This is a genomic window from Trichodesmium erythraeum IMS101 (genome assembly GCF_000014265.1).
Taxonomy (GTDB): Bacteria; Cyanobacteriota; Cyanobacteriia; order Cyanobacteriales; family Microcoleaceae; genus Trichodesmium; species Trichodesmium erythraeum.
On sequence record NC_008312.1, the window covers coordinates 3,748,648 to 3,806,318 of the forward strand.

Sequence of the window (57,671 nt, forward strand, 5' to 3'; positions counted from 1 at the left end):
CACCAGGTACAGAAAAATCTCTTTCATCTATCAGTCCATTTGTTTCTATAATTAACAATGCACCTATCCGGTTTTGGGACAGTTGTTTGATAGATTCTACTATCTCATCAATAATATTATTTGATTCAGGGAGAACTCGGCGATTATGTCCAAACATTTGGATAATTTCTCCCTGTCCCAACTGTTCGAGAAACCTACGAAATTCTGATTGTAATATGACTGCCATTGACACAGCAGAGCCAATAACTAAATTTTGAAGAGCAAAACTTAATAGTTTTAGATCAGCCAAATGACTTAGAGCCGAAGCTAACATTAAGACAATAAAACCTCTTACCATCCATAATGCACGACGTTCCCCTATGATGACCAACACCATATATATCAGAGCGAGAACCAGTCCAATATCGATACTATGTAGCAATAAGGACTTCATATCGATACTATTTCGGAATAAGGACTTCATCAAGCCTAGGTCATTACCGTTTAATTTATTTTTTTTTACATTGGTAGGATACTAGCAAAAAGGAAGATATTTCAACCGAACATTTTGCGTAAGCATGAAATGTTCTAATGGTATGATATCCTTTCTAATAAACTAATTCCTAATTAACGATCATTGATTAAGAATAATTAGCAGACTTATGGGTCAATAAATAGAACTGTTTATATTGGTTATATATACCTTAATAGGAAGGTAGATGGTTGCCCACCACAGACATCAGAAATTTATTTACCTTTGCTTTATTAGTGCAATTATATCATTTTTGTGGGAATACGATTAATTCCAAAGCTATAGAAAGCATCACAGGGTTTGATTAGTAAAAAAAAAATAACATCCTCATGCCTATTAGGCACGGGGAGAGTTCTTGTCAGACAAAACTCCGATGTCCCTTGATGTTTTACTGGCACAAATATACTCCATCGGTCATACTTTTGTTAACGACCTAAACTTATACTATTGGCAGGAAATAAGTAAGACGAATTACCATTGCCTTTTTTGGTGCCTTAGACTATTCAACCCAAGAATTTATTGGCCTTGAAAAGAAGCGGCAAGACTGAAAATATAATGAAATTTACTAAGTATTTGGAGCTTGCTGATTAACTCTCAAAGCATTGACAAAAATTATGCCTAAGGCAAATTTTGAATTTATCAAAGTACAACAAGTAAGGTTACTCAAGCTCATGGATAGATCGGATGAGTGGGCATACCTAGACCGAAAAATCAGGGGACAATTCTTAGTACAGTGGACCTAGTCACCTTGCTATTTATCTGTGTTTCCCTGCCTCTGTACTTTTATTTTTCCGTAGAACAACTCTCATCCCATTAGACAATAGATATGCTAACCCTATTTACATTAGCAAAAGCAGGAAAAAAGATGAGCAATATTTGGATATAGAGCTACTGATTATAATTTGATAGAATTTTGAGAAGATTTAATGACAATTAATACTAAAAAAACTACAGCAGAATAGTGAATAAATTGTACAAAATGTGCTCCGGGGTATTCGGAGCAAAACCTTGTTAAAGATATTTAGTAAAAAGGTACAAATTTCATTATTGATGTACTAAAATAGGTTTAATATATACTTAAATATTTTTTTGATTGTACTGCAAATTACCGTAATTCATGACATTAAATTATCTAGAATTAAGGCTACAAAAAAGTTGTATAAATACCTAGAAAATTGGAAAATATGTGACTACTCTCTCTCTTATTTTTACACTCCGATCAATAGGATTTATAACTAAATTAACCTCATATTTATAAACAAATACGCTTATTATGTATATCTATTAAATCTAACAATTTTCGAGACTCATAGGTTTTTTATTAATATATTTTCTCTCATATTCCAAAGCCAAAATACTTTTTTTCTACTTATATTGAGTTTTTTTAAAGTTCGCTACATTATTGGTACACTAACTTTTATTGCTGCCTGACTTCTTAAATGCTGGGATAGTTTTTTAGATAAAGACTTACTTAACTTTCGTTCTTTATAGATTCTCTAAAAAAGGCTACTTCTTAATTCGTTTCTTTAATGGTAATGGTGCTTTAATTTTTTGACTATGTACGAACACTCTTATGCAATGTCACTACCGTAGCAAAAATTTAAATTCCGAAACCTATACTTAGCTAATGCTAAAACTATTTTTAGTTTTCCAATTTTAGGGTAGTTAGTGACTTTATGTTTAACTACTTTAAATCCAGTAGATGGTAAGTAAATCAGCACAGTTTGTCCGTGAAGGTATTAACATAAGTTGGGTAAGTTACCCTAACCCAACTCGTTTTTATTGGACGTGAGACTTTCTACCTCATCCTGACTCCTTTCCTAGACATTCCTGATCATGGGTACATCCTAATTTGGTGAGTTAACATACCATCAACCCATATATAATTTTCCCGTAGGTTCCATGGCTTACATTTCAGATATGCCTTATTACCTGATACAGTTTTACAGTCGTGGCAATTTTGCTAGAACAGCTATTTATTCTTGTATGTGTTGTCACCACCCTCAAACCTTTGTTTTCTGTGGTCTACTTTCATGAGGTCTGTTGGTTTGAAGTTTCGTCCACAAGATGCCCATTTATTCTTTTGCGGTTACTGTCATTCCAAACCCTGGACGTGTAATTTCCAGCATTCCCCCAGAAAGCCTTGCAAAAACAGACTTAACCAAATAAATTATGGCGTTGATTTTTATCCCGTTGTGGGATAGATACAATACTTCAATCTAGGGAGTCATAATTTGACTTTTTAACTAACATTTAAAAGAACTTATCTATGAAAAACAATCAACTAAAAAGTTAGCCAAGAAAGATAAAAATTTTAACCCAGTTTTTCAGCTATCTAGCTTTTTTATTAAGAAAAACTATCCTAAAGGCTAAAATTAAGACAAATTTTATTTTAGTTAATACTATTCTTTAAAAGAAGAGGTAATTTTTAATTGTCATGTTGTTAACTTTGGAAGTGTTGCTATTCGTTCTGGTAAAGTATCTTTACTAAGTAAATCTTGATAAGTTTCCCTCTGTAAAATTATATTAACCTCCTTTTCAGCAACCAAAACTGCTGCTGGGCGTGGCAAACGATTATAGTTAGAAGCCATACTATAATTGTAAGCACCTGTAGCCATAACTACAAAACAATCTCCTGGTTGAGTTACTGGTAAGGTAGCATTCTTGATCAAAATATCACCAGACTCACAATGTTTACCAGCAATAGTAACTACTTCTGTGCTTGGCTTAGATAATCTATTAGCTACAATTGCTCGATAAACTGATTGATAAGTAATTGGTCGAGGATTATCTGACATTCCCCCATCTACAGATATATAAGTTCTAATTTCAGGAATTTCTTTTTGAGACCCTATAGTATAAGCTGTTATACAGGCAGGCCCAATTATTGAGCGTCCCGGTTCACATAATAGTTTAGGAAGTGGTAACTGTCTAGCTTTACAAACATCTACCATTGCTGTGCTTACCTTATGAACCCAAGTTTCAATACTAGGGGGGTCATCTGTTTCAGTATAACGGATTCCTAAACCACCACCAATATTAATTTCTTTGATTGGCAAGTTATGTGACATGGCAGTTGTCATTGTATCTACCATAACAGTCACTAAATCTTGATGAGGTTGAACTTCAAAAATCTGAGAACCTATATGAGCATGAACACCAATAAGTAGTAGTAATTCTTCTTTACTTATGAAGGCAAAAACATCATTTAGTTGACCTGGATCAAATCCAAACTTGCTATCTAGATGACCTGTACGAATATATTCGTGGGTATGGCATTCAATACCAGGTGTAAATCTTACCATTATTTTTGTCGGATTTTGTACCTGATCTTTTTGTTGCTTCTTTAAACCTGCTAATGTTTCTAATTCTAGCCAGTTATCTACAACAATTATACAATCTGTTTCAATGGCAAAAGTTAATTCTGCCAGAGATTTATTATTGCCATGAAAATATATTTTGTCAGGATTAACACCTGCTTCTATAGCTGTATATAGTTCTCCTCCAGATACAACATCTATACCTAAGCCTTCAGAGGCACATAAGGCACATACTGCTAGACTACTCCAAGCTTTGGAAGCATAAAGTACTAAAGATTCTCCAGGATAGTACTTTTGAAGTCCATCTCTATATTGGCGACAAGCTGTTCGGAGAGTATATTCGTCTATAATATATAGAGGTGAGCCAAATTTTTCTACTAATGCTGGGATATCCCAACCTCCAATTTCTAAATGGTCTAAGTTGTTGACTTTAGCAGTAAGTGGTAAAAGTTCTTGATTGGGCGAACTTTGTCCAACAGAGTCTGTTGATTTTGGCAAATACTGAAGTCCAGAGTTTACTTCTACAGATTGGATTGATACCATAAGTGCTATAAAAATTTATACTTTAGTGGCCTATATAATAAATACAATTTATTATACTTTGTCAATTCTTGATTAATTTTTTATCTAAAATTAAGACTATCGTAAGTATGGCAATTATTACTGTTGAAAAAATGAGTCCAAAGCATATTTCTAGTGTGATTGAATTAGATAGACTTTGCTTTGGCGGACTCTGGAGTGCTCAAGCTTATCAGCGAGAACTAGAAAGTCCCAATAGCGATCTGCTGATTTTAGTGATTAATCATCATACTAAAGATAGAAATGAGGAAGTTATGTTTAAATCCTCTAACTTTCAATTACAGATTAACTATAGTCATCAATCTATAATTGGTGTATGTTGTTTGTGGGCTATCTTAGAGGAAGCACACATTACTATTTTAGGAATTCATCCCCAATACCAATCTTTGGGTTTTGGTCAACTCCTACTATACACTTTAATGAGGTCTGCATGGGAAAGAGGGTTAGAGAGAGCTACATTAGAAGTCGCTGCTTCAAATGTTTCAGCATTGTCTTTATATTATAAATTTGGTTTTCAATATGTAGGCCGTCGTCGAGGATATTATCAACATACTGGAGAAGATGCTCTAATTCTCTGGCTTAGTCATTTGCATGAACCAGAGTTTGAGCAAACTTTGTCTGAATGGTATAGAAAAGTTGTTGATCGTATTAATGGTTATGAATTGATTAGGCATTAACGATAGCACTTATCGGTGCCCGTTAGGTATACTTTTAACGGGTAAGATAATTTTAATATAAGGGTTTTACTATTCATACCTTGTGTATATAATTTAATGTCTAATTTAATGTCCAATACGATACTGTAAAACTAATAAAAATTAAAAATTAAAAATTAAGAGTCAAACTACTGAGCTCTCTAGATTAATAGACAGGATAAGACTATCTAACTATTACTGAAATGATTGACACTAAGCTCTAATAGTTATTGACAATAAATCTACTAGCTATGTGGATGTAATAGTCCATAAAGTTATTGATCTTAAGCGTTAAAGCCTTTAGATTTAATGAGGTAGATTTGTTTTCAGGTAAAAATGTGATTAATTTAGCTTGAAGTTTATTATCCAGAGCTTTCCGTTGTTATCAGGTACGGTTACGGAGCGAAGGTGCTGACACTAAATAATTTTTTACTATTTACTACATACATCATTTGCCCGAAATATGCTGTATGTTTAGTTACAATAAAATAGATATCTACTACAAAAAAATAAACGGTCTCAAGTTGAGGTCAAAAAGAGCAACAGTTACGAGGATTATTTAATCCTATATCAATGGCTGTAAATTTACTATCTAACTTAATTTGTTTAGGTTCTTTTTTAAAACTTTTTTAACGACATAATATTTACCATAACTCGATTGGATTATTCTGACTTCATTTATTTTAGTTAAATTAGTAGAAATTTTCAGATTTAATCTAAAAGTATTGATCAAATCAATATCAGCAAAGTAAGAAAATCCGAGAAAAAGCTTGATAATTATAATTGACTAAATTTTTACCTTTTTTCTTATGTTTGTATTCTGATAACTGAGGCTGGCCTCAAAACTTTTCCGGATTTTTTGGTATTTTTTTTATACTGAAAAATCAGATTTTAAGACTTTTAATACCTCCTTAATTACCAGTGGCGCTACTTAAGTAGGTAAACTTTTATAATCATCACTATTGTTCAGGAGATTCAGAAAGGTTTTGAAATGGTGATAGTTTTTGAATATCAAAAAAATGATGGCCGACAAATATAAACTCTGCAATTGCATAAGTTTTGAGAAGCAAAACAAGTGCAATAAATTTATTGATAATTTTTATTCTTTGGTTGAATCTAGTGTTTTTGTTCTTGTGGCATTTGATTTTTTATTTAAACAGTATTTAAAGAGTTAATAACTAACCTGAGGCACTCATTCAGATGTTAATTTTTAGTAGTTTTGCCTGAAACCTATTTTCCGTCACATAAGTTAAATAATTAAAACCTGCTCTAGTTAATCTATTTTTATTTTCTACAACTATATTTACTCTCTTTGTGCAACCAAGGCGTACAAAACTATTAAAATCATCTCATATTTATGCAACCCAGTAGGCGATAGACGATTAATTTATAAATTTATAGTAGATTAAAATTTTTAACATAGTTTGTTACTAGTATCCCAAGTTAGTTATATGTTAATCTGCTTTAGATTTGTCAAAAATTAAAGTTATAGATCAAAATTTTGAAACTATTATTTATGTTGCATATCTTCTATATAATCAGGCTGAGGACTTCTATTTTGTTACAAATAATGTTTGATTGATTGCTTGAAATAAATGATGTTGAATGAGAAAATTTTATAATTTCTTAAAATAAATAGATGGTTTGATCATCAGCTATTGTAAAAACTTGAGCTATAATTGAGAAACCAAAACTACATAGTTAGCTTACAAAAAAGTAACTTTTAATACTATTAATGGTAGATAGAAGAAAGCAAAGGAGTAAGAGGGTCAGATAGGAGATTCCCCTACCTGAATTTTTTGTTTCTTGAGTTAAACTGTCTAGATAACAGCTCCAAATAAACTCATAAGACTATTTTGTTTTTGAGTAGCTTGGTAGAAAATGTTATTCACTTAGAACTTTGTTATATTACTGGCAAGATTACTATCGCAAAATAAATTTACATTTTGATAAGTATTTCTAGTCTAAATAACGAGAAGTGAAAAACAGCCTTGGTATACAATGTCACGCTAGAATAAGCTTAAGAGCAATTTAAGAGATAGGAACTAATTATGTTTGAACGCTTCACGGAAAAAGCAATCAAAGTGATAATGCTGGCCCAAGAAGAGGCTCGTCGCTTGGGACATAACTTTGTAGGGACAGAACAAATCCTCCTGGGTCTCATTGGAGAGGGAACAGGGGTAGCAGCTAAAGTTCTCAAATCTATGGGTGTTAATCTCAAAGATGCTCGAATTGAAGTAGAAAAGATAATTGGCCGTGGTTCGGGATTTGTGGCAGTAGAAATCCCATTTACTCCCAGAGCTAAAAGGGTTTTAGAGCTATCTTTGGAAGAAGCACGGCAATTAGGGCATAACTATATTGGCACAGAGCATCTACTATTGGGTTTAATTCGAGAAGGAGAAGGAGTAGCTGCAAGAGTTCTAGAAAATTTAGGAGTAGACCTCACTAAAGTCCGGACTCAGGTGATTAGAATGTTAGGTGAAACAGCAGAAGTTACTGCTGGTGGTGGGGGTGGACGCACAAAAACTCCTACTCTTGATGAGTTTGGTTCAAATCTGACTCAAATGGCATCTGAAGGTAAATTAGACCCAGTGGTGGGAAGGCAAACAGAAATAGAACGAGTAATTCAAATTTTAGGTCGTAGAACTAAGAATAATCCAGTTTTGATTGGGGAACCTGGTGTGGGAAAAACGGCGATCGCTGAGGGTTTGGCACAACGCATTGCTAATAATGATATACCGGATATTCTGGAAGAAAAGCGGGTGGTTACTCTAGATATTGGTCTATTGGTTGCTGGTACTAAATACCGGGGTGAGTTTGAGGAACGTCTGAAGAAAATTATGGATGAAATTCGCTCTGCGGGTAATGTCATCCTAGTTATTGATGAGGTCCATACTCTGATTGGAGCTGGTGCTGCGGAAGGGGCCATTGATGCTGCGAATATTTTGAAGCCTGCTTTGGCTCGTGGGGAGTTACAGTGCATAGGGGCAACGACCCTCGATGAGTATCGGAAACATATTGAAAGGGATGCAGCTCTGGAACGTCGTTTTCAACCAGTAATGGTGGGCGAACCTTCTGTTGATGAAACTATTGAGATCTTATATGGTTTAAGAGAACGTTACGAACAGCATCATAAATTAAAAATTTTGGATACTGCTTTGGAAGCTGCTGCTAAGTTATCAGACCGTTATATTAGCGATCGCTATTTGCCGGATAAAGCTATTGACCTGATAGATGAAGCTGGTTCTCGTGTCCGTTTGATTAATTCTCAACTACCTCCTGCAGCGAAGGAACTGGATAAGGAGTTGCGTAGCATTCTGAAAGAAAAGGATGAGGCGGTTCGTTCTCAGGATTTTGATAAGGCGGGAGAGTTGCGTGACCGGGAAATGGAAATCAAATCTGAAATTCGTTCTCTTGCTCAAAATAAAAAGCTCGACTCTACTAATGAAGATGATTCTCCAATGGTGACTGAGGAGGATATTGCTCATATTGTGGCAAGTTGGACTGGTGTTCCGGTGAATAAGTTAACTGAGTCTGAATCTGAGAAACTTCTGCACATGGAGGATACTCTACACCAACGTTTGATTGGTCAGGAGGAAGCTGTCAAGGCAGTGTCTCGTGCTATTCGTCGGGCAAGAGTGGGATTGAAAAACCCTAACCGACCTATTGCTAGTTTTGTTTTCTCTGGACCGACTGGGGTTGGTAAGACAGAACTGACTAAGGCGTTAGCTGCATATTTCTTTGGTTCTGAGGAAGCGATGATCCGTTTGGATATGTCGGAATATATGGAACGTCATACTGTTTCTAAGTTGATTGGTTCTCCTCCTGGTTATGTGGGTTATAATGAGGGTGGTCAGTTAACTGAGGCAGTTCGTCGTCGCCCTTATACTGTGGTGCTATTTGATGAAATTGAAAAGGCACACCCTGATGTATTCAATATGCTGTTGCAAATTTTGGAAGATGGTCGCCTGACTGATGCGAAGGGTAGGACTGTTGATTTTAAGAATACCTTGATTATTATGACTTCTAATATCGGTTCTAAGGTCATTGAGAAAGGTGGCGGTGGTCTTGGTTTTGAGTTCTCAGAAAATGAGGCTGATGCTCAGTATAACCGAATTCGCAATTTAGTGAATGAGGAGTTGAAACAGTATTTCCGTCCAGAGTTTCTTAACCGTTTGGATGAGATTATTGTGTTCCGTCAGTTGACTAAGGATGAAGTTAAGGAAATTTCTGTTATTCTGCTCAAAGAAGTGTTTAGTAGGTTGACAGAGAAAGGTATTAAGTTAGAAATTACTGATCGTTTCCAGGAGCGGTTGGTTGAGGAAGGTTATAATCCTAGTTATGGGGCAAGACCTTTGCGTCGGGCAATTATGCGTTTGCTTGAGGATAGTTTGGCTGAGGAAATTCTGGCTGGCAAGATCAATGAGGGCGATACTGCTGTGGTTGATGTTGGGGAAAGTGGTCAGATTATAGTTTCTAAGGGTGAAGAAAAAGAAAAACGAGAGTTGGTACCTCAAGGTGCTGAATAGGAGTTAGTTTCTTTCGCTAAATTAGTCAATATCTAATGTTGAAACGGCAGTAAGTTTAAATTTACTGCCGTTTCGAGGTATTATATTATTTCGGAAGTATTATAGTATAGCAGTTGAGTTAAACTAAGCCAGGTAAGTTACCCTACCCGACTCGTCTTCAGAACCGGACGTGAGGCTTTCACCTCATCCGGCTCCTCTCTTAAACGTCCTTTTTTTCATAGGTACATCCCTGTTTTTAGAATCAACATATCATTTACCCATAGGTATTCATCAGGTAAGTCCTGTAACTTAGGTTTTGTGTATGTTTTATTATCTAAAGCAGTTTTAGTATCGTGGCAGTGTCGGTGTAGCAGTTGTTTATTTTTAACTGTGTTGTCACCACCTTCAGACCTTGGTTTTATATGGTCAATTTCCATAAGGTCGTTTGATCTGAAGGTTAATCCACAAAATGCGCATTTATTCTTTTGCCGTTTTAACAGCGTTGTTACTTCTTTCCTTATGCCTGGGTGTTTACCGATTCTACTGCTCCAATAAGTCCAATCGCCGTCATAAGGGGATTTATTGCCCTTTACCTTGACGTGTCTTTTTATAGCTACGTCTGCGTGTAGGTTAAGTACGTATTCGCCGTCATTAAGTAACCAGTTTCTGGTCTCTTTGCAGCGAGGGAAATACTTTTGTTTTACCCATTTGGCTGACTTGTTTGGATGCCGTCTACTTCCCCATCTCCATATCCTTTTCCACAGGAGGCAGTCTAATTTGCTGTATACCTCTTTACTGACTACAGTGGAGAAGTAGTTGGCCCATCCCCTGATTATCGGATTTAGTTTAGCTATTAAAGCTTTCGTAGGGGCGGTTTTGTGGCAATCACATATATCCGCCAACTTCCGATAATGAGTTTTAATACTCTTAGATGATGGCTTAATCAGTGTCTTAAATCCTTGTTTGGTTGTCTTGACTTTCCATTGCCTTATTGTAAATCCTAAAAAATTAAATCCGGGTTTGTTTCCTTCATATTCTTCCAGGGTGTGGGCAATTTTAGTCTTTTCTGGTTTTAGCTCTAATCCTACCTGGTTTAACCATTCCTGTATTAAGGTTTTTGCTTGTATTAATACTTTGATGTCTTTGTGTAGGATTACAAAATCATCTGCGTATCTTATTAAGGATAATGCCTGTATGTTGTCATGCTTTCTCCCTGGAAGGGTTTTGGCAAATTCTTCTAAACATTTTTCCATACCGTGTAGGGCGATGTTTGCTCTTTCAGGGTGAGATAACCCCTCCCTGTGGCGTACCTTCCACAGTGTTTGAGAATTGTTTGTTGTCACACACTCCAGATTTTAACCATTGTTTGATTAATCGTCTGTATGGAGATTTTCCTATTTTTCTCAACAGTGCACCATGGTTAATTTGGTCAAAACATTTGGATATGTCAGCATCTAAAACATATTTTGATTTTTTGTTGATGCTTTTATAGATGGCTTCAATGGCATCATGTGCTGACCGACCTGGTCTAAAACCATAGCTATTAGGCTCAAAAAGTGCCTCCCATTCTGGTTCCATACCTAACTTTACCAGTGCTTGAAGGGCCCTATCATACATGGTAGGTATGCCTAGTGGACGTTTTTCTTCTCTACCTGGTTTTGGTATCCAGACTCTACGGGTTGGGCTTGCTTTAAGATATCGTGACCTTAACATTTCTACCAAGTTAAATCTTTGCATTGGGGGAAGACTTTTTATACCGTCTATACCCGCTGTTTTCTTTCCCTGGTTGTCTTGCGTCACACGCCTAACAGCTAGCAACCTAGCATAATAACTTTTGGTCAGAAGTTTTTGATACTTACGCATTTTGCGGATTTCGCCACGGCTGGATGCTCTGTAAATTAACTTTTGCAACTTAAATACATATTTTTCTACCTTTTTCCAGTTAATGTCTTTCCATTTAAGGTTAGGATTGACACTACATAGGTCTGGTATATCGTTTGTATCCCATGCTACGCTTAAAAATGGCTCAGGATTTTCTAAGTTTCTTTTTAGGGTTTTAGCTTTGTTCATAGCTAGTCATTACTTTACATTACGTCTAACAGTGAGTACGTCTGCATCTGCAATGCTTCTTACTCAATCCTACTCTCCTTAAAACCTACAACTTCTGTGTAGATTGACCTTGAATGGCTTCCTAAGTTTTCGACCTATTTACTTAGGTGTTTTTAAAGAGGTTTCCTCGTTCCCTTATTCCTTTATTGCGATTGATTTAGTGGGGTAAATTCTCCCGGGGGTTATGACATGGTTGTTGACATAAACTATACTATATTTATGTCCATTGGCCCCTGACCTTCGTCCAACATCCCATAGCTACCTTCGGAATGGTCCTTAATAACGAGAGTTTGATTACCTTCCTATTTGTCCACTTGTCAACCTTTGCTCGCGGTATCGTTCCTCGGTAACTGGTATTTTCCCGCTTTTAAACCAGCTTCAGGGATTGATGTTCAATCGCTACCCTGTGGTCTACGCTGTCAACCTAACAACAAGGTGGATGGAATTACACCATCAAGGTAATAAGAGTTATTCACAAGTCGAGGTTTTCCTCATGTGGTGACTTGGAATGGTCATTTATACACAGTTTCCTGGTTTTAGTGACCAACGAGTCGCACAGTATAGGTTAAGACATTAATTTCGGTTATATTCCAAATCCGGAATAGAGAGAGTGTCCTAAGCTTTTGTTCGATTGCTATAACTCTTTTTTTACCTGGGTTGTGAGTTAAATGGATTTAGATTTAGTTAGATAGCTGAGAATTTCAATACATATTTACTTAACTTACTAAGATTTGACATCAGTTTTAAAGCGATCAGCATTAGCACTTTCCGCAGTCGCGACATCCCCCTTACCAAAAAATGCAGGAAATGGTTTAGGGATTTCAAGTGCCCGTTGAGTTCTAGGTCTGTTGTCAATACATTCAAACCAAGCTTGAAGATTTTCTAGTCCATCTACTGATACTTTAGCCCAGTAGTAGGAGCGTGCCCAAGGATAAGTAGCTATATCTGCAATGCTAAACTCATCTCCAAGCAAGTAGGTTTTACCTTCAAGTTGCTTATCTAAAACTTCGAGTAGTCTACGTGACTCTTGGACATATCGCTTGATTGAAAATTCTTCATGATGTCCTTGAGGTTCAGCAATCCTTTGGAAGTACATAGCCTGACCCATCATTGGGCCAACACCACCCATCTGAAACATTAACCACTGAAGTGCTTGGGAGCGGGATTTTTCTTCTTTGGGAAGGAATTTTCCGTACTTTTCCGCTAGATACCAAAGAATTGCACCAGACTCGAAGACGACAAAATTATCATTGCTAAGATCTACGATAGTTGGGATGCGTCCATTGGGGTTAAGCTTCATATACCACTCAGATTTCTGATCCTTTTTGCTAAAGTCGATGGGTGTTAGGTTGTATTCGACTTCTGCTTCTTCAAGAAAAATTAAAGGCTTCCAACCATTCATGGTGGATGCTGTGTAAAGATGAATATCAGGTTGTGTTGACATTATATCTCCTTTAAGCTTATTGATTATATTAACAAAAATAGAAACCTAGTATCCCTTTCTAAAAATTTATACAATCCTAGAAAGATTTTCTATCGGTGAGAGAAAGCTATTTTTGACTTAACCTTTCATCGCGCTACTGGCAAAAAAGAAGGTAAATTTTTCGTTCAATTGTCTTGGGTGAGAATTTCCTCTGGATTTTTCATAAATAGTGAAAAGTTTATGCTAGATTTCTCTGGTTAAAGCATTCTTCTCAAGTTTTAATTTGAAATCTTCCACGGCTGTTAGGAGCGAATATCATTACCGTTCCCTAGACCTAATGTGGGTTTACTTTTTATAGGTTGCTGTACCCACCTCTTTTTCTCCCTTCCCACCGAGGGTATCGGGGTGGGTTACGCTTGCCTGGTATATCAGTTTTTTGTTTTGGGCTGCCCGACCCGCTACTAAACTAATTAATAGTTAGAATAACACATAAATTCAAAATAAACTAAACAGTCACCTTAGAAGGACGAAGCTTTAGACCCAATTTTTTTTTAAAAGCCCAATCTAACAACCTAGACATTTTGTAGATACTTTTTAAGATTACTTGAAATTTTAGACTTTTAATGCTTTCCTTAAGGTTCTATATCAATTTTTTAGCTAGTATTTTCTGACAACAAGAATCTCAAAAAGCGATATCAGTATTTCAGTATTAGACCTCTCCAACATAAAAATTAAGGTAAAATTGTAATGGCTAATTATATATACCCTGTTTCCAAATGAATAATGTATTAGAATATATTTATAACTATCCAAAAGAAACAAAAAGAATTATTGGTATTACAGATGAACAGCTAATGAAATTAATAGAAAACCCTCAAAAAGTTGAAAAAAAAAGACAGGTTAGTGCCAGCCAATAAAAAAGGTTAATCAAGGCAGGAGGAGGAAGAAAAAAGTCTTTAAGCAAGACAGAAGAGATAATGTTGACTTTATATTATTTGCATCATGTACCAACATTTGAGTGACTAGGAGCAATATTTGGAGTTAGCTCATCAACAGCAAATAATATTTTTCAGGCTTTGGATAGATATTTTGAGAGAATTATTACTATCTAGTTTACTAGAGGAATTCTCGGGAAAAGAAAACGAATATTTATAGATAAAAGAGGCTTTGACAGAAATATAATTTATAGTTGATAGTACAGAACAGGATAGGAAAATGCTAAAACATGATGATAAAGAGAAAAAGTATTATTTAGGAAAGCCAAAAAGTTATAGGTTTAAAAATAAAATATTAATCACAGAAAAGGCAGAAAAAATAGTAGATTTAATAGGAGGATAAAGAGGTCAAGAAAGTGATACAAAGTTATTCAAAAAAAACACAAAAAAGTTGGATATAGAAAAAATATTTAAAGGATATAAGGGGTATAAAAGTGGTCAAAGATTAACATATCAAATAAAAAAAAAGAAGCCATAAAATATCAGAATAAGTAAAGAAATAGAATAAAAAAAAACTTAGAAAAGAATAAATATTTGTAGAACAGATAATAAGACTGATAAAAATATTTAAAATGGCACGAGAAAGATTGAGATTGAAAGAGAGTAATTATGAAAAAGTAATTTTAATAATATGTGCTTTATTAACATTAAAAAGAGGGAAATTAATATTATTTTAATTCATAAATTTTGCCATAAAAAAAGTAATAAAAAACTAGATAAAAATGGTAAATAACTAACAGTAACTATCTGTAATACTATAAAGCCCGTAAAAAATGACTATCTGGTGGAGCTGGCGATCGCTCCCCAAAAGATAGTTACAGTAAGGGAAGTGATAATTTTTGGAGATGTCTATTATTTATCTGTCAAAAACTCAAGTTTTGATTTTTCTCTGCTACTACTATAGCAGTTATATAATTAGATTGAGAAATAAACTGGTGTAAATACTAACGATAAGCTTTTTTAATATCTTGATTAACACTCAAAAACTCTACAATGCACTCAGGACTTTGTACTGTCAAGTAGTTTAAGTTCATGTTTTTTAAGTATAACTATGAGTTTTAGCTAAGTACAGGACAAAAAATTTAAACAATTAATAAATTCATTTTGTTTGAAATTGATGTCAAGAACGATCGCTTGTAAATGATCCAGCCTATAGGGAAAAATACTTTTTGCCCTAGGATCGTGTTTTTTGATTTCTAAGGGTATTTGTTCATATAACCATTCTCCAATTAAACTTCCCCAACTATAAATCCAAACTCATTAATAGCAGTAGTTTACTCAGTCTTTCGAGTTGATTAAAATGAGTTGGTTCCAAATTGAATTCTCTGGTGTTACATCCTGAACAGTGTTTCATTCCTCTATTAATGAGGATAAAATGTGAGCGCTATGAAAGCTGAATCATTGCTAGTCACAATTAGTAATTCTCCATCATCTAACTGTAAAGCTGAAACATACACTTGTCTGCCCCAAACCTATTGTTTTTCTGAAAGAGTTTGAGATTCTCTTTTACCCATCACAAATATTATGATCTGCTTTTGACTTTAGTCAAAAAGGAGTTTCAGGTTCAATCATTAATTAAGTTAACTACTCTTTATTGATAAACTCTCTATCACTAGAAAGATAGAATACTTGAGCATTGGGAAAAATGTCCGAGAATTTATCTGAAAAATCTATTTTTTTACAAGTGTTGGAGTTCCCTTTATTTTTAAGATCGTCTAAGTTACAGGGAAAGCAACACCGTTATGGATAATTCCTAAAACGAAAATATTAAAACAATTACAGCCAAAAGACTATTGTGTTCTATCAATACTAAAAGTCTAAGGTTGAGGTATGTTTATTAATGAGACAATAGTTTTGGCTCCCACTGTAAAATCTAAGTCAAATTTAAAGTCAAATTTAGGAAAAAAATGTTGTGGTCTTTTGTGGCTATATTCTGGTTTAACGGATGTGGGAAAAGCCAGAGATTAATCAAGTTTACTGTACGAAGACGGATGAGTGCAATTAAAAATAAAGCTAAAAAATTAAGTCGAGCACTATGGCAAGGTAAATGTTTTTCTCAAGTGTGAGGAAGTAAGTTAATCTGATCCAGAGGAGGGTTGTTCTGAATATTGTGGTTAATTTCTATTCCGCTGCGCGATCGCAAATTACTTGTTTCAGCTGTTCTAAAGAATCAAAAACTTTATTCATAATTGATTCGTCTAGTAAGATCCATAGCCTCTCTGCAGGCTATAGTTTAGGAGAATAAGTAGGTAATAACTTTAAAAACAAACCCGGCGGAATTTCTAACTTATCTGTGATCCGCTATCAAGCTCTATTGAGTACCAGTAACCCTTGATTATTCTGATTAATTCCCTGGGCTTGGGCAAAAGCTTCAAGAATCAGAATTATTATCGGGAATTTAGTGAAACAACATAAAAAAAAGGGTATTATATATATATGACAACTATTTTACGTTAATTACTGCCCGGGAAAAGTTCGATGAAAGAAACAAATCCAGTGACCATACTATCTTGTTTCCATCGATGGTGCGATCGCTCAACTGGGTTAAGAGACTATATAGGAGGATTACTCTTGAGAAAGTCAAAGAAAAAACTTGTCTCAAATGTCGAATAATACTATAGATATATCATACCACAAGTTACGGCATTTCTTAGTTGGAGCCAACTGGTCAATTGGTGCTGTCAATGAGCGTCGTCTTCAAGTTATGTGGCAATGTCGTCAAACTAAACCCTCTTGTTCATTTGTTGTGATTATAGATGACTCGGGACATAGAAAAAGTGGTAATTTAACTGCAGGAGTGGGGCAACAATACATAGGAGAAACTGGAAAAACAGATAATGATATAGTTGTCGTTATAACTCATCTTGATGATGGAGTAAAAAGTCTACCTTTAGATATAGCTTTATATCAAAAAGCAAATTCTTTACCTATAGGAAAAAAAGACCGAGAATAAGTTTAAGAAACCAGATGAGCGCAATATCTCTAGTTGACAAATGTTTGTCAGCCCGGATATCAACCAGAAATTGTGTTAATTGATAGGGGATATGGTAATAATACATTATTCTTAAATCAACTAGAGAAAAGAAATTTAACTTATATAGGAGGATTAGCTAAAAATCGAAAAGTCCAAATCCCAAAACAGGATGATATTAAAGAGGAAATTAAATTAGAAAAACTAGCTGAGAGTATATCCCCAAAGGCTTTTAACTTAGTTAAACTAAGTACAAAAAAAATGCGGGGTGTGGGTAGCCATATTAAAAGTAGAACTATCTAGGATGTCAGATCGAAAAACTATAGCTATCGTTATGAATACTAAAAATGTTTCTGAGGCCACTGATATTAACTATTATATTACTAATATTGATAGTAAATATGTAACTCCCCAGTGGATATTGTCTACTTATACTAAGAGAAATTAGGTGTAGGTTTTCTATAGAGAAGCCAAGGAATGGCTAGGGCTGAGAGAATATAAAATCAGTTTAAAAGGGATTTTATTTGAGTATGCAAGTGCTTAGACATTTATTATCTAACATCCGTTAACAGAGGGTATAATAAGATGTTATGATCACAAAACTTTAGAAGTATTTCGTATAGCAATATCTTACCATTTTATCAAGTGTTTAGATTAAAAAAAAGACGTATTTACCGCTTATAAAGAGAGTTTGGGATTTGCTTTGTCTTGAAATTTGATAAGGTCTTGCTAAAGCCTTAATGATGAACTGCCATCCTGTTAATGAAGCTACAAAATTCTGGTTGATATTTAATATAATTTCTTTAAATATTGTCTCAAAATTTCTGATAAATCTCCAAATATTATCTACTTCAACTTTTGTTTTATTGGTAACCATAACCTCTATATCTGGTTAATTTATGTACAATAAATTAGTTGAAGTATGAAAATAATATTCTCAATAATTATTAGGCTTAATGATTGATTATATCCATAATTATCTACTTAAATTATGTGTAAATTATTAGGGTAATTCTGGGAAAATATATCCTAAAATTTTTCCCCAAAAAAAAATTATCTAAATTACTAAAATCATAGAAAAAAAATCTCCTGAATAGAGTTTATGATAACCAATATAACCATAAATATTTATACTCCTATTGTTTAGTTTTTTTATCCTTGATTCCTTAGATTTCAGAATATCTAGTTTAACAAGACACACCATATTATTCAATGTTTTTATGTCGATTGTAAGTATAGTATTAGTTTTGAGAAATACTATTAGCTGGTCAAATTTAAGAATCATTAACTAGTATGCACCATTCCCTAACTTTTAACGGAGAGTGTTTTTTTTCTACCGAGAACTTTGTACCGTCCAGAATATTAATTGTTTAATTTTTTTGTCTTGTACTTAGGGCAGAAATATTTTCTTTTTGGCCAAAATTAATAGATCATGCAAAGCCTTGAAATTTTCTTAGGACTTCTGCCAAGAGACTAATGGTAGTGTAAACATCTAAAATAATTAGCAAAATACACCATATATAGAAGCATGACCTAAGTCTTATTTCTCTAAAAAAAGCCTAAAAAAAGTAGCCAAGTTTTCAGAAAAGAATTATAATATTTTTAATAAAATTGTTGGGAATTAAGGGAAAAAAATGGCTAAAGCCAAAAATAAGTCCAGGTTACCAGGCGTGCTTTTGAGGTCTGAAATTATGAAAATTTTTAAGAGTAAGCTTTTGAGCATTTTTAGTTTTTCCCAAACCAAACAACTCTAATAATTACGTAATTGAGCAATCTCCTTTTCTATCCCCTCTTTATTTAGGGGCCTTGATTAATCTGATCATCATTTTAGTTATACAGGACTTACGCATAACCACCATACCTAGTGAGGTATTTCATGTTCGGAGCACCTGCGCCTGGAAACTAACTATAGATGGTGTGTGATTTGATATGCTTGGGTAACTTCTATTATAAATATTCCCTAAAATCAACTTTAGAAAAGACTTGTTCAAAAAATGTTGTACAGGAATTTATTCTATACAAAAATATACTTTTACAGATGCCAAGATTAAATTCTCCAAGTATTTTTCCTCACTTTGACATTATAGTGGTAGGTTCAGGTGCTGCCGGACTTTATGCGGCTCTTTGTTTACCTGTTCATCTCCGAGTCGCCTTGGTTACTAAAAATACTATAAACATGGGTTCAAGTAACTATGCTCAGGGAGGTATTGCTGCTGCCATTGATCCTGCGGATAACCCCATCTTGCATCTAGAAGATACTCTCAAAGCAGGTGTAGGTTTATGTGACCAGGAAGCAGTAAGGTTTATGGTGGACAATGCGGCCAGAGCGATCGCTCATTTAGTAGAAATGGGAGTTGCCTTCGACCGCAAAGGAAAAAAACTGGCAATGACTCTCGAAGCTGCTCACTCTCATCCCCGGGTGCTTCATTCAGCAGATACCACAGGTAGAGCTATTATTGATACACTCGTTATTGAAGCTCAAGAACGTCCAAATATTCAGATAATTTCCCAGGCAGTAGCATTAAATTTGTGGTTAGCCACACAAAAGGCTCGGGTTCAAGGTATTAGTCTTCTTCACGAAGGTAAAATCCAGTGGTTAAAATCCTCTGTAGTGGTTTTAGCAACAGGTGGAGGCGGTCAAATATTTGCCCAAACTACTAATCCTGAGGTGAGTACGGGGGATGGAATTGCTATAGCGTGGCGTGCCGGGGCAGTTTTGCGAGATTTGGAATTTTTCCAATTTCATCCTACTGCCTTAATTAAACCAGGAGCACCTCGTTTTCTCATTAGTGAAGCTGTTCGTGGAGAAGGAGCGCACCTAATAGACAATAAGGGAAACCGCTTTGCCTTTGAGTATCATCCGGCTGGAGAGTTAGCTCCTAGAGATGTTGTCAGTAGAGCTATTTTCCATCATTTGCACAAAACTGCTACCAAGCCTACCAATGCTCATGTTTATTTGGACTTGCGAGCCATTGACTCAGACCGCGTTCGCGACAGATTTCCCAATATTATCAATGTCTGTCAAAAATGGGGTATTGATGTTTTTCAAGAACCTATTCCGGTTGCTCCTGCTGCTCATTATTGGATGGGTGGAGTGGCTTGCGATCTAATGAGTCAGACTTCAATTCCCGGACTATATGCAATTGGGGAAACAGCAAGTACAGGAGTTCACGGAGCAAATCGTTTAGCTAGCAATTCTTTGTTAGAATGTTTAGTATTTGCTTCTCAACTATCTCAGATTGAAATTGAGCCAAATTTGGTGGCACCTGATGCTGATATTTTTCAGGTAAGTTCTAATTGGAATATGGAAATGGAACAGATAGAGGCTATCCGACAAATGTTACCAAGTTTAATGTGGGAAAGTGCAGGAATTTCTCGTAAAGGAGAGTCATTAAGTCAGGCACTATATCAGGTGGCGCGCTGGCGAGATAGTTTAGCAAGTTTTGAGATAGTTAAGTTTTTAGCTAATCTCTTGCCTAACCAGACGATAAAATTAAATTCGACTAATGCTGAAGAGCAGTTGCGGATAACAGCAGAAACACTCAATATTTTAGACTTGGGTTATTTAATTCTTAAAAGTGCTGCATGGCGAACTGAAAGCAGAGGTGGGCATTATCGCAGTGATTATCCAAAAACTTCTAATGATTGGAAACTACATACTTTGGTTCAGGGCGATCGCTTATTAACTGGTTTTCCAAATGCCTCGCCCCCTGGCCAAGAGAGAGGGTCTTCAGTCAACATTGAAAAATTTTGAATACAGGACTTACGCTGGTGCACTACACCAGCGTAAGTCCTGTAATAGTTACAGAGTTGAGATCTAGTTGACTTCATAAGAGGGAATTGGATGTGTTGGCGGAGCCTAACGGTAGCTATATCACAGCCTTGATGCAACCAAGCTACTTTTTGTCTAAAATAATCGACTAAATCACAAATAAAAGTTATTAGGGCATTGGGAAAAATTTGCTAGAATTCTCTTGAGACAGAGAAGAGCATTTTTATTATGTGAATGAAAGTTCCAACATCTTTTGAATAGGTTTTAATGCTGCTACTCGTGTTTCTTCAGGAATCATAATTTCTGGCGTCTTATTTTTCATTGCTAAATAAAGCTTTTCTAAATTATTCAGCCTCATGTGGGGGCATTCGTTACAAGCACAATTATTCATTGCGGGTGCGGGAATAAAGTTTTTCTTGGGTTCTCTCTTTTGCATTTGGTGAATAATTCCCGGTTCAGTTGCCACAATAAATTCTTGCTCTTGGCTTTCTTGGCAATATTTTAATAAAGCAGTGGTCGAACCAATATAATTGGCATGACGCAATAAATTTGGTTCACATTCTGGATGAGCAATAATCTCAGCTTCAGGATGTTCTATTTTTAATTGCACAATCTTTTTCTCAGAGAATGTCTCGTGAACAATACAACTGCCTGACCACAAAATCAAATCTCGTCCAGTTTGTTCCATGACATAGCGACCGAGGTTCTTATCTGGGGCAAAAATTATCGGTTGGTCTGTTGGTATTTGTTTAACTATTTTGACAGAGTTGGAACTGGTGCAAATAATATCACTCATTGCCTTAATAGCAGCAGTACAATTAATATAAGAAACTACTATGGCATCAGGATGAGCCGCCTTAAATTTGCCAAATTCTTCTGGTGGACAACTATCGGCGAGGGAGCAACCTGCATCTAGATCTGGTAGCAGTACCAGTTTATTTGGGTTAAGAATTTTCGCAGTTTCTGCCATAAAATGAACTCCCGCAAAAACTATTACATCTGCATCAGTTTCAGCAGCTTTTTGAGAAAGGCCAAGAGAGTCACCAATATAGTCGGCAATATCTTGAATATCTGGTTCTTGGTAATAGTGAGCTAGAATAACAGCATTTAATTCTTTCTTTAGGTCGGCGATCGCTTCAAACAAATCATCTGGTATGCTATTAAAATTTTGGTTGATTCGAGTTTGAGTTGCAAACATTATTAAATTAAGTTTCTCTGTAATTTATTTGTAACTAAGTGGCCAATTATAGTTACTTTAGATAGTTTGATGAATTATACTATAATTAGGGTTTGATACAATTAGAATTAAAAAAAAAAGTCTTTTAACGAGCAGGGAACCCACCCCGATACTCTCCAAACGGGAGAGTAACTAGGAATGTTCCATAAAGGCGTCCCTACAGAATAACAGGAAATGTACCCACCCTTAAACCCTCCCGGTCGGGGAAAGGTTGGTAGTCGGATATGTTTGTCCCTTTATTTTTCTGCCATGGGAATGCCCAAAATACTAACTTTTTCATCCTTGTTGGAGCAAAAACCAGGCGCTTTTTTCAAAAAAAAAAGGTTAAGACCAATATGAGTCAATACTTTTGGATTTAATACGCAAACTCTAATTAGTCAAAAACTTAAATTTGAGTAGATATTTTTCAAGTACTTAAACAATACTAAAAACTTTGCCATGTATAATTAAGATTTAGGGGTAGTACTACATAGTAATGGTCATTTCAGTTATTAGTACCTCGTGTTCGGGAGGAGGCTGGAAATACAGAATCTTCTTACAGAAATTAGGCAGTATGGGTATACTAGGTTGTATTTTTGGCTCCAGTTAAGATATTTACACTACAATAAGTGCCTTTGCCTAAGTCCTAATTTAAAAAAAATTATCTTTCCAACTTGTGATATGGTTACTAGGAAAATAACTTAAAAACTTTTTACTATCCACTTTAAATAGAAGATAAATGACAGAAGCAGTAACAATTGCTCAAAAATATTATGATAGTACAGAAACCGACAAATTGTATGCTGCCATCTGGGGTGGGGAACATATTCATTATGGAATATACACTAGACCAGATGAACCTATCCACGATGCTTCCCTGAGTACAGTAAAAACTATCGCCCAAACTCTGAAAAAAATAGACCAAAATTCCCGAGTCATTGACCTCGGAGCAGGATATGGAGGGGCAGCTAGGTATTTAGCTAAAACCTACGGCTGTTCTGTATGTTGTCTCAACTTAAGCCAATTGCAAAATCAACGCAATGGCCAACTCAACCAAGAACAAAACTTAGATCCTTTGGTGGAAATAACTCAAGGAAGCTTTGAGGATATTCCCTACCCAAATAACTCTTTTGATATTGTTTGGTCTCAAGATGCTATTTTGCATAGTGGCGATCGCTGTCTAGTTTTTCAAGAAATCAAGAGAATTTTAAAACCAGGGGGCGAATTTATTTTTACTGACCCCATGGAGAGTGAAACTTTTCCCCCAGGAGCATTGCAAACTGCTTTTGACCGTTTGGGGATAAGTGACATGGGATCTTACCGCTTTTACAGTCAAACATTAAAAGATTTAGGTTTTGAGGAATTAAATTTTATTGACCTTTCGCAAAATGTAGCGATCCATTATCGGCGTTTTAGGGAAGAAGTACAGAAAAGGTACAATGAAGTAGTAAAACTGACATCAACGGAATTTGTAGATAAAACTTTAGATAGCATTCAACCTTGGATCGAACGTTACGAACAGGGATATATGCAATGGGCGATTTTACACTTCCGTTTGCTGGAGAAAAATTAAGGACAAAAAAATAAACTTCAGTACTTCAAACTTTTGGCTGAAGCTCAAGTTTATATTAACGAAGTTCCTCCGAAGGAGGCTAACTGATAACTGATAACCAAAATGACTATTTACTTTTTTGATGAAACAGAACAGCCTTATGGTTGTTTCTCCAACTTTTCCCCCCACGGTTTTGAACTAGATGGACTTTGGTGGCCAACTTCAGAGCATTATTTCCAAGCCCAAAAATTTTTGGGGGTTCAGCATCTTGAAGAAATTAGATGGGCTAAAACTCCTGCAGGTGCTGCTAAAATGGGACGAGAGCGTAGTCGTCCCCTCCGCAAAGACTGGGAGGAAATAAAAGAGGATGTGATGGAGCGAGGTTTACTTTGTAAATTTCAAAGCCATAAAGATATTGGCGAAATTCTTCTGAGTACCAAGGATGAGTTAATAGTAGAAAACGCTCCTGAAGATTATTATTGGGGATGTGGTAAAGATGGGAGTGGTAAAAATCGTTTGGGAGAGATTTTAATGAAAGTGCGCAATAGGTTACAGAATAATTAATAATTATAGGAACCCATGAGGATGGTAAGGTACAGTTGAAAATTAATCTTTATCTTTGTAAGAAAAGTATCCCACTTGTTGCCGGCTCGAAAGCTGTGTTGCCAAAATTACTAAATGAATTTTTGTACCTTACGCCCCTCCGAAATTGCTGTAATAATTCAGGTTAAAAGCCTCCCTTTTTAAGGGGAAAAAATATTTTTTTTTCCTTTTTAGTAAATCTTTTCCCTAAAAGTGAGAGGTAATTATTAATCGTTAATTACTGAAGGAATTTGTAGAATAAGCAAAAACAATGACTCATTTAATGAATGCGGTTATTCTTACTGGATTTGGTGGACCAGAAAAACTGGTCTATACTCAAGTTCCTAAACCAACTCCAAAACCAGGAGAAGTCTTGATTAAAGTGGGAGCTTGTTCGGTAAATAATACAGATATTAATACTCGCACTGGCTGGTATGCTGCAGAGGATAATTTTCAAGCTATCCTCCAAGATAACACAGAAAATGACCCCAATCATTCTGCTTGCTGGACACAACATGGTACCCAGTTTCCTCGAATACAAGGTGCTGATATCGTTGGGAAAGTAATAGAAATTGGGGAAAATGTAGATTCTAAATTTATCCAACAAAGGGTTATAGTTGATAGTTGGATTCGTAGTGAAAGTCCTAATAATTATCAATATATTGGCAGTGAATTAGATGGAGGTTTTGCTGAATATACAGTAGTTCCTATTACTAATGTTTATCCAATTAATTCTTCACTTTCTGATATTGAATTAGCTACATTTCCCTGTTCTTATTCGACAGCAGAAAATATGCTTACTAAAGGAAAAATTACAGCGGAAGATACTGTGGTAATTATAGGGGCTTCTGGTGGTGTTGGTAGTGCTTTAATTCAATTAAGTAAAATTAGGGGAGCAAAAGTTATTGCTATTGTTGGAGCTAATAAAGAAGCTTTTGCTAAAGATTTAGATGCAGATTATGTTTATCGACGAGATAATTTATTAGAGTCTAATTTAGCTCAACATAAAATTACTGTTGCTTTAGATGTCGTCGGAGGAGATTATTTTAATTTGATGATTAAATCTCTTGAGCCAAGAGGAAGATACGTTTCCTGTGGAGCGATTCGAAATCCAATGGTTTCTCTAGATTTACGAGATTTGATTTACAAAGATTTAGAGATGATTGGAGCAACACGCCTAGAATCAGATGTGTTTCAAAGGTTAGTTAGATACCTAGAAGCAGATTTATTAAAACCTCTGGTTGCTCAAGTTTTTCAGTTATCTAAAATAAAAGAGGCTCAACAATTTTTTCAAAGTAAAGGTTTCTTTGGAAAAGTTGTACTTAATATTGAAGAACAAAATATTACAAAAAATTGAGAATATTAAGAATGAATATTGTCTTAAAACTTGTTGATTGTACTCGGTCAAAACATAATTTGACCTTGCTTTACCAATACAACGAAATAACTTTTACAACTACTCTTTGGTATTCAACAGTTGACTTTCATCAGCTAGAATCAGAATATACTCAAGAATACATGGAGAAAATTTATTTCCATATTTTGTTATTTCATGGATTAAAGATATTAAGTTTAAAACCGACTCACCTTGACTTAGGAAAATATAGTAAATATTGGACAAGTAATCTACAAAATATTTGGGATTTAAGCGTCGAAGAATGTTTAGGACAGTGGCGTTATGAAACAAATAATTTAGATTATCAAGGAACTAAAATTATTCATCAGGATATTACTCTTATAAAAAATTCAGCAGTAACTATTATTCCTGGAAAAATCCCCTTACTTGTTGGCAATGGTGGTGGCAAAGATAGCCTGTTAATGGCTATAATTTTAGACGATAATCATATTCCTTTTGATAGTTTTAGCATCAATTTACATACTCATGCTAATCAAAACAAGTTGTTTGAAATGCATGAACAGCATCTTTATCAACTTAAAAATCCACCGGAAAAAGTTCACCGTCAGTACATTATTGAGTCATTCCTAAATTCTCCAGCAGCTCAACTTCATCGCGTAGAAAATTTAGAAATTTCTGATATTAGAAATTATGAAGATTTACCCTTAGCTTATGGAATGTTTGGAATTTTGCCTATTATTCTGCAAGAGAAATATACGCAATTATGTTATGGCAATGAAAAAAGTGCTGATAGGGAACAGGTGACAGTAGGGAATCAAAATATTAATCATGCTTGGTGTAAAAGTACCGAGTGTAAAGAAGTTTATGAAAAGTATATTCAAGAAGAATTTATTAGTAATTTAGTAGTCTTTAGTTTACTAAAACCATGTTCTGATATATTAGTATATCGAATTTTGGCTCACAAAGTTAAAAAAGGCGATTTAAAATTAGTTTACTCTTGTAATACTAAGCCGCCTTGGTGTAAATCCTGTCCTAAATGTGCTTATGTTTATTTATCCTATATGGCTTATCTAACTCCAGAACAGGCAAATGAAATTGAACAAGTTTTAAACAAAGAAAATCTTTTTGATAAACCTGAACTACAGCTTTATTATCGACAACTAATGGGGCTAAAAGCTCATAATGCTTTTGAATGTGTGGGTGAAATTGAAGAGACAAAAGTTGCTTTAGAAAAATGTCTGGAAAAAGGATTTACTGGGAAAGCAATTAATTGCTACACTCAAGAAGCGCGTTTAGATAAAGATGAATATCACAAGCTTTGGAAAGAATATCAACAATTAGATTTATCTTATCAGCGTATGCCACCAAAATTAATGGAAATTATGATAGATGAATGTCAAAATTTAAATTAATAGGATTTACAAAAACTAACCAAAAAAAACAGGTTTATTCCTCTGATATTGCTATTAAAACCAGGAGATTTACTTCATCAACCCAGTTTCTGCATAAGTTCTGATTAATTTGTATTTTTTGATTTTGAACAACTAAAAAAATAGGAGTTTTCCATGAAGAGTACAGCAACTTTAAATAAGACTTTTCTTACAGTCAAAGGCAAACGTTTTCACTATGTTTGGTTGCGGGATAATTGCTTATCTCCAAAATCTCGTCATCCAACTTCTTTTCAGAAACTATATGAAATGAAGCATACTTTATGCCCTGAACCATTATCTGTAGAAGAGAAAGATGGGGAACTGACTATCATTTGGAACGAAGATCCTCCTCACAAAAGTACATTCTCAATATCTTGGTTGTTGAGTCACGCTTACGATGACGGAGAGCAGGATAATGAAAATGAAGACTCTGAATCTAATTCTCAGAACCAGGAATTTTTATGGGATAAAGCTTGGATAGAAGCAAATATATCAAAGTTGCAGGAAGCTCTTTCATCCAATCCCGAATTGTGGCTCGAGCAGCTTTTTACTTTCGGATTCACCGTACTCCATAATATACCAGCCAAGGATTTGCAGGCTACAATAGAATCCATTGGGCCAATTTACAACGGTGACTACGGATTGTTCGCACCATCAAAGACTACAAATGAAGGAAAGGATTTAGCAGAGACTGGTAATGCGATGAGCTTCCATACTGACTATACTTATTGGCACACTCCACCTTTGCTCACCAGCTTGTATTGTGTAGAAAATAGTGCTTCTGGTGGGGAGTCGCTGATCGTAGACGGTTTTCGAGTTGTGGATGATTTTCGTCAGCAACATCCGGATTATTTTCAGATTTTGACTCAAACTCCCATCCAGTTCAAACAGGTGTACACAAAATGGCAATACTTTTATTCCAGAACTCAGCCTATATTAGAATTAGATGAATATGGAAAAGTGACTAGAATCAATTTTGCCAACTCTCACAGCTACACTTGGAAATTACCATTCGATCAAATGGAGGAATTTTATGCAGCTTACATAACCTTCTTTCAATATGTAAAAAATCCAGTTTATGAATACTGCTTTAGTCTAGAACCGGGAGACCTTCTGTTGATGAATGACTCCAGGATTATGCATGGACGGAAAGCTTTTACAGGTAATCGACATCTGGAAATAGCCTGTGTTTCTTGGGATTTTTTGCAGGCACGGCAGCGCTTTCATCAAAATAAACATCTTTTTATGTAGACTTTCAAAGTTATATAGCAACCCTAATCTCTCCTCCTAGAATGGGTTAGGGTTCTATACCAAGTTTATGGCTAAGGACGCTATGATTTAATAGTTATAGTCATTGCAAAAAGAGATGGAAAACTTTTTCTGCTGAAACGCGAGTTATAGCAAGAAATACTTGTCTTAATCTAAATTAAAATAACTATAAGTACTAACAAAAAATTAGTCCTTCCCGATTCAAAACTGATGAGATTTGAACAGAAAATCTCTTGAAAAAATAAGGATTAAAATAAATATGACTACAACTCTAGCTACTCCTGATACTAGTTTAGCAACCATTCAAGCTGCTTTACCTATTGATCCACAGCCCTATATTATAGCCGATCGCCCTACCGGACTCATAGTCGTAGATGTACTTAATGGTTTTTGCACTGTTGGTTTTGGACCATTAGCCCCCCAAGAGCCAAACGAACAAATCGCTACAATGGTCTCGGAAAGCGATCGCCTAGCTCGTACTTTTGTAGAAAAAGGTTGGCCTGTATTAGCCTTTTTAGATACCCATGAACCAGGAAAACCCGAGCCTCCTTATCCACCACATTGTGAAAAGGGTACGGGAGAAGAAGAACTCGTTCCCGAACTTCAATGGTTACACGATAACCCCCTGGCAACATTGGTTTTTAAGGATTGTATTAATGGATTTATAGGTTCTATTGACATAGATACCCAAGGTAATGTATTGTTGGATTGGATAAATAAGAATAAGCTTGAGGCCCTTGTTGTAGTTGGAATTTGTACTGATATCTGTGTCATGGACTTTGTTGTTACTATTCTGTCAGTACGCAATCATGGTTTAGCGCCTACCTTAAAAGATGTGGCTGTATACGATCAAGGTTGTGCTACTTTTGATATGACAGCACAAATGGCAGCCGAGAAAGGCTTACCCAAAACTGCTATTCATCCACAGAAAATATCTCATCATGTAGGGTTATATACAATGGCCGAACGTGGTGCATTTATTGCTTCTACTATTAAGCTTTAGAAGCTGATTCACTTAACTAGCTATTAGCTTTTAGCAGTCCTAGTTGAAATCACTAGTTTCTATAAACCGAAAGGTTTAAGAGAGTTTTAAATACCCTTCTAAATGTTTATCGCCGAGGGCTTATTGTTAGAAATGAAGGTAGAATTTGGCGTTTGAAATAAAATTTTAAAATTTTAGACCTAGATGTTGAATCCTACTTTTATTAAATGAAAATAATATAATTCTTTTTGAAGATACCAACATAAAAAATAGAGGCAAAAAATTTGATGAATACTCAATTAGCAATTGTCACCGGTGCAGGAGGCGCTGTTGGATCTTGCTACCTCAAACACTTTTTAAAACAAGAAAATACAAAATGTGTGGCTCTTTCCCGAAGCCATTTAGAAACAACCGATGTTATACAATTTAAAGTCGATCTGTTAGATGAAAAAAGAACTAGGGAAGCGATCAAACAATTAGACCTTAGTGAGGTTAATGATTTAATATTGGTGCATGGTGTAGGTAAATTTAAATACGAAGACCTCAAGTCTCTACCACACCTAAACCAGGAGCGGCACAAAATAGATGATGAAGTATTCTCATCGAACTATCATACTTTTGTTAACGTAGTCAACCCTTTAGTAGAAAAACTTAATGAAGAACATCAGCGAGGGAGAAAAACAACCCTCGCTCTTTGTGGTTTTGGTTCCATTAGTGATAAATACAAAATCCCATTTTGGCATTCTTATACTTATGCTAAGGATACTTTACGCCAATATATCAAAGACTTAGCTAAGTCAGAAGAGTGGCAAGGATTAATTAGGGGACGTTTTATTAATGTTAGTACCACAGATACAGGTAATGAAAATAAGTTGCGTCCTAATGTCACCCATGAAGAAAAACAATATTGGTTAAAACCAGAAAAAATTGTTTTTCAATCTATGGCAGTCATTGAAAGTTTACAACCTCTATGGCAAGAAATAGATGTTTTTGAAATATTGCCAGGATTTAATCCAGAAGAATATTACAATGATTATCAGACCATCAAAGAAAAATGGCAGCGTCAGATGGCGCTAACTAAAGTTGATGAGTGCTTGATCTAAACTTTGACTTATTCTGATATAGCGCATATTCTTAGTGAAGTTGGCTTGATTCTATTTCCTGGTTTTTCTAGATAGTGTCTTTGCGTAAGTCCTGTTATTGAAAGTCAATGACTAATAATATGGAGAATGCTGCCAAGGCGATCGCTCATCTAGTAGAAATGGGAGTTGCCTTCGACCGCAAAGGAAAAAAACTGGCAATGACTCTCGAAGCTGCTCACTCTCATCCCCGGGTACTTCATTCAGCAGATACCACAGGTAGAGCTATTATTGATACACTCGTTATTGAAGCTCAAGAACGTCCAAATATTTAGATAATTTCCCAGGCAGTAGCATTAAATTTGTGGTTAGCCACACAAAAGGCTCGGGTTCAAGGTATTAGTCTTCTTCACGAAAGTAAAATCCAATGTTTAAAATCCTCTGTAGTAGTTTTGGCAACAGGTGGAGGCGGTCAAATATTTGCCCAAACTACTAATCCTGAGGTGAGTACGGGGAATGGAATTGCTATAGCGTGGCGTGCCGGGGCAGTTTTGCGAGATTTGGAATTTTTCCAATTTCATCCTACTGCCTTAATTAAACCAGGAGCACCTCGTTTTCTCATTAGTGAAGCTGTTCGTGGAGAAGGAGCGCACCTAATAGACAATAAGGGAAACCGCTTTGCCTTTGAGTATCATCCGGCTGGAGAGTTAGCTCCTAGAGATGTTGTCAGTAGAGCTATTTTCCATCATTTGCACAAAACTGCTACCAAGCCTACCAATGCTCATGTTTATTTGGACTTGCGAGCCATTGACTCAGACCGCGTTCGCGACAGATTTCCCAATATTATCAATGTCTGTCAAAAATGGGGTATTGATGTTTTTCAAGAACCTATTCCGGTTGCTCCTGCTGCTCATTATTGGATGGGTGGAGTGGCTTGCGATCTAATGAGTCAGACTTCAATTCCCGGACTAATAGAATTTATCCCTTGATTCAGCAACCCCTGAATTTGAGGCCATAGTCAGCCCAAAATACTAGCTTTTTGCACCGAAAAACTGGCACTTTCCTTTTTGGCATCTACCTACTAAACTTTTTTTTCTACCCTCTTCTTCATTAGTTAGAGTTTTGATATCTTTACCTATGGAGTTGCTTAGAAAAGCCCAATTTCTATGAATAATTTTCCGTTGGTACATTTTTTTGAACTGAGTAGTAAGACTTACACATTTTTTGGGGCAGAAAAATGCTTGAAAGTCACTGTAGACAAGGAAATTGCATCAAAAATCTAAAAGAGACTAGAACCCTTGGTGATAAAGGAATCATACCTTTTTCAAGTAAAAGCCTCTGGTTATATATATTTGAGCCTATTTTTGACTGCTTTTTTGTGTAAGTCCTGGTGGTTAATTTTACTACTTGACAAGGCTAAAACCAAACCGTAATTTCCAAAGTCTTTGATTATGGTTTTGAATCTCACTTCAACTATCTTAGCCAACTACCAAACTCCGTAATAAACCTATCTTTCAAAATAGCATCCCGAATACGTTGGGTAAAACTAATCAATTCTGTAACATTATGCAAAGACAAAAGAGTATAACCCAAAGCTTCCTTTGCTCTAACCAAATGACTCAGATAAGCTCGACTAAAATTTTGACAACAATAACAAGGACAAAACTCATCAAGTGGTCTAAAATCTTCCTTAAACCTAGCATTCTTCAAATTCCACCTCTCACCCCTCACTAATGCTGCCCCATGTCGCCCCAAACGAGTAGGAATCACACAATCAAATAAATCTATACCCTCAGCGATCGCCCGTACCATTTCCCTATAAGTGCCAACTCCCATCAAATAACGAGGCTTATCCTCTGGCAAGAAAGGAGTTGTCACCTTCACAATATGATCTATTAACTCGCCTGGTTCTCCTACACTTACCCCACCAATAGCATAACCAGGCAGATCCAAATCTACCAACTGCCTTGCTGCTATAGAACGAAGTTCAGGATAAACACCACCTTGAACAATACCAAACAAAGCTTGATCCTGACGTTGATGAGCCTCTATGCAACGCTGCAACCATCGATAAGTGCGATTTGTTGCCAACTCCACCTCTTCCCAACTCGCTGGATAAGGTGGACACTCATCAAAAGCCATAATTACATCCCCTCCCAATTCATTCTGAATTTGGATCGAGCGTTCTGGAGTTAAATCAATCATGCTACCATCATGAGGAGAGCGAAACTTAACTCCTGCTTCGCTAATAGTTCGGATATCTCCTAAGCTAAATACCTGAAATCCTCCAGAGTCAGTTAATATTGGCCTATTCCAAGCCATAAATTTATGTAACCCACCAGCACCAGCAACAATACTTTCTCCTGGTTGTAAGTGAAGATGATAAGTATTTGCCAAGATCATCTGCGCACCTGCCGCCTCTAACTGAGCAGGTGTGAGAGTTTTTACATTTGCCAAGGTTCCCACAGGCATAAATCTAGGTGTATTTATACTCCCATGAGGAGTTATAAAAATACCTGCACGAGCTTTTGTATAGCTACAACGAGCCTGAGAATTAAAGGAAAAGTTTTGGGACATAAGATCGATCTTAGATTTTAGTAAGCGAGAAAATTTCACCTATTTTCTCTAGAATGAGAAATTTAGTCAGAGCCAAAATTTGATTTTAACTTCGCGCCTTCACGCCTTCAACCCTTTGTACCTTTGCTCCTTCTGATTTTAATCTTACTTCACCAGGGCGCTTCAGATATTCTTACCTCTCTTAAATTTACAATAGCAAGAATTTAACTTCGCGCTTTCGCCCCTTCTTAGTTCAATAAACATCTCCTATCCCTTATATTTTTCCTTTCTCCTTAAAATGGGCAATCATCATCTAACTCTAGATCCCAGTTAGATGACAAGACTTGATCCATTACTGCATCAAAAGCTGCAGCATTAATGTTTCTGCTATTTTCTTCTTGCAAGGGGTTTGATAGCGGAATTAGCCTTAACTGACGTCCTTCATTAAAAAAATTAAAATAAGTTTCTTGACATGGGGACCTCCTCAGTTCTAGGTAGTCAAAACTAAATACATTCAAATATATTGAGTGATTTGCAATTAAAGTTGACCGTTGATGATCGGCAAATACTTCTAGTATATATCCTTCTCCTTGGCTTTGAATTTGGCCATCTTGAGTATGGATGTACTTAACTCTGCCTAAATCTATTAATAGTCTTTGCATATCACGTTTGTTGACAATAATGCCATTGTCAATTATGCAAGGTGCAGATACCTTGTGGTCAAAATTGTTGGAACTCATATAGCAAAAGCCTCTAATTTAGTAGACAGTTATCAGAACAATTTTTTTATTCTCAGTTGTAAGATATTGCTATTCCTGTTCCAATTTTGGCACAGTTTCTCTGAATATGAATCAATAACAAGCACTACGAATTGAGTTTAAAACATTGCTAAATCCCGAAACCTAGTCAGAGATTACTTTTAACTTTTAACTTTTGAGTTTGGCTATATATCCTTTAGTATCATTCTTCAAATTTTTGCACAGATTATAAATTTAATGTTAACAATTAGCCAAATATTCTTTACTATAGAAAATTTATTTTGTCAACTTAAGATCATGTTTGGATAATTAGTTATAGATCAAATATCTGGCCACAAATTAATGGATTAGTGAGCAAGGTGTTATCAATTTAATTTTTAAATCTGACACCTGACACTTGACACCTGAACCATTAATCAACAACTAATTCTATTTTTACCTAACATTAGCTATTAAATATAATTATAACATATGTTAAAAAAAAATACAATTAAAAAGTCCTACGGCTATAGGCGAGGCTTTAAACCAAATTTTTGAGTAAAATAGTATAAAACTTGTCAAAACTGATTTGGTTGATCGGTTTTCCCGCTATGAGGCTCCCTTATAGAAGAGGGCGAGTCTTCAACCAACTTCAGGATCATAAATCATAAATTTGCGACGGTAAATATTGATGCAACTAATTAGAGAAACTCTTGCCAAGTTCATGGCTGGAATTGCTTTTTACACCTGTTTACCAATTCCCCATGATTGGAATTTAGATTTTCACGGTATTGCTCGTTTAGCTCCATTGATCGGATTGATACTTGGAGGTATTCAAGGTTTAGTAGATATAGGATTACATTCTTTAGGAATGCCTGTACTCACTAGATCAACTGTAGTGATTATATCTGGAATTGCTTTAACTGGCGGTTTACATTTGGATGGGGTAATGGATGCTGCTGATGGGTTAGCGGTACCAGAAAAAAAACGAAGACTCGAAGTAATGACAGATAGCGCTACAGGAGCTTTTGGTGCAATGGCAGCGATCGCTCTACTACTCATCAAAATTACAGCTTTAACAGATTTAGACAGCGATCGCCTTTTAATACTAATGGGAATAGCAGGTTGGGGGAGATGGGGTCAGTTAGTAGCGATCGCTTGTTACCCCTATCTTAAACCTACTGGAAAAGGAGCATTTCACAAAAAAGCAAAATATTCTATTTTGGATTTTTTACTAGGAATACTCTTATTACTGCTTATGAGTGGAATTCTTACTTTATTAGATCCTCAAAATTGGTTGGTAGCTTGTGGAATGGCAATAGGAGGAATAGCGATCGCTCTACTAACAGGTGCTTGGTTTAACCGTTATTTGGGCGGTCATACTGGCGACACTTACGGCGCTGTAGTTGAATGGACAGAAGCATTATTACTATGCGTTGTAGTTACTTTAGAATAAAGGATTGGGTTTTTGTGAAAAAATTTGAACAGAAAACTTACCCTAAACAAAACTATCACAATTTGAAAAAAACTGCTCAGGTCGGAACCTCCTGTATTTTCAACCCATAAATTTAAAAATGTTTCTTCAACTCCTATAACTGTCCACAATGTTTTTCCAGCAATATTTGCTCATACACTCAATAAAAATACTTCACTCCTTAGATTCAAATACTTCACAGTTTAATCAGTGTGAATGCTATTTTCAATCATCTTCTTTTAAAGCTTATTCTATATTTAGTATTTTTCTTCTCAATTTATTCTTGAATTATTTTATCCTCTATATCCAACAACTCTATTAATATAAAATGATCATTTCCTTCAAGCTTACAAACAAAATAGGCAGAATATTTAGAGGAATAGTTATCCTGTTTCTGCCATCTTAAAAAAGTCTAAATACTGAGCCCTAAGTGTTAACTCTTAAATTCTATCCAAACTTTAATTCCCTCTACCCTTAGAGATTTATTGCGAGTACCACAATATTGACCATTTGAATAAACTGGCAAATCTCCCATATTTTGCACATGAGCTGTGTAAAATACATCATAACTGCTAGCTTTATCACCTGTAAGCCGCATAGCAAATCCTTCTAGTCGACGAGCTTTTCCACGTTCTCCAGCTAATTTTCCAGCTTCTAACCAAGGAGTATCGCCAACTCCACCGATATTAGCCATATATTCCAAATTTAATCCAGCAATAGGAGGCTCTATATTAACTTGAAAAGCTTCCACACGGAAACTTTGACCGCGAGTACCTGCATATTCTCTAGCAGCAAATGAGCGATCGCCCAGATTTTGTATATGAACTATAACTTTTAATCCTACAGACACTCCTATTGGTCTTTGAGTTTTAGAAGAATTTTGAGGCATTTCTACACCAGGAACAATAATAAGTTCCTCTAGAGATTTTGCTGATGTAGAATCTTCTAAAATCATTATATCTGGATCATCAATAAGTGTTTGATTAGATTCACCACCACCAGATGGTACAACTATTAAAGGCGATAAATTTTTAGTAGTTGGCTTTTGTAAAGCAGTTGGTTGACTACCAAGATTTTCATCTCGCTCTAATTCTTCCAGTGTAGGTAATATGATTCTAGATTTTTTGCCTAAGGGGGCATTAGAAATTGTCAGTTTTCCTCTTGATATTGCTAAGGTTAGTTTTTTGTCAAAAGCTGCGTTAACTTTTTCCTCCCATTCTAACCACTCTTCGTCATCTAAATTTTTCCCCTGTTTCACAAGTTTTAATACTCCTGAAAGTGGGTGTCTATTTTCTATTAAAGCTTGAGCATCATCAGATAATTTTTCAGATTTTGTCTGAGAAATTGTTTGATATAATTCCTGAGCTTGTGCTTTAACTAATTCTAAAGGAGGAAATTCTGGTTGTTCTTCGTGAGCGATCGCCAAAATTTGATGAAGAATATCTAAAGCTGGTTGATTTATTGATAATTCTGCAGTTTCTATAACTGTTTTAATTAAGTGTTCTAACTCTGTCAAAGAAGATATTACCCCAGTAGAAACTTGAGATTTTTGTGCCAATTTTAGTCCCTGGTCTTTCAGGTCCGTAAAATTTTTACTGTAGTCCATCAGTTCTTCCAGTAAACTTTCTAAAGGAGGAGTACCTCTATTTTGTAGTTCTTTAGCTGCTAGGGAGAGGCGAATACCTAAATTAGAAAAATTTTTTGATAAGGACTCTAGTTTAGGTAATAAGTTATGGTCAGTTATTTCCATGGGTTTTTTAAAGTCAAATTATACAGTGACAATTTTACCGAAAAATGGGGCTTAAAGTCTTGTAAATAAGCAGACCACTTTATATTATTGTCTAGATCATAAAAGCAAAAAAACCTTTAACCCATCTAAAAAACTACCTATCTAGACCATAAACACACCTTAAAAACAGAGTTATAGTCTAATAGTTTTAGTTTGTGCATAGAAAAACTTTAAGCAACAAATGCCAGAAAACCATTTTTTTTGTTTGAAGTGTATTGTAGAGCTCATAGAAATAATCCTACAAGAAAAATAATTTAAGTATTGCCAATTTGAGACTAAAAATGCTACAGTTAATCATAACCTTACTAAGGGCGCGTAGCTCAGTGGATAGAGCACCAGATTCCGGTTCTGGGTGTCGGGGGTTCAAATCCCTCCGTGCTCGTTTTCTCAGATCATTTTTGTAATATAACTTACCAGGGCAAACTTAGAAACACTATTTTTTCCAGTGCCCTTCCAGTGCCTTTGTTAAAAACAAAGATTTATCTATTCTAGAAACAAGTCATATAAATCCGTAAATTCTAGTTATCTAATAGATATTTCCCAAAATGCCAATTTTTATAAAGGTTGAGTAAAGGTTTGAGAATCTTTTGTGGAAGTATATCATGATTATCTCAAGATTTTACTAAACTTAGCTAAACTGACTGACACCTAATTGGATAGACTTTCGATTCTGCCTCAGTACTTCAAAAATTACTACTTACCGTAGTATAAAACTTCTCTTTAAGATTAGGCTTGAAATTAATTTAAACTTAAACTGAAGCTTGTATATAATTTTCAGATTTAATAGCAGCGCTTACCTTCTGATGCTCAACAAACAAGTATCTGTAAGCTGTAAAACCACAGACACTAAATTCCTAGCTAGTTTGGTGTACAAGTAATGATTTTTTGCAGTTAGACTCCTGAGAATGAAAAGAGTTTACTTATAAACATTACTACATTTACAAGCTACCCATTCCTAGACCAAATCTTCCTAACTCAGAAAATCTAGATAACTTTTTTAGAAGAAAAAGAATGGCGTTGCATAATCTAATATAAATAATATAAATTATAAATATTCATCCCCTTTCACTGGTTATCATTATTCCTCGTAACTACTAGAACTACTTCTTACTCCCCAACCCCCAAAGAACTAATTACCACCAAAAGTAGGCGTTGACTCAGAGGGAGGAGCTGTTAGTACAGATTGATTATAGGGATTAATTATATCTGGAGTTCGAATAACTGGGGTACTAGAAAATTGTCGTCTTTGTTCATCTATATATAATTGGTTAATTCGAGTATCATCACTCTCAATAGCTTGCTCTGGATACTTAGGAATACCAAAATAACGACCTATCTGATGCAATAGGTTTCTTTTTCTAAAAAAGTTACCAGAACGTCTTTGAGTTGCTCGATTAAACTGTTCTGCAAAAGGTTGATATGTACCAGCAGTATCTTCTAGATGTTCTCCTTGAGCAACCTGGATAGATGTTAGGTTCGCGATCGCACAAAAAATAATAGTGCCACTGAAACTTTTCCAATTTATGGCCATAAACTCTAATTACGACATAGATTATTGCTAAATTGTTGATATTATAGCAGGGAGATTCTCAAGAAAAAGTTTATCGTTAGTATTTTGGGAAATAGGGAATAGAGATTAGATTAGTATTAAATTGTACCTAACTATCCTTAATCAGTTAGCTACTCACTTTTTTTTAGAGCATTTAAATACCACAGAGCATTTTTCACTCTATAACTACAGCAAAAAGCCTCCCCCAAAAAAAAAGGTGGAAAGCTTTAAACCAAATTGTTCGGTAAGTTTTTTTTACTAGCAGACACTGCCCATCTGTTCTTTTGTTATTTTAATATAACCGTTATTTCTTTCCTTATGCCTAGATATTTACCGATTCTATTGCTCCAATCGTTCCAATCATCCTCATAATGGGATTTATTGCCTTTTATTTTGACATGGCTTATAATACCTAAATCTAAGTGTAGGCTTAGTATAATTCTTTATTCTTTGTCATTTAATACCTAGTTTCGGGTGTTTGTGACAGAATAAAAATACTTCTCTTTCACCCATTTTGCTGACTAAGGTACAAAAGTAGTTAGCCCATCCTCTTATTATCACGTTTAATTTAGCTATTCAAGCCTTTACTGGGGTAGTTTTATATCCATTACATACTTCTGCAATTTTTCCGATAGTGAGTTTTTATACTCTCAGTGGATGATTTTATCTGTATCTTAAATCCTTATTTAGTTGACTTAACTTTTCATTTCCTGATAGTGAATATTAAGAAATCAAACCCGAGTTTATTTCCTTCATGTACTTCAATTGGTGTGGGCAACTTTAGTTTTTTCTGGTTTTAGTTCTAAATCCTACCTGGGCTAACCATTTATGTATTAGGGCTTTTGCTTGTAGCACTACTTCGTCCACTTGTCAGTCTCTTTTAACAGTCTCACTCATTTGGTAGTTAGAGCTTTGACCCCATTTAGACCAGCTTTGAAGATTGATATTCAGTCTCTACCCCGTGGCATGCTAAGCTGTCAACCTAACAATAAGGCAATAGAAATTGCAGCTATAAGGTAATAAGAATTATTCACAAGTCGAGGTTGTCCTCATATATTGACTTGGAACAGCCATTTATATCCTAATTAAAGGCTTAGTGGCCAACAGGTTATACTTAAATGTTGCACTTGATATGACAAACCAAATTAAATCTCTAAATTCATCATCTTTGGCTACTACTGATATAACAACTATTAGACAACAATTACTTGATCTTTTAAGTACATTAGCTTATCGTGAGGGAGACTTTATATTATCCTCTGGGCAAAGTAGCTCCTATTATATAAATGGTAAGTACGTTACTCTTCATCCCCTAGGAGCTCTGATAATTGGCAGATTAATCTTGTCTATGTTACCTGAAGATACTCAAGGAGTAGCTGGTTTAACATTAGGTGCTGATCCAATTGTCACTGCTGTTAGTGTGGTATCTGCTTATGAAAATCGTCCTATACCAGCTTTAATTATCCGCAAACAAGCTAAAGGACATGGTACAATGTCTTACATTGAAGGGCCAAGATTAGATGATAATGCCAAAGTAGTTGTTTTAGAAGATGTCGTGACAACTGGAGCATCAGCAATGATGGCAGTTCATCGACTGCGAGAGGCAGGTTATCAGGTTAATCATATTTTTTCTCTTGTTGATAGACAACAAGGTGCTCAAGAATTTTATCAAAAAGAAGGTATTTATTTTAAGTCAATATTTACTGTCTCAGAATTACAAGAAAATCTCAAAAATATTAATGATAAAAATGACGACTAAAGCAGATTTGAAAAACTCATAATGCTAGTTTTTATGAGAGAAAATTAGTTGAGTTATGATAATTGATTGCTTATTTATTTTACATTTTTATTGAGAGAAATTTACTTACTAAAAAAAATGTGATTATTAAAACAATCAACTTATTTACGGTTTATTAGCAGGTACTTAGAATTCAGAAGAAATAACCTCAATGAATAAGATATAAAATTCAGGAAATCTTGAATATTTTCTCAAAAATTTACTAAAAAAATCTAAGGCTGTTTTAGTGAAACCTTATCTTATACCAATGAATAAAAAACTTTCTTATGCTTGAATTTTATTTTTATAAATATTATTTGTAGATGAATTTTATTGTTAACTAAACTCTGTGATTTATCTGGTTATTTTTATTGCTTTTCTAGAGTCTAATTGCTAAGAAATAGCAAAAAACCTAAATTTAGTCAAAAAAGTTATAGTTCTAGAGTATATTAAAAAAGCTCTAGAACTAGATGAATTGATTGGATTAAATATGAGTGTATGAGAAACTAGACTTAGATTTATCCATTAATCTTCTCGCCATTCTTCTTTACCTATCAAGTCAGTAATGCGGTCTCTAGCAAGAAAATCATTTCTTTCTAATTCTGACTCAACTTCATCCCAATCTCGATGATGAATGTACGAACGAAGAGTATCAATAGATTGATGACGACTAATAAGTTCTTTTCTTAATAATTCTTGGACTTCATCCTTAATAGCATCAAGGGAGTAGATAGTGGCTTGAACCATTGATTTTTTTCCTATAGTAGATATTGTTAAATAGAATTAGTTATTTTAACACAACTAGCACTTTAGAGTGAATATTTTTGTAAAGAATTTCAATCATAAGTACCACTATAAAATTATTTACCTATTCTCATTTTCTGGGATCTTATAAGAAGGTAAAAAATTGAGCTTGTATAGATATAGAATTAGTTTCGTGTACTTGCAGCTCTAAAAAAACCAATGTAAATAATTATCTCAGAAATATTTTGCTTCTGATGTAGCTACTTTGACGTTTTAAAAAAATTATTTTTGGTAAATTTAATAGGTTTGGCTTTAAAAACTGAGATACTTTTAGAGCTTTATCAGTTATTAGTAGACTATTCAAGCTTTTGAGTTAACAAAGACAAAAGGGTAGCGATCGCTAGCTTGGTCACGGAAAGCAAATAGTACCGTACCATATAGGATCGGCCATGGTATCAGATGTACAAGGGGTGAATAGTAAAACTCTTGTTATATGGCCATCTTGCACCCTAAATGTTTACCTCATAGGCCGTGGTAAGTGCTGTAATGAAATAGTCACTCCTTACCTCTCTACTACGAGGAGAAAAGTTTTGAGTTGCTCACTCTATTAAAGTTTCAAATTAGCCAAGTTTATCAATTACCTTTGAAGAGAAATTTAGGAATTGTTTTTATTTAAGCTAACTGAAGCAAATATTTACTCAGATTTTAATGACATTTTGAAATTGAAAAATTAGCAAACTTTAGTAACTTTTTCTCTTTCTTTATCCCCTCTTTTCCCATCCTCTCTCCCATCATTAACTTACAATACTTTCCAACATCTCTACTTTCAAAGTTCTGCTTGATCAACGTCTTTCTTAAAATCAAACTTGACAAAACAGATAAGTTATAAATTTTCGATTAAATGGATATTTTCCAATAGTAAATATATTTAAAAAGGCGATCGCCTAACCAGGAAAATTGAAGGCTTATTGTATCTATTTTTTTCTTTATTAATGTAAGTATTCAGTTATTGAATGCTTACCTATCAACATCTAATAGTTTTGAATTTTATCCATTAAAAAATGCTGCAATAACTTGTGTCTGAAATTTTTTTATCAAACAAAAAAAGTTGAATTCTTTGCCATATATTGAATTTGGCGATGGAATAAGCGCCCTGTAATAAGCGGATTTGTATTAATTACTAAACGAAAATGGTTAGGTTAGAGAATAAAAAAACCCTACCAATACCTCCCCATAACCCCACTTAAAAAAAAGGGTTTTAGGAGTTCCTTAGTAAGGCATAACTTAACAAATTAGAATAGGTGGGATAGAAAGATTTAGATTTTTAGGATTCATCAATTCCATGGAGTATTTCTGAAACAGTTTTTCCAGAAAGCAGGAACACACAAAATACAAAGATTAACAATTAAACCCAAATATTAATTGTTTTCTACCCCACCCTAATTATTTTAAAATTAATATGTCTATTAACTTTGAGTTACAACTTCTTTTTCCTTGGCTAAAAACTTCTCTAATTCTGTCAAAGCGTCAGCATCAACCTTAGTTTGCATCGGACAGAATTTTGGTCCGCACATAGAACAAAATTCAGCAGTTTTATAGATATCCGCAGGCAAAGTTTCATCGTGATATTCTTTGGCTCGCTCTGGATCTAAAGATAACTCAAATTGACGGTTCCAATCAAAATTGTAACGAGCAGCAGAAAGTTCATCATCTCTATCCCTCGCTCCCTGACGATGCCGACCAATATCTGCTGCATGGGCTGCAATTTTATAAGCAATGAGTCCATTTCTGACATCCTCAGCGTTAGGCAAACCTAAATGTTCTTTCGGAGTAACGTAACATAACATTGCTGTACCATACCATCCCGCCATTGCTGCACCAATAGCAGAAGTAATATGATCATAACCAGGAGCAATATCTGTGACTAATGGACCTAAAACATAGAAAGGAGCTGGACCTAGAACATTAAACTTTTCCATCTGTTCATTGGCGTTGGATGCTAAGGGATCTAGATCCAAAGCATTCAAAGGAGGACTTGAACACTCTTCCATTTGTTTTTTCACATTAAACTCAATTTGGTCCATTGGTACATGACCAGGACCTTCTACCATAACTTGAACTTCATGTCCCCAGGCACGGCGAGTTAACTGACCTAATGTTTTTAATTCTGCTAGTTGGGCTTCATCAGAAGCATCATGGGTACAACCGGGTCGTAGAGAATCTCCTAAACTAAAGGAAACATCATATTTTTTGAAGATTTCAATAATATCGTCAAAATGAGTATAAAGAGGATTTTGTTTGTGATGGTGGAGCATCCACTTGGCGATAATTCCACCGCCACGGGAAACTATACCAGTGATACGGCTTCTGACTAGAGGTAGATGTTCAATTAAAATTCCGGCGTGGATGGTTTGATAGTCTACCCCTTGTTGAGCATGCTTTTCAATAACATGAAGAAAGTCATCAGCAGTCAGATTTTCTATTCTGCCATGAACGCTTTCTACTGCTTGGTATACTGGTACTGTTCCGATAGGTACTGGGGAAGCGTTGATAATAGCAGTTCTAATTTCATCCAAGTTACCGCCACCTGTGGATAAGTCCATCACGGTATCTGCACCATATTTAATGGATAGTTTTAGTTTATCAACTTCCTTAGTAATATCAGAAGTATTGGGAGAGGCGCCAATGTTGGCATTAACTTTACACCGAGAAGCAATTCCAATACACATTGGTTCAAGGTTAGTGTGGTTAATATTCGCAGGGATAATCATTCGTCCCCTTGCTACTTCTGCACGAATTAACTCAGCAGGAAGATTTTCTCGTTGGGCCACAAAGTTCATTTCTTCAGTGATGATTCCCTGACGACCGTAGTGCATCTGAGAGACATTTTTGTGTCCACTACGTTTGGCGATCCATTCTGTCCGCATATTTTTTTCCTTAAATAAACAGCTTCCCTCCGCTGGTATTAACCAGTCTCAGGTTCTAAGGGTATTTCTCAGCCTAAATATTTTAGGCACCCCTAGCTTAGTGGGTTACTATAGCACTTTTTTTTTGATTTGGTGGTGAAGTGTAGTAAAAGTCAAAAGTTAAAATCCAAAAATCAAAAGTTAAAAGCTAAAAAAGTTAATTATTTACAGCAGATTCATATGGTATAAACCGTGAAGTAAATATTTTTTTGTGCCCTATTCTACGCCGAATTTTTCGTTATTTCTACTACACTAATGGATATTTTTAGTACCACCTTAATGAGGCTGATTTTGATATTATCTTTATAAGTAGATAGGGGTTAAACTTTGTTGCTATATAACAAAATGTACATTTACCTCAAGTCAACTATTTTTTGTGTGCACCTACTTAATACCAAATATTACTGGTAATATTTTGTAGATGCTGACTCCATTTTTTTTAACGGACTTCAGATCGCATCCAGATATTGAGCATTAATACTAATACCATTTCTGAAAACTTTTCTACATTTTATTGAGTAGAAAAGTAGGGGATTAGATTAGATCAGTAGAGTTGGGGATGTTTCATAAGGACGTCTGCATAACATAAAAATAATTAACATTAATTTAGCTCAAGAGAGTCAAAAAGTTATTGATTTTATATTATTATTTAATAATTGAAATTTTAGATCAAATCTGCTTGCTTTGGAATGTTGCCAGAAACCTGGTTTGTGGGAGAGAAATATCAGTATATTTTATTTACTTATATAAATGGTTCTGGGAAATATTTGTGATAGATATATTGTTCAATTTACTTTTTATTTTTAAAATTTTTGATGATTTCTTTTCTTTTAATCTAATTTTTTTTCCTCTTACTCCAAATATTTTTATTAGCTTTAATTCTGTGTAATTTAATGAAATTACTGTAGGGTTAAAGTTTTAGGCATGAAAAAATCTGAAAAAGTATTAAGGGTATTAAGGGATTACTTTTGAATAGATGATTTAATTTTTGTTAAAGGGTATAAATTACACTACTGGATTGCTATTTATATTGATTGTTTTAGTCACAAAAATAAGCTAATCGCTTTGGTACTGTGGCTCTGATTATATATGCTTTTCTTTGTTCGTCTAACTATCAATTAATATTTGATAGATGAAAGCTAAATTCTTAGGTGAAAATTTGATTTTTTTTTACCGATAAATATTCCAATTATTTAAAGTTTCCTCTAGTTTATGATCACTAAAATCATTAATCACAATACTGGCTCCTATTTCTAATAAAGATTTAGGTTCGTGGGTAGAAGCAACTCCTATTGTATAAATTCCTGCTCCTACTGCTGATTTAACTCCAGAACGGGAATCTTCAAAAACAATTGCCTCTTCTGGGGAAATTGCTAGTTTTTCTAAACATAATTTATAAGGTGCTGGGTCGGGTTTGCCTACAGTCATTTCTCCACCTAATATTACTAATGGAAATGTATCTTTTAGCTTTAAAACTTCGAGCATAAATTTAGCGTTTTCTGGTGGTGCATTTGTTACTACGGCTTTCTGGAGTTTTTGGTTTTTAATCCATTCAATTAAGTCTAATAATCCTGTTAATGGCTGCAAGTTTTTAGCCATTTCTCGAAATTTAACTTCTTTATAGTCTGCTAGTTCTTCTGCTTCTGTAGTTGATAGTTTTGGCAGTAAATCTTGAATAATTTCTGGGTTAGTTCTACCACTAATATATTGTTTGTAAGAGTTATGATTAATTGGTATTCCGTGATTATCTAAAATTTCTTTCCAGGTCTGGTAATGCAAGGGGTCTGTGTTTGCTAGGGTGCCATCAAGGTCAAACAAAATTGCTTTGAGCATTTTAATTTATTTTTATTGATAAGTTGTATTTACTTTGGCGGTTTGAATTTAAAATTCGATGCGTTATAAATCTTTATGAATGTCTTTTCTATATTCAATTAACATATTTTTGACTTATCTGCAAGAATAACGTCTATTGGTAGGGATATAAGTCAAAAGTTAAAATTTTAAAGCCAAAAGACTGGTAGGTGGGTTTAGGGACGAAACCCAACAAATAAGCGATCGCTGCCAGTCAAATTTTAAGTTAAAAATTAAAAATTAAAAATTAAAAGTCAAAAGTTAAAAATTATAGCTGTAGGTGGGGTTGAGGGACGAAACTTAACAAATAAGCGATCGCTACTAGTAGAAAAAGTTATAGGTTAAGAGTTTTTTCATTGTTGAGCAAACTACTTCTAGTGGAAGCGATCGCTATGACAGAATAAACTGAACTTAATATCATCCCACAGGTTTATCAAAGATAGAGCCAGGATGGTCATAATATTTACTTTCAACCAGAAATTTCCCTCACTTCTTCAACTGTTAAACTAAGAATTTGTGCTACTTGTTCGACAGTTATTCCTGTTGCTAATAATTTAGGAATAGCATTTCTTCGTGTTTGTTCTGCTTTTTCTGCCCGTTGGCGTTCCGGCTCTGCCTGTTGGCGTTCTGGTTCTGCTATGTGAGCCAAGCGATCGCCACGAGATTTTTCTACTTTTACTCTTTCTGCTCCTGTCAATAACAGGTTCCGTTCAGGGTCCTACCAAGGTAACCATGATAGAGTTTGATTTTTATAGGAGCCCTGACATATTCCCAGTTCTATTCCTAGGGACTCAGTTAAATAGTGACCCGGGTCATTAGGAGGCTGGCGACAAGAGCCACCCACCAAATGATATATTTCTAAGTGGCCAGTTGTGATGATATACACTCCGCAATAAGATATTTTGATAATACGTTTATATACCCAAAGTTTTCCTGGTCTTGTTGTTTCACCATCCTGGGAAAATCAGAATGACGTTTTTTCTAACTATTCTGTTCCGTCTTCACTGGCAAATTCTAGATAAACTAAAGGTGCCATATATTCTCGCCATAGATAATAGGACGAATTTCACCATTTAACAGTGGTGGGACGTTAGGAATATAAAACTAGTTCGGCGCTTCTGACCTTTTTTCTGGGGGGTCAGTTTTTCGCTGATACTACTATCTTGGCCAATAGGATAATTTTTATCTGGATGTTGCTGTTGTAAAATAGGTTGGATAGAGTTAGTTAGGAGGATACTTTGGGGATGTTCTTGGAAATTTTTTACATGGGTGCTGTCCTCATCTGGTAGTTGAGTATGATCGCGAAAAGGTGGTGGTAGGTCAATTTGGTTTTTTGTCTGGTGAATTTCAGTTATTAATTATTAGTTATAGGACTTACCCAGAGCTACCTTCTAAAAATAGAAAGGGAAGACTTGAGGGTTTATTTATTATAAATCTTGAGAATAGTTAGGATAAATACTGGGTGTAAAATAATAAATAGGGTGACTTTTATTTTTGGAGGAGTAATTTTAATAAAAAGGGAAGGCTTGAGAGTTTATTTATTGTAAGTCTTGAGAATAGTTACTATGAATACTGGTTGTGAAGTAAGAAATAGGGTGGCTTTTGTTTTTGGAGGAGTAAGTTTAAGTGTCTAATGAATAGTTGAATTATTAAAGCAGGTTTTCCTATTTATGAAAGTCAGATATAGATATGTTAAAGTTCACAGAGGAAATTAATAAGTTCAATAACTAAAATTATCTGAAAATAAAAAAAAATAAGTTATAAATAAAGGAGAATTTAGATGAATTATTCAAAGGATAAGTTCTTATTATCTACGTTATTAGCTATCGGAGAGTTAGAGAATTCTTTAGGTTCTGAGGCTAAAGATGCTCTCTATGTTATTGCTGAACAACTATTTGTTAAACCTACTGCTTGGGAAACAGATATTGAGTCTAATTTAATGGGAATAATTAATGAAAATTCGTCTTTAAGTACAATCTTTCAGGACTTTAAATCTAAGTTAGATGAGGTTGATAATATTTATGATTTTATTCCCACTCAAGAAGAATTAGAAGCAGTTATTCCGGCGGCTGCTCTGAAACATACCCGTCCTATTATTAAGCCTAATTCTTCTGATCTAACAAGTGAAGAAGAAATTACTAATATGTCTATGCAGGTTTTATCATCGCCAGAGCCATCAGAAATAGCAAAAGAAATAGTAAAAAAATCTAGCAAGTTGGAGCGGCTATTAAATTTGATTCGTCCAAATAGGTCGAAGAATAAATAATTTCTAATTATTATGGAAAGCAGAAGGTTCTCAGCAGGGGGTAAGAGTGTTAGAATGATTTGGAAAAACTAGCTTTTTATGGATATGATTTGGTTTAGTGCCAATTTCTATAGATTGCATTAATTTTTGATTTAGACAGAAAGTAAATAACTTTTTTGCTGTCTTGGTTTTAGTTAATGTGAATTTTATAAGTGTTTGTTTTTTCCCTACTCTTTGATTTTCTTATTTCTCCTCCTGAGAATTTTTAGGAATGGGTTATTCTCCTGAAGATATAGGTGGAAAAGTTTTTGAGAAATGGTAATTCTATTCCCTAGAAAGGTGGGGGATGAAAACTTTTGTTCTCTGTTTGTAGGAGCTATGTTTTATCAACTTTTTTCTGAACATAAAGTTTGATAAATGAAAAGGAATTTTCTAGTTTTTAAGCCTCTAGCTCAAGTCGGAAATACTAATAACTAATAACTGAAATGCTCAATATTATTAATCCTACCATTGACTTATTTCTCTATGACTTAAGAAATAGTCTGAGTGATAATGAAAAAAGTATAGGGGAAAAACGCGAATATTTTTATCAAAAGTTCGATGAAACTGTTCAGGAAAGGTTAAAAGAAGACGGAAAGGATCTCGACCAAAGGCAGAAGCAAGAGGTTGGATATATTCAACTTCTTAAGGATATTTATGCTCCTTTAGATCCTGATACTCCTATAGAGAATGGTTATTACTATCCAGTACGGTTAGGAGATAGTTATGGACTGTTATTGGAGGTTGCTGAAGTTAATGGTTCTCAGGAAAAAACTCCAGAATATTTTGCTGAGTTAAAGGAAAGAATTCAACGAAAGTTAGGGGATAATAAAGCTACATTAGGTCAGACTTGGATGTTGTCTACTTACTTACCTAATTTCTCGGAAATAACTTCAGCAGAAATAGAACAAATTGCTCAAGAGTCTTACAAAGCTATTTTTCCTAATACAAAAGAAGAAGTTAAGTTTCACAAGAAAGGTGAGTTTATTGGTGCTACAATTTTTGAGTATTCTGACAAGGGTTTTAAGGAGGAGGTAGTTAAGTTAGGAGAGAAAGAAAATTCTATTTTTGTGCAAAATAAACATGTTATTGTTGCTATTTATCCAGATAAAGAAAGTTTCGAGATTTTAAGTGAGTTATATACGGACTGGATGTCCTTATTATATTACCATCACAAAATTATTTGGGCTTATGGTCAAGGTTCTGTTTTAATCAATAAAGCTAAGAAAATGTTTGCTAAAGTTTATTCTATAACTGGGTCTATAGAAGAAAAGGTTACTGAAGGGAATGGTAAGGTTAATAGGTTGGAGGAAATTGGTTCTATTCTGAGGAAAGTTCAGGTTATTATGAATCAATACACGAATAATATGAATAATCTTCAGTTTCAAAAGGTTACAATACAAATTAATTTAAGTAATTATGAGAAAAGATTAAAAACTATTTCTAAAAATGCTACTGAAAAGGTGCCTGGTTCTCGAACTAATATTGATTTTTTGGATGATTTTAGCAAGTTGGTTAAAGATAAGTATCTTTGGCAAATTAAAGAATATTTAGAAAGTTTTGAGTTAGGTTTGAGGTTATTAGAGAATAATATTAATGCTATTCGTAGCCAAACAGAAATAGAAAGGGCTAAGGTAGATCGCGATTTTAAAGGGTTAATTAGTGTGGTAGCTACAGGAGTTGCTATTGCTGGTTTAACAGGAGATAATGCGGCTACGGAATGTAAGTCTATTTTTAATGATAGGTTTTTTCTTTGTCAAAATACGTTTGTATATAATATAACCTTAGTTTTCTTTGTTAGTTTGTTAATTTGGCTTTTGAGAAAGTATATATTAAAGCGATCGTAGAAGTTGGGGGTTAAAATTTAAGGGTTAAAAGGCAATGGTTAAGCTAAATTTTTTTCCCCCCAAGGAGGTAAGTTAGAGGTTAAAAGTTAGAGGTTAAAGGTTAAAGGTTAAGGGTTAAAATTAGTCTTTAAATGAGTTTGAGAATTTACGGCATATTTGGGGCAAATGATTTACATAATAAATGGTAAAAGTTATCTAGTCCGGGCATCTTGCTCCCGTGGGCGTGCCTCATAAGTCTGAAGTATGCTGCATCAGTTTCCTAACCATAATATGTTGTTCTATAATGGTGGCTTACGACGGATTATTAAATACTTTTGATAGATAGTAATTAATGCTGTCTAACCATAAATTCGTCTATTATTTTTCAGCTCCTCCAATACTTCAGAATTAAAGGGATTTTCTCCTTTTTTCAAAGTCTCTATCCAACCCTCAAGTTTTGCTTTTTCATCCTCATCTTTTATGGATTCTACTAATACTTGAAAATCCTCAACTGCTCCCTGATAATTTCCTGTTAATGCTCTTGCTAAATCTTGATAATTCTGGATTTTTCCATCACAGGAAAGTATAACATCCCAATTATCCACATCTATTTCGACATCTGAATCTAATTTTTGTGCTTCATTATAAAGATTAATTGCTTCTTCTATTTTTCCCTCTATTGCTAATTTTTTACCTTATTTTAATTTGGCAGAAGCAGCAAGTTTATTTGCTACAAGTTGGGGGTCTGTTTCTCTAGTTTTTGTATCAGGATCGAGGTCAATTTCTGGTTCCAATTCTAGAGCTTTTTTGAAGATAGAAATTGCCTGTTTGATTTTCGGTTTTTCCCCTGTTTTTGCAAGATTTTTAGCTTCTGCAATTAAACTAGGATGAACGGGAATATTTTTGCAAGTTTTCTGATATGTCTCCAAGTCGCTGTTGATATACTGCTGCCATTCCTCTGCTGTTAAATTCCGACTGAGGCGGCGACAACCTTCTTGAATTAAGCCTTCTGGTGTTGCCCAATGGAGGCGGGCGGTATTGTCAGAACTTGCAGTAGCAATGGTTTTGCCGTCGGGGCTAAAGGCTACTGCAAATACCCAGTCCTGGTGGTTGAGAGTAGCTAATACATTGCCATTCTCAGTATCCCAGAGGCGGGCGGTTTTGTCAGAACTTGCAGTTGCAATGGTTTTGCCGTCGGGGCTAAAGGCTACTGCAAATACCCAGTCCTGGTGGTTGAGAGTAGCTAATACATTGCCATTCTCAGTATCCCAGAGGCGGGCGGTTTTGTCATCACTTGCAGTTGCAATGGTTTTGCCGTCGGGGCTAAAGGCTACTGCATTTACCCTGGACTGGTGGTTGAGAGTAGCTAATACTTTGCCATTCTCAGTATCCCAGAGGCGGGCGGTTTTGTCAGAACTTGCAGTAGCAATGGTTTTGCCGTCGGGGCTAAAGGCTACTGCTATTACCGAGGACTGGTGGTTGAGAGTAGCTAATACATTGCCATTCTCAGTATCCCAGAGGCGGGCGGTTTTGTCAGAACTTGCAGTAGCAATGGTTTTGCCGTCGGGGCTAAAGGCTACTGCTATTACCGAGGACTGGTGGTTGAGAGTAGCTAATACATTGCCATTCTCAGTATCCCAGAGGCGGGCGGTTTTGTCAGAACTTGCAGTAGCAATGGTTTTGCCGTCGGGGCTAAAGGCTACTGCTCTTACCGTGTCCTGGTGGTTGAGAGTAGCTAATTCTTTGCCATTCTCAGTATCCCAGAGGCGGGCGGTTTTGTCAGAACTTGCAGTTGCAATGGTTTTGCCGTCGGGGCTAAAGGCTACTGCATTTACCGAGGACTGGTGGTTGAGAGTAGCTAATTCTTTGCCATTCTCAGTATCCCAGAGGCGGGCGGTTTTGTCAGAACTTGCAGTTGCAATGGTTTTGCCGTCGGGGCTAAAGGCTACTGCATTTACCGAGGACTGGTGGTTGAGAGTAGCTAATACATTGCCATTCTCAGTATCCCAGAGGCGGGCGGTTTTGTCAGAACTTGCAGTTGCAATGGTTTTGCCGTCGGGGCTAAAGGCTACTGCATTTACCCAGGACTGGTGGTTGAGAGTAGCTAATTCTTTGCCATTCTCAGTATCCCAGAGGCGGGCGGTTTTGTCAGAACTTGCAGTTGCAATGGTTTTGCCGTCGGGGCTAAAGGCTACTGCATTTACCGAGGACTGGTGGTTGAGAGTAGCTAATTCTTTGCCATTCTCAGTATCCCAGAGGCGGGCGGTTTTGTCAGAACTTGCAGTTGCAATGGTTTTGCCGTCGGGGCTAAAGGCTACTGCATTTACCGAGGACTGGTGGTTGAGAGTAGCTAATACATTGCCATTCTCAGTATCCCAGAGGCGGGCGGTTTTGTCAGAACTTGCAGTTGCAATGGTTTTGCCGTCGGGGCTAAAGGCTACTGCATTTACCGAGGACTGGTGGTTGAGAGTAGCTAATTCTTTGCCATTCTCAGTATCCCAGAGGCGGGCGGTTTTGTCAGAACTTGCAGTAGCAATGGTTTTGCCGTCGGGGCTAAAGGCTACTGCATATACATCGGACTGGTGTTTGAGAGTAGCTAATTCTTTGCCATTCTCAGTATCCCAGAGGCGGGCGGTTTTGTCATAACTTGCAGTAGCAATGGTTTTGCCGTCGGGGCTAAAGGCTACTGCATATACATCGGACTGGTGTTTGAGAGTATAGAGATGCTTGGGTAGTTGACTTACTCCATTCCGTAGAGTTTGATCCAGTTCAAAAAGTAGGTCCGAGTCAACTTTCCCATAACGTTTTTTGATATCAAAGTATTGCTTCATTGACTCTATGCCCAGTAATACACCTTTATCAAGTAAAGATGGCTTTTGTCTGATCATTGAGTCAGAAAGCATTCCTAATATTCTTGCTGCTTGTTCCTCTACTTTTCTTTGCCGCTCCTTCTCTTTTTCTTCCTCACGAATTTTCAACTCCCGACTCGCCTCAATAAACTCATAAGCAACCCCATCCAATAAAGCCATTTCATCATATTTTTTCAGATATTCTTCTGCCTTAGTTAACCGACCAGCTCGTAATAACAAACCCTCATTTTTTCCATCTTTTTTCCACTCAGCCGCATCAGCCTCAATTTTTCTTTCCACCGGCAAAGCTTCTTGATATTCTTCCACCCATTCCCTCAAAGTTTTCCAACTTCTAATTAAGTCCTCATGAACAATATCTAATAATATTCCTCCCTCGGAATTATCCTTAGTAATTAACCGATTATTTGGATCAGCTAACCTATCACTAACTGCAGATAAAAGCTCTAAACTATGTCTTTTGTTAGGCAACTTTTCCAAAATTACTCGCCGCCGAGTATCCGTTATTTTCCCCGAACTTATTTCCTTTTCCCCAGGCTGAACTAACTCTAAAAATATCCTCTTTGCCACCGACCTTTCCTCATCATTCAAACTCTGAAAAACTGCATCAGCTCGCTTCGTCAAAGTACCCTTAATTCCACCCAACTTTGTATAAGTTGCCAGAGTTAAAAATTGACTTTTATTCTCCCCTTGAGTCGCAAACTTCCACAGAGCATCCAAAGTATATTCCAGCAGAGGTAAACTACCAGGGTTACGCAAAAAATCTTCCCTTATTTGGGCAATTAATCCCGGCTCAACTCCAACTCCAACTAATTCCGCAGGCTTTTTTATAACCTCATCTATTTCATCCTTTTCCAGAGGAGTTACTAATAATTGATGCCGCTTAATTTGATTAGCTAACCTTCCATATTCAGAACAGCGGTCAAGAAAATCAGCCCGCATTCCCAACACCAAACAAAACTTATCACCTCGTCTTTCCAGAACATCCAAAAAACAATCAAAAAAATCCAGTCGTTCTTGTTCTTTTTCCTCGTCACCTTGACAGAGAGTAAAAACCTCTTCAAACTGGTCAATTATCATTACCACTCTTTCAGCTTCAACTAGGTCAATAAACCTAATTAAATTATCAGTAAAATTATCAGTAAAATTCTCCTGTTTTTCCCCCTCTCTATTAATTGCTAGTTCCAAACTTTTCAGAGGAGAAAAAGTCGGAGTAAAAGGATTTAGATAACGCCATCTATCACTTCCAGATATTTTTTGCCCCTGCCTCAGTTGATATAACAAACCCGCCCGCAATAAAGAAGACTTTCCACTTCCAGAAGCCCCCAAAACCGCCACAAAATTATTAGTTCTAACTCGGTCAATTAACTCATCAGTTAAAAGAGTTCTGCCATGAAAAAAAACCGCATCATTTTCCTGCTGACGAAAATAAGATAAACCTCGATAAGGAGCCAAATTTTTCCAGCGTTCATCCTTATATTCAGTCAGAGTATTAGTAGTAAGAATTATCGCATCCCCAGAATTCTGAAACATCGGTGCTTGAGATGTACGAGACATCTTTTTGTTAATAAACTCTGCCAAAACATAATTAGTTACCCAACCATCAACATAATTTTCTGGGTTTAAACCAGCCAGCAAATTATCAGTAAATAAACCATGTTTTCCATCCAATTTTTCTTCCGCAGTTTGAAAAGAACGAGAAGCAGTAATAAAACAACGACTAATTTTTTTTCCTTCAGTACCAGGGTTAGCTTCTCGGTCAAAATTCAAGAATTCACCACTAAAACAACAGTCTAACCAAACAATTTGTTCTTGAACCGGACTATCTTGTAAGAGCCTTTTTAACCAATTTAAAGAAATACCATAAACATTTTCCGAAAGGTGAGCCTCACTAGTAGCCAAAAAACCTTCTCGAATATCTCCCTTTTCATCCACATAACCATGTCCGGCAAAAAACAGTAAAGCCACATCAGGAGTTTCATTTTTTTTACGAGGTTTAAATAGATTAATAATTGCTTCTTGAAGCTCATTAATTTTCACCTTTCCCTTAGGGTCAAATCTTTCTGTACCTTCCTGATCATAGTTTTTTGGCAAACTTGGCAAACTTGGCAAACGTTGAATTCGAAACTTACCATATTTTTCCAAAATATTAGCAATAGCTTCAGCATCCTTAACAGCAGCCTTAAGGTTCAAATCTCCTAACTTTTTCTTTTTCAACAAAGGATAACGGTTAATTCCAACGACTAAAGCTTGCCTTAAATTTTTTTTATCCATAGTTATTATTAATAATTAATAAAATTTGATTTATTAGAGTTGAGAAAGAGGAGAAATTAAAACAATGCCCCGTGTTTTTTTAGATGTTTTATCGATAGTATTCGTTGATGCCCAGAGAGTCTTTGTATCCACCCAAACGGGAGGGTACTTGTAACGAGATACATCTAGAACCAAAAACTGGTCACTTTCCTCATTATAAGCAGCAATAGGAGAAATATGACCCCCTCGTTTTTGTCCGATAGCCTGGCCTAGATAATTAATTAACACAAAGTTGTTATCATTCACCAAATTCTCGCGAATGAGCCCTCGAAACTGCTCCAAACTAATATCGCTACCATAGAAAGTTTTGACTTCAACACTATAGGTAGCAATGAAGTCCGACAGCTGTGCCAGAGTCATTCCCCGTCTAGTAATAACACTACGGGGGATAACTTCCTCAGTTTTCTCATTAAAAATATTATCCTGGGTAAAATAACGTTGTGGCCAGGGAGAAGGAGCAGTAGAAGGAACTTCTAGAGCATTAAGTACCATAACCGCACTCGCCACACCACAAAATGCTCCATTGACTTGGGTAACGAACTGACTCATCAGAGGAATGTAGTCTGTTTGAGCTTTGCTGGTTTGGAGTAGAGTTTGGCCTTCAGGGGAAAGGAGAGAAGTCAGGTTTTCCGATAGAGGTAGGCGTTGAGCTTGGAGAGGAACAGCAGTAACAACCAAGCTCAGGGGCAGAAAGAAAGAAATAGACCAAAAATTCTTAAAAAAAGTCATGAGAGTCATTAAGCTAGCATTTCAAAAGCTTTCAGTAATTATAGCAGAGGTAGGTTTTATTTCAGACTAAATATCAGTAGTAATATTTGCAAGTAAAGCCCTTTCAAAGTTAGGAGTCGAAGCCGAAAAATCACTACTTGTACACCACCACCAAAGGAGGATACTGATACCGTTTATCCTCAAGCAGAAACATCCCTCACCTCCTCAACAGTTAAACTAAGAACCTGTGCTACTTGTTCCGCACTTATTCCCGTAGCTAATAATTGAGAAATAGCATTTATTCATGCCTGTTCTGCTTGTTCTCCTCATTGACCTTCTTGTTCTGCCCGTTCCCTTGCCTGTTCTGCTATGTTAGCCAAGCGATCGCCACGAACTTTTTATACTTCTACCCTTTCCGCCCCTGTCAACAAAAAAATCCCTTCAGAGTCCCACCACCGTAACCATGATAGAGTTTGATTTTGAGAGGAACCCTGGCATATTCCCAATTCTATTCCCAGAGGTTCAATTAAATAATGACCCCGCTCATTAGGAGACATCTAGCCATAAGAGTCATCCACCAAATGATACATTTGTAAATTGCCAGTTGTGATCATATAAACCCCGTAATAAGATATTTTGACAATACCTTCATATACCCAAAATTTTCCTAGTCTTGTTGTTTCATCATCCAGGGAAAACCAAAAAAGTGTTTAGTCTAACTCTTCTGTTCCATCTCCACTGGCAAACTCTAGAGCAACTAAAAGCGCCATATATTCTCGCCATAGAAAATAAGAGCAACAAAATTCACCATTTAACAGTATCTGGTAATTTAGTATGATCAGGAAAAAGTCGTGGTAGGTCAACTTAGTCTTTTGCCTGGTGCATTTCAGTTATTCCTTATTAGTTCAAGACTTAGGGAGAAACGCCATCATAGAGGCAAATATTACTAGTCCTCTACAGATAGAATTTGCTCCCTACAGATCGTATTTCAGGAAAATATTATCTGAAATTATCTGAAATAAAATAGATCAATACTTCCGTTCCTTTGGTTCAAACATAGTTATTGCCACAGGTCGATAACTGATATCAATACCCGCCAACGAATAATAAGCCAAAGTATGCCGTAAAAACTCCTCATCATTTCGCTTAGTAAAATCTTCCCGACTATGAGCCCCCCGACTTTCCTGGCGACTCAAAGCCGAACTTAAAATTGTCTCCCCCACAACAATAATACTCCGCAACTCCAGCGCCTCAACAATTTCCGTATTCCACAACTTACCCTTATCATCCAAATAAACCTGCTGATATTGTTCCTGTAACTGCTCCAATTTTTTAAACCCCTCCTCCATTATAGCCTGGGAACGAAACACACCACAATGTTGACTCATGGTATCCTGAAACTGCTGCTGTAAAAAATTAATCCGATATTCTCCAGAGCGGTCTAACAACCCCTGAACTTGTGCCCGCGCCTCCCTTAAATAACGCTGTTCCTCAACATCAGGCAACTTCCGACCCTCAACAAACTCAGCGATCGCCGCTCCAGTCCGTCGTCCATAAACCACACATTCCAACAAAGAATTACTTCCCAAACGGTTAGCCCCATGTACCGAAACACAAGCACATTCTCCCGCAGCAAATAACCCATCCACCAAAGTATCCGCACTCGCGAAAACTCTACCATCAGTATTAGTAGGAATACCACCCATAGAATAATGAGCAGTCGGGCGTACTGGCATCGGTTCATTCACCGCATCAATACCTAAAAGACGATGACCCTCTTCCCAACAAAAAGGTACCCGACTCATAATTTTCTCCCGACCCATGTGTCGCAGGTCAAGATAAATAAACGGACCGCCCGCACTACCATTCATATTAATTCC

General features: G+C 35.7%; 39 protein-coding genes, 1 tRNA gene, 3 pseudogenes and 1 riboswitch (2 of these 44 only partly in view). Of the genes and pseudogenes, 22 read left to right on the plus strand and 21 right to left on the minus strand.

All coding sequences use genetic code 11. The features are described from left to right. Both cdaA and lysA read right to left on the minus strand, forming a co-directional pair. Positions 1-463: the 5' portion of a diadenylate cyclase CdaA gene (gene cdaA, locus TERY_RS11620; protein WP_011612015.1), read on the minus strand. 452 nt of this gene lie to the left of the window's left edge; 463 of the gene's 915 nt are visible here — the first part of the coding sequence; it begins with the start codon at positions 461-463; its stop codon lies off the left edge, out of view. A gap of 2,483 nt (positions 464-2,946) precedes the next feature. Further along, positions 2,947-4,374 carry a diaminopimelate decarboxylase gene (gene lysA / locus TERY_RS11625; protein WP_011612016.1) on the minus strand — a complete coding sequence of 476 codons (1,428 nt, stop codon included), beginning with the start codon at positions 4,372-4,374 and terminating at the stop codon, positions 2,947-2,949. A 107-nt stretch (positions 4,375-4,481) separates the two neighbouring features. On the opposite strand from lysA, the gene rimI reads away from it, so the two are divergent. Then, positions 4,482-5,087, plus strand: coding sequence for a ribosomal protein S18-alanine N-acetyltransferase (gene rimI, locus TERY_RS11630; protein ID WP_011612017.1), 606 nt, complete (start codon positions 4,482-4,484; stop codon positions 5,085-5,087). Between the two features lie 2,069 nt (positions 5,088-7,156). Beyond that, positions 7,157-9,634 carry an AAA family ATPase gene (locus tag TERY_RS11635; protein ID WP_011612018.1) on the plus strand — a complete coding sequence of 826 codons (2,478 nt, stop codon included), beginning with the start codon at positions 7,157-7,159 and terminating at the stop codon, positions 9,632-9,634. 137 nt (positions 9,635-9,771) lie between these two features. On the opposite strand, the pseudogene ltrA reads toward TERY_RS11635, so the two are convergent. Both ltrA and TERY_RS11645 read right to left on the minus strand, forming a co-directional pair. After that, a pseudogene (gene ltrA / locus TERY_RS11640) lies at positions 9,772-11,683 on the minus strand (group II intron reverse transcriptase/maturase). Between the two features lie 763 nt (positions 11,684-12,446). Beyond that, entirely contained in the window at positions 12,447-13,166 is a 720-nt protein-coding gene (locus TERY_RS11645; protein ID WP_011612019.1) for a glutathione binding-like protein, read from the minus strand. 755 nt (positions 13,167-13,921) lie between these two features. On the opposite strand from TERY_RS11645, the gene TERY_RS36800 reads away from it, so the two are divergent. From TERY_RS36800 to TERY_RS36820, 6 genes and pseudogenes are all read left to right on the plus strand, one after another. Beyond that, positions 13,922-14,062 (plus strand): hypothetical protein, encoded by a 141-nt coding sequence (locus TERY_RS36800; protein WP_370497102.1) that lies wholly within the window; start codon positions 13,922-13,924, stop codon positions 14,060-14,062. 298 nt (positions 14,063-14,360) lie between these two features. Further along, on the plus strand, positions 14,361-14,483 hold the full coding sequence (locus tag TERY_RS36805) for a hypothetical protein (RefSeq protein WP_370497103.1): 123 nt from the start codon (positions 14,361-14,363) through the stop codon (positions 14,481-14,483). 1,487 nt (positions 14,484-15,970) lie between these two features. Then, positions 15,971-16,108: a hypothetical protein gene (locus TERY_RS32920; protein ID WP_155994401.1), complete on the plus strand. Its 138-nt coding sequence runs from the start codon at positions 15,971-15,973 to the stop codon at positions 16,106-16,108. A gap of 510 nt (positions 16,109-16,618) precedes the next feature. Beyond that, on the plus strand, positions 16,619-16,753 hold the full coding sequence (locus TERY_RS36810; protein WP_370497104.1) for a hypothetical protein: 135 nt from the start codon (positions 16,619-16,621) through the stop codon (positions 16,751-16,753). Further along, positions 16,743-17,414 (plus strand): annotated as a pseudogene (locus tag TERY_RS36815) (transposase). Before TERY_RS36810 ends, TERY_RS36815 begins: the two are co-directional and overlap by 11 nt. A 1-nt stretch (position 17,415) precedes the next feature. After that, a complete protein-coding gene (locus tag TERY_RS36820; protein ID WP_370497106.1) occupies positions 17,416-17,559 on the plus strand; it encodes a hypothetical protein in 144 nt (47 codons plus the stop codon). A gap of 201 nt (positions 17,560-17,760) precedes the next feature. On the opposite strand, the gene TERY_RS11655 is transcribed toward TERY_RS36820, so the two are convergent. Beyond that, positions 17,761-17,988, minus strand: a complete 228-nt coding sequence (locus tag TERY_RS11655) for a hypothetical protein (RefSeq protein ID WP_044136751.1) — start codon at positions 17,986-17,988, stop codon at positions 17,761-17,763. Between the two features lie 1,161 nt (positions 17,989-19,149). On the opposite strand from TERY_RS11655, the gene nadB reads away from it, so the two are divergent. Next, positions 19,150-20,865 carry an L-aspartate oxidase gene (nadB, locus tag TERY_RS11665; protein ID WP_011612021.1) on the plus strand — a complete coding sequence of 572 codons (1,716 nt, stop codon included), beginning with the start codon at positions 19,150-19,152 and terminating at the stop codon, positions 20,863-20,865. 244 nt (positions 20,866-21,109) lie between these two features. Here nadB and nadA read toward each other — a convergent pair whose 3' ends face one another. Next, entirely contained in the window at positions 21,110-22,081 is a 972-nt protein-coding gene (gene nadA / locus TERY_RS11670; protein WP_011612022.1) for a quinolinate synthase NadA, read from the minus strand. Between the two features lie 757 nt (positions 22,082-22,838). Here nadA and TERY_RS11675 point away from each other — a divergent pair. The 8 genes and pseudogenes from TERY_RS11675 to TERY_RS11710 all read left to right on the plus strand — a co-directional run. Beyond that, the gene (locus TERY_RS11675) at positions 22,839-23,672 is read left to right on the plus strand and encodes a methyltransferase domain-containing protein (protein ID WP_011612023.1); all 834 of its coding nucleotides are present in this window, start codon (positions 22,839-22,841) and stop codon (positions 23,670-23,672) included. 102 nt (positions 23,673-23,774) lie between these two features. After that, a complete protein-coding gene (locus TERY_RS11680) occupies positions 23,775-24,215 on the plus strand; it encodes an NADAR domain-containing protein (protein ID WP_011612024.1) in 441 nt (146 codons plus the stop codon). Positions 24,216-24,504: 289 nt separating this feature from the next. Further along, positions 24,505-25,590 carry a zinc-binding dehydrogenase gene (locus TERY_RS11685; protein WP_011612025.1) on the plus strand — a complete coding sequence of 362 codons (1,086 nt, stop codon included), beginning with the start codon at positions 24,505-24,507 and terminating at the stop codon, positions 25,588-25,590. An 11-nt stretch (positions 25,591-25,601) separates the two neighbouring features. Beyond that, positions 25,602-27,002, plus strand: coding sequence for a hypothetical protein (locus tag TERY_RS11690; RefSeq protein ID WP_011612026.1), 1,401 nt, complete (start codon positions 25,602-25,604; stop codon positions 27,000-27,002). A 153-nt stretch (positions 27,003-27,155) separates the two neighbouring features. Further along, positions 27,156-28,271 (plus strand): TauD/TfdA family dioxygenase, encoded by a 1,116-nt coding sequence (locus TERY_RS11695; protein WP_011612027.1) that lies wholly within the window; start codon positions 27,156-27,158, stop codon positions 28,269-28,271. 277 nt (positions 28,272-28,548) lie between these two features. After that, positions 28,549-29,292 carry an isochorismatase family protein gene (locus TERY_RS11700; protein ID WP_011612028.1) on the plus strand — a complete coding sequence of 248 codons (744 nt, stop codon included), beginning with the start codon at positions 28,549-28,551 and terminating at the stop codon, positions 29,290-29,292. Between the two features lie 266 nt (positions 29,293-29,558). After that, positions 29,559-30,374 carry an SDR family NAD(P)-dependent oxidoreductase gene (locus TERY_RS11705; protein ID WP_011612029.1) on the plus strand — a complete coding sequence of 272 codons (816 nt, stop codon included), beginning with the start codon at positions 29,559-29,561 and terminating at the stop codon, positions 30,372-30,374. A 119-nt stretch (positions 30,375-30,493) separates the two neighbouring features. Next, positions 30,494-31,321, plus strand: a pseudogene (locus TERY_RS11710) (FAD-binding protein); the annotation flags it as partial. Positions 31,322-31,823: 502 nt separating this feature from the next. Here TERY_RS11710 and tgt read toward each other — a convergent pair. Together tgt and TERY_RS11720 are read right to left on the minus strand one after the other, a co-directional pair. Further along, positions 31,824-32,927, minus strand: a complete 1,104-nt coding sequence (gene tgt, locus TERY_RS11715) for a tRNA guanosine(34) transglycosylase Tgt (protein WP_011612032.1) — start codon at positions 32,925-32,927, stop codon at positions 31,824-31,826. A 272-nt stretch (positions 32,928-33,199) separates the two neighbouring features. Further along, positions 33,200-33,646: a hypothetical protein gene (locus tag TERY_RS11720; RefSeq protein ID WP_011612033.1), complete on the minus strand. Its 447-nt coding sequence runs from the start codon at positions 33,644-33,646 to the stop codon at positions 33,200-33,202. Between the two features lie 688 nt (positions 33,647-34,334). Here TERY_RS11720 and cobS point away from each other — a divergent pair. Beyond that, positions 34,335-35,099: an adenosylcobinamide-GDP ribazoletransferase gene (cobS, locus tag TERY_RS11725; RefSeq protein ID WP_011612034.1), complete on the plus strand. Its 765-nt coding sequence runs from the start codon at positions 34,335-34,337 to the stop codon at positions 35,097-35,099. Between the two features lie 451 nt (positions 35,100-35,550). On the opposite strand, the gene TERY_RS11730 is transcribed toward cobS, so the two are convergent. Continuing rightward, complete coding sequence (locus tag TERY_RS11730) at positions 35,551-36,867, minus strand: hypothetical protein (protein ID WP_011612035.1); 1,317 nt, start codon at positions 36,865-36,867, stop codon at positions 35,551-35,553. Positions 36,868-37,215: 348 nt separating this feature from the next. Here TERY_RS11730 and TERY_RS11735 point away from each other — a divergent pair. Further along, positions 37,216-37,288 (plus strand) — tRNA-Arg (locus TERY_RS11735). A 747-nt stretch (positions 37,289-38,035) separates the two neighbouring features. Here the strand turns inward: TERY_RS11735 and TERY_RS11740 are convergent. After that, positions 38,036-38,437: a hypothetical protein gene (locus TERY_RS11740; RefSeq protein ID WP_011612036.1), complete on the minus strand. Its 402-nt coding sequence runs from the start codon at positions 38,435-38,437 to the stop codon at positions 38,036-38,038. 471 nt (positions 38,438-38,908) lie between these two features. After that, positions 38,909-39,016 (minus strand): hypothetical protein, encoded by a 108-nt coding sequence (locus TERY_RS36825; RefSeq protein ID WP_370497113.1) that lies wholly within the window; start codon positions 39,014-39,016, stop codon positions 38,909-38,911. A gap of 571 nt (positions 39,017-39,587) precedes the next feature. On the opposite strand from TERY_RS36825, the gene pyrE reads away from it, so the two are divergent. Beyond that, positions 39,588-40,214: an orotate phosphoribosyltransferase gene (gene pyrE / locus TERY_RS11745; protein WP_011612037.1), complete on the plus strand. Its 627-nt coding sequence runs from the start codon at positions 39,588-39,590 to the stop codon at positions 40,212-40,214. A gap of 543 nt (positions 40,215-40,757) precedes the next feature. Here pyrE and TERY_RS11750 read toward each other — a convergent pair. From TERY_RS11750 to TERY_RS36835, 5 genes are all read right to left on the minus strand, one after another. Beyond that, the gene (locus tag TERY_RS11750; RefSeq protein ID WP_011612038.1) at positions 40,758-40,979 is read right to left on the minus strand and encodes a DUF4327 family protein; all 222 of its coding nucleotides are present in this window, start codon (positions 40,977-40,979) and stop codon (positions 40,758-40,760) included. A gap of 1,463 nt (positions 40,980-42,442) precedes the next feature. Then, the gene (thiC, locus tag TERY_RS11755; RefSeq protein WP_011612039.1) at positions 42,443-43,903 is read right to left on the minus strand and encodes a phosphomethylpyrimidine synthase ThiC; all 1,461 of its coding nucleotides are present in this window, start codon (positions 43,901-43,903) and stop codon (positions 42,443-42,445) included. Between the two features lie 7 nt (positions 43,904-43,910). Continuing rightward, positions 43,911-44,007: riboswitch (TPP riboswitch) on the minus strand. Between the two features lie 1,105 nt (positions 44,008-45,112). Then, positions 45,113-45,775 (minus strand): HAD-IA family hydrolase, encoded by a 663-nt coding sequence (locus TERY_RS11760; protein WP_011612040.1) that lies wholly within the window; start codon positions 45,773-45,775, stop codon positions 45,113-45,115. A 487-nt stretch (positions 45,776-46,262) separates the two neighbouring features. Next, positions 46,263-46,490, minus strand: a complete 228-nt coding sequence (locus tag TERY_RS36830; RefSeq protein ID WP_011612041.1) for a hypothetical protein — start codon at positions 46,488-46,490, stop codon at positions 46,263-46,265. Positions 46,491-46,511: 21 nt separating this feature from the next. Then, positions 46,512-46,679 carry a hypothetical protein gene (locus TERY_RS36835; protein WP_370497117.1) on the minus strand — a complete coding sequence of 56 codons (168 nt, stop codon included), beginning with the start codon at positions 46,677-46,679 and terminating at the stop codon, positions 46,512-46,514. An 894-nt stretch (positions 46,680-47,573) separates the two neighbouring features. On the opposite strand from TERY_RS36835, the gene TERY_RS11770 reads away from it, so the two are divergent. Together TERY_RS11770 and TERY_RS11775 are read left to right on the plus strand one after the other, a co-directional pair. Continuing rightward, the gene (locus TERY_RS11770; protein ID WP_011612042.1) at positions 47,574-48,059 is read left to right on the plus strand and encodes a hypothetical protein; all 486 of its coding nucleotides are present in this window, start codon (positions 47,574-47,576) and stop codon (positions 48,057-48,059) included. A 464-nt stretch (positions 48,060-48,523) separates the two neighbouring features. Then, positions 48,524-49,924 carry a hypothetical protein gene (locus TERY_RS11775; protein ID WP_011612043.1) on the plus strand — a complete coding sequence of 467 codons (1,401 nt, stop codon included), beginning with the start codon at positions 48,524-48,526 and terminating at the stop codon, positions 49,922-49,924. A 338-nt stretch (positions 49,925-50,262) separates the two neighbouring features. Here the strand turns inward: TERY_RS11775 and TERY_RS11780 are convergent, their stop codons facing one another. The 5 genes from TERY_RS11780 to TERY_RS11800 all read right to left on the minus strand — a co-directional run. Continuing rightward, a complete protein-coding gene (locus tag TERY_RS11780) occupies positions 50,263-50,508 on the minus strand; it encodes a hypothetical protein (RefSeq protein ID WP_011612044.1) in 246 nt (81 codons plus the stop codon). A gap of 90 nt (positions 50,509-50,598) precedes the next feature. Next, the gene (locus tag TERY_RS11785) at positions 50,599-55,044 is read right to left on the minus strand and encodes an eIF2A-related protein (RefSeq protein ID WP_011612045.1); all 4,446 of its coding nucleotides are present in this window, start codon (positions 55,042-55,044) and stop codon (positions 50,599-50,601) included. Positions 55,045-55,077: 33 nt separating this feature from the next. Then, entirely contained in the window at positions 55,078-55,821 is a 744-nt protein-coding gene (locus TERY_RS11790) for a phytochelatin synthase family protein (protein WP_011612046.1), read from the minus strand. 368 nt (positions 55,822-56,189) lie between these two features. Continuing rightward, entirely contained in the window at positions 56,190-56,348 is a 159-nt protein-coding gene (locus TERY_RS32930; RefSeq protein ID WP_155994403.1) for a hypothetical protein, read from the minus strand. 471 nt (positions 56,349-56,819) lie between these two features. Further along, positions 56,820-57,671, minus strand: the 3' end of a protein-coding gene (locus TERY_RS11800) for a succinate dehydrogenase/fumarate reductase flavoprotein subunit (protein WP_011612047.1). 876 nt of this gene lie beyond the right edge of the window; 852 of the gene's 1,728 nt are visible here — the last part of the coding sequence; its start codon lies beyond the right edge, outside the window — the gene reads right to left on this strand; it ends in the stop codon at positions 56,820-56,822.

Excerpts from the sequence above, each read along its gene's own strand:
- lysA (WP_011612016.1), bottom strand. The coding sequence starts at position 4,374 with ATGGTATCAATCCAATCTGTAGAAGTAAACTCTGGACTTCAGTATTTG.
- rimI (WP_011612017.1), top strand. The coding sequence starts at position 4,482 with ATGGCAATTATTACTGTTGAAAAAATGAGTCCAAAGCATATTTCTAGT.
- TERY_RS11635 (WP_011612018.1), top strand. The coding sequence starts at position 7,157 with ATGTTTGAACGCTTCACGGAAAAAGCAATCAAAGTGATAATGCTGGCC.
- TERY_RS11645 (WP_011612019.1), bottom strand. The coding sequence starts at position 13,166 with ATGTCAACACAACCTGATATTCATCTTTACACAGCATCCACCATGAAT.
- TERY_RS36800 (WP_370497102.1), top strand. The coding sequence starts at position 13,922 with ATGAATAATGTATTAGAATATATTTATAACTATCCAAAAGAAACAAAA.
- TERY_RS36805 (WP_370497103.1), top strand. The coding sequence starts at position 14,361 with ATGCTAAAACATGATGATAAAGAGAAAAAGTATTATTTAGGAAAGCCA.
- TERY_RS32920 (WP_155994401.1), top strand. The coding sequence starts at position 15,971 with ATGTTTATTAATGAGACAATAGTTTTGGCTCCCACTGTAAAATCTAAG.
- TERY_RS36810 (WP_370497104.1), top strand. The coding sequence starts at position 16,619 with ATGAAAGAAACAAATCCAGTGACCATACTATCTTGTTTCCATCGATGG.
- TERY_RS36820 (WP_370497106.1), top strand. The coding sequence starts at position 17,416 with ATGTCAGATCGAAAAACTATAGCTATCGTTATGAATACTAAAAATGTT.
- TERY_RS11655 (WP_044136751.1), bottom strand. The coding sequence starts at position 17,988 with ATGGTTACCAATAAAACAAAAGTTGAAGTAGATAATATTTGGAGATTT.
- nadB (WP_011612021.1), top strand. The coding sequence starts at position 19,150 with ATGCCAAGATTAAATTCTCCAAGTATTTTTCCTCACTTTGACATTATA.
- nadA (WP_011612022.1), bottom strand. The coding sequence starts at position 22,081 with ATGTTTGCAACTCAAACTCGAATCAACCAAAATTTTAATAGCATACCA.
- TERY_RS11675 (WP_011612023.1), top strand. The coding sequence starts at position 22,839 with ATGACAGAAGCAGTAACAATTGCTCAAAAATATTATGATAGTACAGAA.
- TERY_RS11680 (WP_011612024.1), top strand. The coding sequence starts at position 23,775 with ATGACTATTTACTTTTTTGATGAAACAGAACAGCCTTATGGTTGTTTC.
- TERY_RS11685 (WP_011612025.1), top strand. The coding sequence starts at position 24,505 with ATGACTCATTTAATGAATGCGGTTATTCTTACTGGATTTGGTGGACCA.
- TERY_RS11690 (WP_011612026.1), top strand. The coding sequence starts at position 25,602 with ATGAATATTGTCTTAAAACTTGTTGATTGTACTCGGTCAAAACATAAT.
- TERY_RS11695 (WP_011612027.1), top strand. The coding sequence starts at position 27,156 with ATGAAGAGTACAGCAACTTTAAATAAGACTTTTCTTACAGTCAAAGGC.
- TERY_RS11700 (WP_011612028.1), top strand. The coding sequence starts at position 28,549 with ATGACTACAACTCTAGCTACTCCTGATACTAGTTTAGCAACCATTCAA.
- TERY_RS11705 (WP_011612029.1), top strand. The coding sequence starts at position 29,559 with ATGAATACTCAATTAGCAATTGTCACCGGTGCAGGAGGCGCTGTTGGA.
- tgt (WP_011612032.1), bottom strand. The coding sequence starts at position 32,927 with ATGTCCCAAAACTTTTCCTTTAATTCTCAGGCTCGTTGTAGCTATACA.
- TERY_RS11720 (WP_011612033.1), bottom strand. The coding sequence starts at position 33,646 with ATGAGTTCCAACAATTTTGACCACAAGGTATCTGCACCTTGCATAATT.
- cobS (WP_011612034.1), top strand. The coding sequence starts at position 34,335 with ATGCAACTAATTAGAGAAACTCTTGCCAAGTTCATGGCTGGAATTGCT.
- TERY_RS11730 (WP_011612035.1), bottom strand. The coding sequence starts at position 36,867 with ATGGAAATAACTGACCATAACTTATTACCTAAACTAGAGTCCTTATCA.
- TERY_RS11740 (WP_011612036.1), bottom strand. The coding sequence starts at position 38,437 with ATGGCCATAAATTGGAAAAGTTTCAGTGGCACTATTATTTTTTGTGCG.
- pyrE (WP_011612037.1), top strand. The coding sequence starts at position 39,588 with ATGACAAACCAAATTAAATCTCTAAATTCATCATCTTTGGCTACTACT.
- TERY_RS11750 (WP_011612038.1), bottom strand. The coding sequence starts at position 40,979 with ATGGTTCAAGCCACTATCTACTCCCTTGATGCTATTAAGGATGAAGTC.
- thiC (WP_011612039.1), bottom strand. The coding sequence starts at position 43,903 with ATGCGGACAGAATGGATCGCCAAACGTAGTGGACACAAAAATGTCTCT.
- TERY_RS11760 (WP_011612040.1), bottom strand. The coding sequence starts at position 45,775 with ATGCTCAAAGCAATTTTGTTTGACCTTGATGGCACCCTAGCAAACACA.
- TERY_RS11770 (WP_011612042.1), top strand. The coding sequence starts at position 47,574 with ATGAATTATTCAAAGGATAAGTTCTTATTATCTACGTTATTAGCTATC.
- TERY_RS11775 (WP_011612043.1), top strand. The coding sequence starts at position 48,524 with ATGCTCAATATTATTAATCCTACCATTGACTTATTTCTCTATGACTTA.
- TERY_RS11785 (WP_011612045.1), bottom strand. The coding sequence starts at position 55,044 with ATGGATAAAAAAAATTTAAGGCAAGCTTTAGTCGTTGGAATTAACCGT.
- TERY_RS11790 (WP_011612046.1), bottom strand. The coding sequence starts at position 55,821 with ATGACTCTCATGACTTTTTTTAAGAATTTTTGGTCTATTTCTTTCTTT.
- TERY_RS32930 (WP_155994403.1), bottom strand. The coding sequence starts at position 56,348 with ATGTCTCCTAATGAGCGGGGTCATTATTTAATTGAACCTCTGGGAATA.